The organism is Wolbachia endosymbiont of Ctenocephalides felis wCfeJ (assembly GCF_012277315.1).
Lineage (GTDB): Bacteria > Pseudomonadota > Alphaproteobacteria > Rickettsiales > Anaplasmataceae > Wolbachia.
In genome coordinates this window covers 633872-691542 of record NZ_CP051157.1, presented here as the reverse complement: position 1 = coordinate 691542, position 57671 = coordinate 633872, and the positions used below count along the sequence as shown (strand labels likewise).

50 protein-coding genes, 1 tRNA gene and 1 pseudogene (2 of these 52 running past the window's edge) are annotated in these 57671 nt (G+C 35.7%); 26 read left to right on the top strand and 26 right to left on the bottom strand.

Going from position 1 to position 57671, the window contains the following annotated elements; all coding sequences use genetic code 11:
* The 3 genes in view from HF196_RS03325 to ruvX are tightly spaced (at most 17 nt apart) and all read left to right on the top strand, a layout consistent with a single transcriptional unit that may run on beyond the window.
* Positions 1-1079: the 3' portion of a methyltransferase gene (locus HF196_RS03325; protein ID WP_168455805.1), read on the top strand. 31 nt of this gene lie to the left of the window's left edge; the window shows 1079 of its 1110 coding nt (coding positions 32-1110); its start codon lies beyond the left edge, outside the window; the stop codon is at positions 1077-1079.
* Positions 1080-1096: 17 nt separating this feature from the next.
* Positions 1097-2881, top strand: a complete 1785-nt coding sequence (locus tag HF196_RS03320; protein ID WP_168455804.1) for a ribonucleoside-diphosphate reductase subunit alpha — start codon at positions 1097-1099, stop codon at positions 2879-2881.
* Complete coding sequence (gene ruvX / locus HF196_RS03315) at positions 2882-3349, top strand: Holliday junction resolvase RuvX (RefSeq protein ID WP_168455803.1); 468 nt, start codon at positions 2882-2884, stop codon at positions 3347-3349. It abuts the gene before it with no gap.
* Positions 3350-3479: 130 nt separating this feature from the next.
* On the opposite strand, the gene uvrC is transcribed toward ruvX, so the two are convergent.
* The 5 genes from uvrC to mutS all read right to left on the bottom strand — a co-directional run bounded on the left by uvrC (position 3480) and on the right by mutS (position 11754).
* On the bottom strand, positions 3480-5285 hold the full coding sequence (gene uvrC / locus HF196_RS03310) for an excinuclease ABC subunit UvrC (RefSeq protein ID WP_369799932.1): 1806 nt from the start codon (positions 5283-5285) through the stop codon (positions 3480-3482).
* A gap of 8 nt (positions 5286-5293) precedes the next feature.
* Positions 5294-7399, bottom strand: a complete 2106-nt coding sequence (gene glyS / locus HF196_RS03305) for a glycine--tRNA ligase subunit beta (protein WP_168455802.1) — start codon at positions 7397-7399, stop codon at positions 5294-5296.
* Between the two features lie 3 nt (positions 7400-7402).
* Positions 7403-8242, bottom strand: coding sequence for a glycine--tRNA ligase subunit alpha (locus tag HF196_RS03300; protein ID WP_168455801.1), 840 nt, complete (start codon positions 8240-8242; stop codon positions 7403-7405).
* Between the two features lie 44 nt (positions 8243-8286).
* The gene (locus HF196_RS03295; protein ID WP_168455800.1) at positions 8287-9042 is read right to left on the bottom strand and encodes a phosphatidylglycerophosphatase; all 756 of its coding nucleotides are present in this window, start codon (positions 9040-9042) and stop codon (positions 8287-8289) included.
* Positions 9043-9225: 183 nt separating this feature from the next.
* Positions 9226-11754, bottom strand: a complete 2529-nt coding sequence (mutS, locus tag HF196_RS03290) for a DNA mismatch repair protein MutS (protein WP_168455799.1) — start codon at positions 11752-11754, stop codon at positions 9226-9228.
* A gap of 452 nt (positions 11755-12206) precedes the next feature.
* On the opposite strand from mutS, the gene HF196_RS03285 reads away from it, so the two are divergent.
* Positions 12207-12800, top strand: a complete 594-nt coding sequence (locus HF196_RS03285) for a hypothetical protein (protein WP_168455798.1) — start codon at positions 12207-12209, stop codon at positions 12798-12800.
* Here the strand turns inward: HF196_RS03285 and secA are convergent.
* A complete protein-coding gene (secA, locus tag HF196_RS03280; protein ID WP_168455797.1) occupies positions 12784-15444 on the bottom strand; it encodes a preprotein translocase subunit SecA in 2661 nt (886 codons plus the stop codon). The genes HF196_RS03285 and secA overlap by 17 nt on opposite strands.
* Positions 15445-15691: 247 nt before the next feature.
* Here secA and HF196_RS03275 point away from each other — a divergent pair, with 247 nt between their 5' ends.
* Both HF196_RS03275 and HF196_RS03270 read left to right on the top strand, forming a co-directional pair.
* Positions 15692-19480: a tetratricopeptide repeat protein gene (locus HF196_RS03275; RefSeq protein ID WP_168455796.1), complete on the top strand. Its 3789-nt coding sequence runs from the start codon at positions 15692-15694 to the stop codon at positions 19478-19480.
* 34 nt (positions 19481-19514) lie between these two features.
* Positions 19515-19925 (top strand): tetratricopeptide repeat protein, encoded by a 411-nt coding sequence (locus tag HF196_RS03270; RefSeq protein WP_369799947.1) that lies wholly within the window; start codon positions 19515-19517, stop codon positions 19923-19925.
* Between the two features lie 30 nt (positions 19926-19955).
* Here HF196_RS03270 and odhB read toward each other — a convergent pair whose 3' ends face one another.
* Positions 19956-21128 (bottom strand): 2-oxoglutarate dehydrogenase complex dihydrolipoyllysine-residue succinyltransferase, encoded by a 1173-nt coding sequence (gene odhB / locus HF196_RS03265; RefSeq protein ID WP_168455794.1) that lies wholly within the window; start codon positions 21126-21128, stop codon positions 19956-19958.
* Between the two features lie 334 nt (positions 21129-21462).
* Positions 21463-21534: transfer RNA gene (locus HF196_RS03260), tRNA-Asn, on the bottom strand.
* Positions 21535-21705: 171 nt separating this feature from the next.
* Here HF196_RS03260 and HF196_RS03255 point away from each other — a divergent pair.
* Complete coding sequence (locus tag HF196_RS03255; protein WP_168456278.1) at positions 21706-22905, top strand: ribonuclease D; 1200 nt, start codon at positions 21706-21708, stop codon at positions 22903-22905.
* Here HF196_RS03255 and coaE read toward each other — a convergent pair.
* Positions 22888-23475: a dephospho-CoA kinase gene (gene coaE, locus HF196_RS03250; protein WP_168455793.1), complete on the bottom strand. Its 588-nt coding sequence runs from the start codon at positions 23473-23475 to the stop codon at positions 22888-22890. The genes HF196_RS03255 and coaE overlap by 18 nt on opposite strands.
* 176 nt (positions 23476-23651) lie before the next feature.
* On the opposite strand from coaE, the gene HF196_RS03245 reads away from it, so the two are divergent.
* The 3 genes from HF196_RS03245 to HF196_RS03235 all read left to right on the top strand — a co-directional run bounded on the left by HF196_RS03245 (position 23652) and on the right by HF196_RS03235 (position 27063).
* Positions 23652-25055 carry an NAD(P)H-dependent flavin oxidoreductase gene (locus tag HF196_RS03245; RefSeq protein WP_168455792.1) on the top strand — a complete coding sequence of 468 codons (1404 nt, stop codon included), beginning with the start codon at positions 23652-23654 and terminating at the stop codon, positions 25053-25055.
* Between the two features lie 150 nt (positions 25056-25205).
* The gene (locus HF196_RS03240; protein ID WP_168455791.1) at positions 25206-26087 is read left to right on the top strand and encodes an Rpn family recombination-promoting nuclease/putative transposase; all 882 of its coding nucleotides are present in this window, start codon (positions 25206-25208) and stop codon (positions 26085-26087) included.
* Between the two features lie 199 nt (positions 26088-26286).
* Entirely contained in the window at positions 26287-27063 is a 777-nt protein-coding gene (locus HF196_RS03235) for a hypothetical protein (protein WP_174855511.1), read from the top strand.
* A gap of 377 nt (positions 27064-27440) precedes the next feature.
* On the opposite strand, the gene HF196_RS03230 is transcribed toward HF196_RS03235, so the two are convergent.
* Positions 27441-28436, bottom strand: a complete 996-nt coding sequence (locus tag HF196_RS03230; protein WP_168455790.1) for a ribonucleotide-diphosphate reductase subunit beta — start codon at positions 28434-28436, stop codon at positions 27441-27443.
* 131 nt (positions 28437-28567) lie between these two features.
* Between HF196_RS03230 and HF196_RS03225 the strand changes: the two genes are divergently transcribed.
* A complete protein-coding gene (locus HF196_RS03225) occupies positions 28568-28906 on the top strand; it encodes an outer membrane protein assembly factor BamE (protein WP_168455789.1) in 339 nt (112 codons plus the stop codon).
* A 138-nt stretch (positions 28907-29044) separates the two neighbouring features.
* Here the strand turns inward: HF196_RS03225 and HF196_RS06015 are convergent, their stop codons facing one another.
* Positions 29045-29167, bottom strand: coding sequence for a hypothetical protein (locus HF196_RS06015; RefSeq protein ID WP_256359369.1), 123 nt, complete (start codon positions 29165-29167; stop codon positions 29045-29047).
* Between the two features lie 190 nt (positions 29168-29357).
* On the opposite strand from HF196_RS06015, the pseudogene HF196_RS03220 reads away from it, so the two are divergent.
* A pseudogene (locus tag HF196_RS03220) lies at positions 29358-29495 on the top strand (IS5/IS1182 family transposase); the annotation flags it as partial.
* Positions 29496-29703: 208 nt separating this feature from the next.
* Here HF196_RS03220 and HF196_RS03215 read toward each other — a convergent pair.
* The 3 genes from HF196_RS03215 to HF196_RS03205 are packed head-to-tail and all read right to left on the bottom strand — an operon-like array spanning position 29704 to position 32666.
* Positions 29704-30294 carry a CvpA family protein gene (locus tag HF196_RS03215; RefSeq protein ID WP_168455788.1) on the bottom strand — a complete coding sequence of 197 codons (591 nt, stop codon included), beginning with the start codon at positions 30292-30294 and terminating at the stop codon, positions 29704-29706.
* A 56-nt stretch (positions 30295-30350) separates the two neighbouring features.
* Positions 30351-30947 carry a riboflavin synthase gene (locus tag HF196_RS03210; protein ID WP_168455787.1) on the bottom strand — a complete coding sequence of 199 codons (597 nt, stop codon included), beginning with the start codon at positions 30945-30947 and terminating at the stop codon, positions 30351-30353.
* Between the two features lie 60 nt (positions 30948-31007).
* Positions 31008-32666, bottom strand: coding sequence for a hypothetical protein (locus HF196_RS03205; protein WP_168455786.1), 1659 nt, complete (start codon positions 32664-32666; stop codon positions 31008-31010).
* A gap of 144 nt (positions 32667-32810) precedes the next feature.
* Between HF196_RS03205 and pheS the strand changes: the two genes are divergently transcribed.
* The 3 genes from pheS (at position 32811) to HF196_RS03190 (ending at position 36138) form a co-directional block, all read left to right on the top strand.
* Positions 32811-33854: a phenylalanine--tRNA ligase subunit alpha gene (gene pheS, locus HF196_RS03200; RefSeq protein WP_168455785.1), complete on the top strand. Its 1044-nt coding sequence runs from the start codon at positions 32811-32813 to the stop codon at positions 33852-33854.
* Complete coding sequence (locus HF196_RS03195) at positions 33855-35093, top strand: NTP transferase domain-containing protein (RefSeq protein ID WP_168455784.1); 1239 nt, start codon at positions 33855-33857, stop codon at positions 35091-35093.
* Between the two features lie 865 nt (positions 35094-35958).
* The gene (locus HF196_RS03190) at positions 35959-36138 is read left to right on the top strand and encodes a hypothetical protein (protein WP_168455783.1); all 180 of its coding nucleotides are present in this window, start codon (positions 35959-35961) and stop codon (positions 36136-36138) included.
* Between the two features lie 112 nt (positions 36139-36250).
* On the opposite strand, the gene radA is transcribed toward HF196_RS03190, so the two are convergent.
* Positions 36251-37600, bottom strand: coding sequence for a DNA repair protein RadA (gene radA, locus HF196_RS03185; protein ID WP_168455782.1), 1350 nt, complete (start codon positions 37598-37600; stop codon positions 36251-36253).
* Between the two features lie 219 nt (positions 37601-37819).
* Between radA and rpsP the strand changes: the two genes are divergently transcribed.
* The 4 genes from rpsP to trpS all read left to right on the top strand — a co-directional run bounded on the left by rpsP (position 37820) and on the right by trpS (position 40765).
* Positions 37820-38146, top strand: coding sequence for a 30S ribosomal protein S16 (rpsP, locus tag HF196_RS03180; RefSeq protein ID WP_168455781.1), 327 nt, complete (start codon positions 37820-37822; stop codon positions 38144-38146).
* Between the two features lie 9 nt (positions 38147-38155).
* A complete protein-coding gene (locus HF196_RS03175; RefSeq protein ID WP_168455780.1) occupies positions 38156-39133 on the top strand; it encodes a polyprenyl synthetase family protein in 978 nt (325 codons plus the stop codon).
* A gap of 61 nt (positions 39134-39194) precedes the next feature.
* Entirely contained in the window at positions 39195-39767 is a 573-nt protein-coding gene (locus HF196_RS03170; RefSeq protein ID WP_168455779.1) for a nucleotide exchange factor GrpE, read from the top strand.
* The gene (gene trpS / locus HF196_RS03165) at positions 39767-40765 is read left to right on the top strand and encodes a tryptophan--tRNA ligase (RefSeq protein ID WP_168455778.1); all 999 of its coding nucleotides are present in this window, start codon (positions 39767-39769) and stop codon (positions 40763-40765) included. Before HF196_RS03170 ends, trpS begins: the two co-directional genes overlap by 1 nt.
* A gap of 7 nt (positions 40766-40772) precedes the next feature.
* Here the strand turns inward: trpS and HF196_RS03160 are convergent, their stop codons facing one another.
* Positions 40773-41984 (bottom strand): hypothetical protein, encoded by a 1212-nt coding sequence (locus HF196_RS03160; protein ID WP_168455777.1) that lies wholly within the window; start codon positions 41982-41984, stop codon positions 40773-40775.
* Between the two features lie 189 nt (positions 41985-42173).
* On the opposite strand from HF196_RS03160, the gene recR reads away from it, so the two are divergent.
* Both recR and HF196_RS03150 read left to right on the top strand, forming a co-directional pair.
* Entirely contained in the window at positions 42174-42773 is a 600-nt protein-coding gene (gene recR, locus HF196_RS03155; RefSeq protein ID WP_168455776.1) for a recombination mediator RecR, read from the top strand.
* 8 nt (positions 42774-42781) lie between these two features.
* Entirely contained in the window at positions 42782-44008 is a 1227-nt protein-coding gene (locus tag HF196_RS03150) for a P-loop NTPase fold protein (protein WP_168455775.1), read from the top strand.
* 45 nt (positions 44009-44053) lie between these two features.
* Here the strand turns inward: HF196_RS03150 and HF196_RS03145 are convergent, their stop codons facing one another.
* The 3 genes from HF196_RS03145 to HF196_RS03140 form a co-directional block, all read right to left on the bottom strand.
* Positions 44054-44599 carry a hypothetical protein gene (locus HF196_RS03145; protein ID WP_246198523.1) on the bottom strand — a complete coding sequence of 182 codons (546 nt, stop codon included), beginning with the start codon at positions 44597-44599 and terminating at the stop codon, positions 44054-44056.
* Positions 44600-44709: 110 nt separating this feature from the next.
* Positions 44710-44847 (bottom strand): hypothetical protein, encoded by a 138-nt coding sequence (locus tag HF196_RS05905; protein WP_246198522.1) that lies wholly within the window; start codon positions 44845-44847, stop codon positions 44710-44712.
* Between the two features lie 83 nt (positions 44848-44930).
* Positions 44931-46229 carry a pyruvate dehydrogenase complex dihydrolipoamide acetyltransferase gene (locus tag HF196_RS03140; protein ID WP_168455774.1) on the bottom strand — a complete coding sequence of 433 codons (1299 nt, stop codon included), beginning with the start codon at positions 46227-46229 and terminating at the stop codon, positions 44931-44933.
* A 97-nt stretch (positions 46230-46326) separates the two neighbouring features.
* On the opposite strand from HF196_RS03140, the gene HF196_RS03135 reads away from it, so the two are divergent.
* Positions 46327-46797, top strand: coding sequence for an SH3 domain-containing protein (locus tag HF196_RS03135; protein ID WP_168455773.1), 471 nt, complete (start codon positions 46327-46329; stop codon positions 46795-46797).
* Here the strand turns inward: HF196_RS03135 and HF196_RS05900 are convergent.
* From HF196_RS05900 to HF196_RS03110, 6 genes are all read right to left on the bottom strand, one after another.
* Positions 46794-47015 carry a hypothetical protein gene (locus tag HF196_RS05900; RefSeq protein ID WP_246198520.1) on the bottom strand — a complete coding sequence of 74 codons (222 nt, stop codon included), beginning with the start codon at positions 47013-47015 and terminating at the stop codon, positions 46794-46796. The genes HF196_RS03135 and HF196_RS05900 overlap by 4 nt on opposite strands.
* 37 nt (positions 47016-47052) lie before the next feature.
* Positions 47053-47301, bottom strand: coding sequence for a WBM0748 family T4SS-associated protein (locus HF196_RS05895; RefSeq protein ID WP_246198518.1), 249 nt, complete (start codon positions 47299-47301; stop codon positions 47053-47055).
* Between the two features lie 155 nt (positions 47302-47456).
* Positions 47457-50174, bottom strand: a complete 2718-nt coding sequence (locus HF196_RS03125; protein WP_168455772.1) for a hypothetical protein — start codon at positions 50172-50174, stop codon at positions 47457-47459.
* On the bottom strand, positions 50155-52509 hold the full coding sequence (locus HF196_RS03120; RefSeq protein ID WP_168455771.1) for a VirB4 family type IV secretion/conjugal transfer ATPase: 2355 nt from the start codon (positions 52507-52509) through the stop codon (positions 50155-50157). The genes HF196_RS03125 and HF196_RS03120 overlap by 20 nt, the downstream gene beginning before the upstream one ends.
* 44 nt (positions 52510-52553) lie before the next feature.
* Positions 52554-52925: a hypothetical protein gene (locus tag HF196_RS03115; RefSeq protein ID WP_168456277.1), complete on the bottom strand. Its 372-nt coding sequence runs from the start codon at positions 52923-52925 to the stop codon at positions 52554-52556.
* Positions 52926-53019: 94 nt separating this feature from the next.
* Positions 53020-54027, bottom strand: a complete 1008-nt coding sequence (locus tag HF196_RS03110) for a hypothetical protein (RefSeq protein WP_168455770.1) — start codon at positions 54025-54027, stop codon at positions 53020-53022.
* A gap of 451 nt (positions 54028-54478) precedes the next feature.
* On the opposite strand from HF196_RS03110, the gene HF196_RS03105 reads away from it, so the two are divergent.
* Positions 54479-54853, top strand: a complete 375-nt coding sequence (locus HF196_RS03105) for a nuclear transport factor 2 family protein (protein ID WP_168455769.1) — start codon at positions 54479-54481, stop codon at positions 54851-54853.
* A 1-nt stretch (position 54854) separates the two neighbouring features.
* Here HF196_RS03105 and HF196_RS03100 read toward each other — a convergent pair whose 3' ends face one another.
* Positions 54855-55790 (bottom strand): aminoglycoside phosphotransferase family protein, encoded by a 936-nt coding sequence (locus tag HF196_RS03100; protein WP_246198516.1) that lies wholly within the window; start codon positions 55788-55790, stop codon positions 54855-54857.
* A 161-nt stretch (positions 55791-55951) separates the two neighbouring features.
* On the opposite strand from HF196_RS03100, the gene HF196_RS03095 reads away from it, so the two are divergent.
* The 3 genes from HF196_RS03095 to HF196_RS05885 form a co-directional block, all read left to right on the top strand.
* Entirely contained in the window at positions 55952-56500 is a 549-nt protein-coding gene (locus tag HF196_RS03095) for a GNAT family N-acetyltransferase (RefSeq protein ID WP_168455768.1), read from the top strand.
* Between the two features lie 175 nt (positions 56501-56675).
* Positions 56676-57575 carry an ABC transporter transmembrane domain-containing protein gene (locus HF196_RS05890; RefSeq protein WP_246198514.1) on the top strand — a complete coding sequence of 300 codons (900 nt, stop codon included), beginning with the start codon at positions 56676-56678 and terminating at the stop codon, positions 57573-57575.
* Positions 57576-57578: 3 nt separating this feature from the next.
* Positions 57579-57671 carry the 5' end (the start) of an ABC transporter ATP-binding protein gene (locus tag HF196_RS05885; RefSeq protein WP_246198512.1) on the top strand. It continues 789 nt past the right edge of the window, so only the first 93 of its 882 coding nucleotides appear in the window; it begins with the start codon at positions 57579-57581; its stop codon lies beyond the right edge, outside the window.

Genomic DNA, 57671 nt, shown 5'->3' with positions numbered 1-57671 from the left:
TTTTAAGTTTTATGTGTAAGCTAATCAGTATGTTTAACATTAAGAAAGCCAAACTATTTGCTGTAAATAAATGTAATGCTCTTTATAAGGAAGTAACAGCGCTTCTCGGAAAGTACAAAAATTTATTAAACACCAATATTGAAATCGGGTTATATCACTTTTATAAGGGTAACATATCAGATGCAAAGCTGAGATTTTGGTTGATCAGCATATTTTATTCTAATTTACCTATAGTTTGGTACAACATTGGAAGATGTCATTTTGCAATGGGAAATACCAATAAAGCTTATACTTATCTGACAAAAACATTAAAATTAGACAACGATTATGAAGAAGCATCCTACTACATAAAGAAAATGACAAACTTAGCACCTATTATAAAACTACCTACAAATCTCATAAAACAATATTTTGATTACACTGGTGAGTATTTCGTCGAGCATTGGTTAATTGCTAAACAATACAGAGGGCATGAGCTTATCCACACAGCAATTACAAAAATTTTTGATGATTCAACTTCTGCACTTGACATACTTGATCTTGGTTGTGGCACTGGAATATGTGGTCATTTCTTGAAAATAAATAATATTGGAAGTCGTATAATAGGAGTTGACATTTCAAACAGAATGCTAAATATTGCCAGAGGATGCTTTATCAAGGGTAAGCCCGTTTACAATGAGTTAATACACATGGAAATGACAGATTTCCTTAAGCAAGAAAAGAACTATCTCTATGATGTCATCATTTTTGCTGAAGTATTACATTACCTACATGACTTTCAAGCAGAATTAGAACTAGCAAAAAAGTCTATGAGTAAAAAAGGAGCAATCATATGTTTGATAAGAAGAAAGGAAGGTGGAGGTATTGACTTTGTAAACAAAGGAGATTACTTTCGTCATTCAGAAAGTTATGTACAGCGCGTTGCAAAAGAAATAAATATGCAAATAAGCTACATAAGTTATTGTAAAATATATGGAAGTCAGGTTGATGGCATCTTGTTTGCATTACAGCATCCACAAAAAAAACCGAAAAGCCTAACTCAAATCACTATTGCTCAAAGCAGTGTCTATGTACAATAAAATAAAAAGAGGAATTTATGAGTAATATTACTATTAATCACGAAAAAAACGGTAAATTGACCGACTTTGGAAAAGCAGTCCTATCGGACAGGTATCTGATAGAAAATGAAAGTTATCAAGATCTCTTTATACGTATTGCCAGCTACTATTGTGACAATGAGGAACATGCACAGCGTCTTTATGATTACATGAGCAACTTGTGGTTCATGCCTTCAACACCAATACTCAGTAATGGTGGCACCAATAGAGGGTTACCTATCTCCTGTTTCCTTAACGAAACTGAAGACAGCCTGCAGGGAATAGTTGATTTATGGAATGAAAATGTCTGGCTCGCTGCACGTGGAGGAGGTATAGGTAGTTATTGGGGAAATTTACGTTCAATTGGTGAAAGTGTAAAAGGCAGTGGTAAAACCTCAGGAATTGTACCATTTATTGTGGTGCAAAATGCTTTGACGCTTGCAATTAGTCAAGGATCTTTAAGAAGAGGCAGTTCGGCAGTCTATCTTTCTGTATCCCATCCAGAAATAGAAGAGTTTCTTGACATACGCAAACCAACAGGAGGTGACCCAAATCGCAAAGCATTAAATATACATCATGCCGTGATAGTCAATGATGAATTTATGCAAGCTGTCGAAAGAGATCTAGAATGGGATTTAATTAGCCCTCACAATAACAAAGTTATTTCAACCGTCAAAGCACGCGATATATGGATCAAAATACTAACAGCGAGAATTGAAACTGGAGAACCTTATATTATTTTTCTCGATGCAATAAATAATAATAAACCAGAACTTTACAAAAAACTTAATTTAGACATTAAGATGTCAAATCTGTGCAGTGAAATTACTTTAACTACAGGTTATGATCATCTAAATAAACCGCGCACTGCTGTATGCTGCCTATCATCAGTAAACCTTGAATACTACGAAGAATGGAAAGACAATAAAGTCTTCATAGAAGATATAATGCGTTTTCTTGACAATGTATTAGAGGATTTCATAAACAAAGCACCAAACGAAATACAGCGAGCAAAATATTCTGCAACAAGAGAGCGTAGTATCGGTCTTGGTGTTATGGGCTTTCACTCATTTTTACAAAGCAAAATAGTTCCCTTTGAATCAGTAACAGCACAACAGTGGAATAAAAAAATATTCAAGTACTTGCGTGAGCAAGTAGATATGGTTTCTAAAAAATTAGCAGAGGAAAAGGGAGCATGCCTTGATGCTAGAGAGATCAATCTAATGGAAAGGTTTACACACAAGCTTGCTATCGCCCCAACTGCTTCGATTTCCATCATTGCAGGCAACACTTCTCCCGGAATAGAACCATATGCAGCAAACGTATTTACGCAAAAGACATTGACAGGTTCATTTGTAGTGCGGAACAAGTTCTTGCAAAAGCTATTGGCAGAAAAAAATCAAGACAATGATAAAGTATGGTCATCAATTTCAACAAATGAAGGTTCTGTACAACATCTAGATTTCCTTAATGAGCATGAAAAATTAACATTCAAAACAGCGTACGAACTTGATCAAAGATGGATTATAGAACATGCAAGTGACAGAACTCCATACATCTGTCAGTCTCAATCAGTCAATTTGTTCTTACCTGCCAACGTACACAAACGCTATTTGCACAAAATACATATGCTTGCTTGGAAAAAAGGTCTGAAGAGTCTATATTACTGCAGATCACAATCAATGCAGAGAGCCGACAAGGTTTCACATGACATATTTAAAAAAAGTGAAATATTGCAGCAAAGAACAGATATTGATTACGATGAGTGTTTGTCATGTCAATAAATGCTACATAAAAATCCTGCTGAATTTTTAAAATCTATTCCAAAAGACAAGCGCATAATGTGCCTTGACATGGGAGAAAAGCGAATAGGCATAGCATTCAGTGATAAAACACAGCTCATAGCTACAGCTCATAGCGTATACAACAGAAAAAACATGAGCAAAGATTTAGGATATCTCAATAGAATATTCAAAAAAAATGAAGCTGGGTCAATAGTAATAGGACTACCACTAGAAACATACGAGCAAAGAAATGAATGGTGCGAAACCATAATCCAATTTGCAAACAAAATGATAAAAAAATATAAAGTAAATATATATTTGCAAGACGAGAGCTTATCAACATTTATTGCAACTTATACATTAAAGATTACTGGAATCTCAACTCAAAAATCGAAAAAAATAGACGATAAGATTTCCGCATGTATCATTCTGCAACGAGCGTTAGATAAGATAAATACAATTAAATAGTTTTCCAGCAAACAAAGTTTCCCTACGTCACACCTCCGTGGGCTGCCCACACGTAGCGGAACGATAAATTTACTGCTCTTCAAATCATCGGTAAATCTCAGCTACTTTAGCTACAGATGTGAGGACCTCATTAGCTATGATTCAAGTGTTTAAGCACAGCTTCTGCTAGCCCTTTACCAATTTTAGCTACGTTCTGAATTTCAGTTACAGAAGCTTTGCTTATATTTTCCACTGAACCAAAATGAGACATCAATGCACTTTTCCTCTTGCTGCCAATACCAGTTATTTTACTTAGCGATGAAGTAAAAAACTGTTTATCACGCTTTTTCCTATGTGAAGCGACTGCAAAACGATGAGCCTCATTGCGCAGCAATTGTAAATAAAGCATGACTTTGCTGTCACTTGCTAGAGTAAATTCTTTCCCATTTGGCATATAAAATCTTTCGTTTCCGGCATTCCGATAGGAGCCCTTTGCCATGCAAGCGAAAGGAACATTTATATTCAATATTTCTAATACATTTTGTACTATGGAAACATGCCCAGGCCCGCCATCAATCAATAGAAAATCAGGAATGATGTCCTTTATCTTGCCGGAGAAACGCCTGGTCAGCACTTCTCTCATCATTTTATAGTCATCACCCGAAATTTCTTCTTTTATAGTAAATTTTCTGTATTCACTTTTTAAAAAGCCTTCCTGCCCAGCAACAACCATAACACCAACTTGCTGATTTCCAGATATGTGGCTATTATCATAAACCTCGACACGCTTTGGAACATTTGGTAATGAGAAAACTTTGCTAAGCTCTTTAAGTTTTTCTAGACTACTTTTATAATCAGTAAGCTTCTGCTCCAAGCTATGCTGAGAATTATCACAAACGAATTTCAACAAATTATTTTCCTTTTTATTTTTTGCATGCAAAACTTTTATTGGTTTTTGAGTAACGTTACGTAGTGCCTGTTCAACGATCTCCTTGCCTGTAACAAAACCAGGAACATAAATTTGTACTGGAGGTACGTTAGCTGAATTATACAAATTGATCAAAAAGGTGGATAAAATTTCATCATTTGGGTAATCACTACAGTTTTCAACAAAGTAAGGAGTACTTCCATAGTTGTCTTTATTTCTAAACGATAATACACCAATGCATGCTAGATCTCCTTCACGTACAATGCTGAAAAAATCCGCATCTTTTTCAAAAGAAAAATCCATTGGCTGCATCTGAATTTGCTTAAGAAAGCCTACCCGATCTCTATACACAGCAGCAAGCTCATAGTTCTGCTCATTACTGTACTTTTCCATTGTAGAAAGCAACTGTTTCTCTACTGCATTGTTTCTTCCAAGCAATGTATCTCGTGCCTGTTTTACTGATTGGCAGTAGTCATCTTTCGTGATTTTATTCACGCACGGTGCTGAGCAGCGTTTAACTTGATACTCGAGACATGGTCTTTTTGTTGAAGAAAAATATCGATCTGAACATACCCTCAAAAGGAAAGCTTTTTGCAACGATAATATAGTCTGCTTAACAGCATCGGCAGATGGAAAGGGACCATAATAGTAAAACTCATCCTTTTTAAACTTGCTCCTGTATCGTGCTATTCTTGGATAATCGTGCTTGGAAATTGTTATATAAGGATAAGATTTTCCATCCTTGAGCACAATATTATAAGGCGGCTTTAATGATTTTATTAACTGCGCCTCGAGAAGCAGTGCATCCACTTCATTTTCAGTGAGAAAGGTCTTAACCTCAACAACCTGTGAAAGCATAACCTTGATCCGTTCAGAAAGGTTTTCATATCTAAGATAGCTAGATAATCTAGATTTTAAGTTTTTTGCTTTTCCAATGTATAAAACCTTATCCTTATCTCCTATCATCTTATATACGCCACAAGACTGTGGAGACAACTCGATTTGCTTTTTTATTGCCTGAACATTCACAACATCACTTATTGTTTAGCTTGTATAAGGTTAAAACATGCTACTGAATGAAAGATGGAAATAACACTCGCAAGTAAAGATAATCTATTTCTTCTCAGCTTATCAGAATCGCAGTTAATCTTTATACTGTCCATAAATCGATTGATAAGCGGAGCAAAACCAGCAAGTTTATCCAGTGCTGTATCAAAGTGACCATCTTTCATTGCCCGTTTAATGCTTTTACAAACAGCCATAGTATAACTTGATAGTGCTATTTCTTCACTATCAATCAAAAACTTCTTATTATAAGATATACTGTAAGTGGTATTGTCATTTTTTTCTGCTCTGCTGACTATGTTACTTACCCTCTTATAAGTACTGAGAATCTGCTCACCTTCTGGTGTATTAAGATAACGATCCAATATAACAGCTTGCTTCTCTGCTGCAAGCAGATCATCAACGTTGGCTTTACACAATATTGAATCTATAATACCTTGTTTTATACCTACATTTTTTAAAATAATCCTAAATCTTTCCAAGAAAAATTTGAGCACCAGTTCTGAAATTTGTTCTTCATCTAGCTTATTGAGTTGACCAACTGATGCTGTATCCCTAGCAAATGCAAGTCCTGAATATAAAGATATCGACTTGTCTATTAACAATCTAATTGGAGCATGCAAACTATTTTCAAGTATCGTTCTAATTACACCGATAGCCATTCTCCGCAAACCAAACTGATCATACGAACCAGAGATCTTTTCACCTGCTACAACTAATCCCACCAAACTATCCATCTTATCAGCAATGGATACAGCAATTGCAGTAGGAGATTTAGAACACTCTTGCTCTGCTCCAATTGGCTTGTAATGTTCTGTTATAGCTTCTACTATTTCTTCATCCTCTTGAAAGTAAGAAGCATAATATCCACCCATTATCCCTTGTAATTCTGGAAATTCTTTCACTACCAATGTTGCAAGATCTGCCTTTGCCAAATACGCAGCGCGCTCAACTTTAACCAGCGAAGCATGTGGAACAAATATAGCTATATACTTTGAGAGAGCTACAATACGTTTTACCTTTTCTCCAACGCTACCAAGATAAGCATGGAATAACATTGAGTCTAATTTTTTGACATAATGATCAAGATTTTCCTTTTTGTCCTGAGATATCAAAAACTGGGCATCAGCAAGACGCGCCTCCAATATTCTTTCGTGCCCTTTGATCACCTCGTCATTGTTAACATTGACAACGGTAACAAAGTGTGAAATTCTCTTTCGATTATTTAAGGCAAGGTATTTTTGCTGCGTATTAATTATGCTAAGAATTACTTCCTTCGGTAATCCAAATGACTTTTCTTGATTCACTTCACCAAACAGTACGATTGGCCACTCTATAAGCCCAGTTAATTCATTCAATAGATAATCGTTTTTTTCAAGTTGTAAATTCCGCTCTTGCGTAAATTTATTGATCTGATCCAGTATAAATTGTTTTCTTTTGTCTAGTTGGAGAATGACATTGTTTTTTTCTAGCAACTCAAAGTAGTCTTCAGGTGTTTCAGCAGTGAGTGCCGTACCACTTGAGAGAAATCTATGACCATATGTTGCATTACATGCTGTGACCCCTGCAAAAGACACAGGTATTACCTCAGCATCTAAAATACATACAATATTTTTAATTGGCCTAACCCATTTCTCTTTGCCTTCACCCCACCTCATGCTCTTCGGCCAAGAGAAATTTTTTAACATCTCTTCTAGCTGATTTTTTAGAAATGCTTTAATGTTAAATGAGCAAACATCCTTTTTAACGAAGTAAAAGTCCACACTATTCACTCTTCGCACAAACAAATCTTCTTCATTTTTTTGATGTTTTCTTAAAAAACCTTCAATGGCACTCTTTGACGCATTGACATTCGGTCCCTTAATTTCGTTATTAGAATCTATCAGCTCTGAAACACTTATACCATCAACAAAAAGAGTGATGCGACGTGCCGTTATAAAAACTTCTACAGATGCAAACTTTATATTATTTTTATTGAAAGCATTAGTAATATAACCCTTAACTTGAGCTGCAGCCAAATTCTGCATTCTGGATGGTATTTCTTCTGAAAGACATTCAAACAATAACCGTGACAGCATACGCTACTTACTCATATATAACTCACAACATTTTTTTGTTAGCTCTCTCACTCTGCCAATATACACTGTACGCTCATTCACACCAAGCACACCTCTTGCATCAAGCAGATTAAGTAGATGGCTGGTTTTAATACATTGGTCGTAAGCTGCTACCGGTAATTCTTTTTCAATAAGAAATTTACAAAGTTTTTCCGTGTCTTCAAATTGCTGCTGTACTACTTTAGTATCATAATAATCAAGCGCCAGGTGAGAAAATTCATACTCTCTTTGTTTAAAAATATCCCCATAAGTCACGCCGGTGTTGTTCCAAATTATATCGTAAACATTATCTACACCTTGTATGCACATCGCTAAACGTTCCAGCCCATATGCCACTTCACCAGGAATTATTCTACACTCAATACCTCCTACTTGCTGTATATAAGTAAGTTGTGTTACTTCCATTCCGTTACATGTAACCTCCCATCCGAGCCCTGATGCACCAACACTTGGATTTTCCCAATCATCTTCAATAAATTTAATATCATATCTTTCTGTGGATATGCCAAGAGCTTTTAAGCTACTTAAATAGACATCTTGCAAGTCATTCCCAGAAGGCTTTATTATCACTTGATATTGATGATGTTGATATAAGCGATTAGGGTTATCGCCATAGCGACCATCCGCAGGCCTAATAACTGGTTGTATATATGCAATTTTCGTTGGTCTTCCGTCAATCGCTGACATAATTGTTGCAGGATGCAACGTTCCAGCTCCAACTTCAGATGTGTACGGATGAAATATAGTACATCCCTCACCAGTCCAAAAATCTTGTAATTCTTTTATTATACTTTGTAGATCCACACAAACTGTACAACATTTATACTGAATATATAAGCAAACGGGTACTATTCAATCTTTATTTTCTTGATAGTGCTATGCAAATAGTCACTCAAGGCTGTTGAACTTTCTTTTGTATATTGAATTATGTTTTTATTTAGGGCAATTGCATCATGCATAGTTAAATCGCAGAATATAAACGCAGTTAAATACAGCAAAATTACCGCATAAAATGTATAAAAAATTCCCTCAAGTGTAATTGATATCGCATTGTTATAACCGAGTTGTATTATACTTATTGGCCAAGGCTTTATCACTTCCACAACATTAAAAAACGCATAAGGTATTATAAAGAAAAAGAACAAGTGCATAAAATCATTAAACCAAAAAGGACATTGAAGTATCTCTTTACATATACTTCCATATAACCTACTTATAGCATAATAAATTGACATTATTGCCGGCATCGAAAGCGCAATAGTCAGTACCTGTCCTGACGCTATTTGTATCACTATATTTTCACCACTGTTTGCTGAAGGATCTTGAACATGGAAAATAGATATCCCAACTAATTGCAGTACTAACATAACTATTGCTAACTTTGCAAAAACAGCAGCCATGATTATGCCTGAATATGGCATTTTATACAGTACAAAATCAATTCCGTATACGAGAACCAATGTAATATTGGTAATAAGTAATATTAAAAAAGAAGACCAATGATTCTGCCAACTTGGTAAATATCCTACTCCTAAAAAAGAACTCACTGTTTTAGCGGGAAAAATTTTACCTAACACTTTTTCTAGGGATGTAAAAACTTCCATACTTAAAATAATACTTAGTTGATAGGGTTATACTCTATTGTCACAAACTTATCAAGAGCTCAAAAAATGTATTGGAAGATTTTAAATATGTATACAATGATAGAAAAAACGCGTACTAAAAACTTGATAGCAGGATAATATCATACCGCCTTTAAACAAAGACCTGTAAAGTCAAGTAGCTAGTCAAGCCTTCAATTTCTCAAACACTTCACTTGCTCTTTCTAGTACAGAATCAGGAAAGCCGGCGAGTTTTGCTACATGTATTCCATATGACTCATCTGCAACACCCTCAACAACTTCATGGAGAAAGATTACCTCTCCGTTCCATTCCTTTATCTTCACACAAAAACATTTCACGTTCTTCAAGTATTTGCTTACTTTAGTTAGTTCATGATAATGAGTTGCAAAAATGGCGCGGCACTTGTTTACATTGTGAATATGTTCAATCACTGCCTGAGCAATAGATAAACCGTCATACACCCCTGTGCCTCTGCCAATTTCATCAAGTATCACCAAAGAACGATCTGTTGCCTGATTGATTATAGTTGCTGTTTCAATCATCTCTACCATGAAAGTGGAATAACCAGCTGTTATATTATCTGTTGCACCAACCCTGCTGAATATCTTGTCAATCACACCAATATGTGCACTATCTGCTGGCACAAATGACCCCATATGAGCTAAAATTGCGATGAGAGCGTTTTGCCTTAGAAAAGTGCTCTTTCCGGCCATATTAGGACCAGTGATTAGATGTATACCAGCTAAGTTGATGTTATTTGCGATAAACTTATCGTTAACTTCAACCACTGGGTGTCTTCCGCTGCAGATATTGAATTCTTTGCTGTTATCAACAATGGGTTTTACGTAATTATTTTGCACTGCGAGCTCTGCAAACGCAGTTCGGATATCAAGCTTTGCCAAGGCATTTACAGCAAGAGCAATCTTCTCAGATTCTTTAGCGATTTTACCACATAGTTCACTGAAAATTTTCATTTCTAAGCTGATTACAGCGTCACGTGCTGTGAGAATCTTATTCTCCAGTTCTTTCAATTCATTAGTAGTGTAGCGCATGCTATTTGCTAAGCTTTGCCTGTGAATGAATATGTCCGAGGTTAATTTATGATTTGCTGACACTTCAATGTAATAACCAAGGATGTTATTGTGCAATATTTTTAGTGCGGCAATGCCAGTCAGATCGCGATAAGATTCTCGGAGTTTGGTTATCAATTTGTTGCTATTGCTCAGCACATAGGATAACTCCGATAATTCTTGGTTATGTTGTGGATTGATAAATCCTCCTTCTTTTGCGGAACTTAGGTTATTGTCAAGTACAGCTTCGTTTAGAAGCTCAAACAGTTCCTCGTGATTGCCAAGGCTTTTATGTATTGTGCTAAGTTCACTCTCGTCACTGCTTGTTATCTGAGCAGTAGACACTGGCTCTTTTCCCTTTGATTCTGCTGTCAAGCACTGGAATGACATCTGAAGGTCAACTACTGATTTTTCACTTAAGTGATAATCATGTAAGGGATCTAGCTTGGATAGAAACTCGGACAACTCTAATGTTTTCCCAAGGCCTATTTTTAGTAGGTTCATGTCCTTTGGTGAGCCACGCCCTAACATTAAACGTGATAGTGACCTTTCAATATCTGGAATGTTAGATAATATCTCCCGTATTTTTTTGCGTGCTTCATAGCTATTTACAAAAAATTCAACGGTGCCAAGTCTTAAGTTAATCGCCTTAGGACAAGCAAGTGGTGAAGCGAGCATTTGTTTGAGCAGACGTCCGCCAGAAGCAGTCACTGTGTGATCAATAACTGAAATCAGTGAACCTTTTTTTTCGCCAAATTGAGTCGAAAACAACTCAAGATTTCTTCTTGCTGAAGCATCGATAAGCATGAAACTTTGTTGCCTGTAGGGCTTTGGCAGCTCAAGCCTTGGAATGGAACCCCTTTGCGTTACTCTGACATATTCAAGCAGCACACCGCATGCTATAATCTCTACTTTGCTGAAGTTTCCTATAACTCCAAGCTCTCTGATTTTGTAAAATTCGCACAGCGTTCTGTGAGACTTGTTATACTCAAAAAAACTTTGGGCATGCTGCGTAATCGATATTTTATAATTTTTTAAAATTGACCTGATTTTTTCATCCTCAGCTAGCTTCTCAGAAATTAATAATTCTTTTGGTGATATACGCAATAAATCGCTATCTAGGGCTTTCAAATTCGTTAAAGTGTGGAAAAATTTTCCCGTTGATAGCTCAAGCCAGCCAATAGCATACTCTCCATCTTGCTTAGCTATGGACGCAAGGTAATTATTGCTTTTATCCTCCAGCAGAGAGTCTTCGATAATTGTGCCTGGAGTTATAATTCGCACTATATCGCGCTTTACTATGGATTTATAGCCTCTCCTTTTTGCTTCATCAGCAGTTTCTAGTTGGTCACAAATTGCTACTTTGAACCCTAAATCGATTAGTTTGTGCAGGTAAGATTCACTACTGTGTGCTGGTACTCCACACATTGGTATGTCTTGCCCACATGAATTACCTCTCTTAGTGAGCACTATATTCAGCAGCTTTGCAGCTTTAACGGCATCATCGAAAAACAATTCATAAAAATCTCCCAGCCTATAAAACAACAGATGATCCTTATATTGGGCTTTCAGATTTAAATATTGCTCCATCACAGGAGTGTTTTTTTCTCTTACGAAGTTCATATTGTATCAGTGATAGCTTCAGATTTATCGTTATACATGGACAACATAGAATTCACATAGAAACCCTTACATACACAAAATAAGTTTTTCTAGAAATATATAATGGATCTCTTGTAGCCTCTTCTATAAACCATACTAAAATTATATCGAATTTTAACCCTTTGAAAAGTCTAAACTGCCATTCGCAAATTTTGTCCATAGCTTATACAAACATTTGTTTTGCCAAGGTAATTCGTACAACAAACGGTGTCATGAAAGTAGCTGTCACTAATAGGCTTCGTTGCATAGTAACTAAAAAACCTTGTGTAAAACAAAGTAAACGTTACTAAGCTGGGAACAATCAATCCTGTAAAATAAATTAATTGACATGCTATTTATAGCATATATAATGCTTATATAGATTTTAGTATACAAGATAAACCTAAAAAACTGTAAGTATAAAAAGGAGCAAAGTGTTTGGTTTAAATTATTTAATGATGGTGGGAATAGCAGCAATAACAGGAGCTATAATAAGCATTTTAATAGGTCTTGTATTGAGCACTTTGACTAGTCTTTCAACTATGATAATAGGTGGAATTGTCGGTGGTATCTCTGTAGTACCATTAATTGCAGCCCTCATTACAACTCCCCCATCTACAGATTCACACAACCGTAATATAAGCGAGTCATTAAAAACGATTATGTGCCTGGGTGGCTTATTTATCGGAAGTATTATAACTGGAATTGGTCTTGTGGCGTGTGGCATTACTCCAATAACCAAGTTAGATTCTTTATTGTCTCTGTCAACCACAGCGAACTCTTTGCTAATTATAGGAACTACAGCACTATTATTTCCAATTGTAGCTGCAATTGTAGCAGGCATTGCAATTAAGATCACCGAAGGAGTGAAGAAATATACATCTAATAAACCAACAAAGCCATCAGAAGAAGAACCTAAGTCTTCTCGACAAGTAGCACAAGAGCGTTTACCGGATAGCGAGTTAAGTGAAGTTAGCTGTGATAATATAAAAGACAAGCGGGTCACTGCTGCTAATTCACCACAGTAACCGCACCGTGGCAGTGTTTGTATTTTTTCCCAGAGTTGCAAGGGCATTTGTCATTTCTTGAAATTTTAGAGAAATTGTTCTTTTTAGCAGGATTCAACCTGCTACCTATTTCTTGGTGATCTGCAAGCTTAAAGTGTACTAGGCGATGAATGGTAAGCTCCTTCCACTTTTCAAGCATCGACTCAAACATCAAAAAAGCTTCACGTTTAAATTCATTTAGTGGGTCTTTTTGCCCCATAGCACGCAAACTTATGCTTTGTCTTAGACTCTCTAGAATCGAAAGGTGTTCTCTCCATAAATGATCGAGAGTCATGATCATCACTTGCTTGACTACCGTATTCCACAAATCCGTGGTTTGCTGACTATTGAAATATTTTTCCTTATCAGTAAAGAATTCTTTTGTTTTACCATTCATATAGCCCAAAGCTTCTTGTTTATTTAAGAACTTTGCCAAGTCCTCTTTGTTAAGAGTGATTCCATATCTCATATGAAATTCTTTGACAATATCGTCAACATAATCCTCATAATAACCACTTCGCACTATGTTTTCTATTACACCCTCATTTACTCCACTATACACTCCAAACAGATCATTGACTTCATTGCCTAAAATATGATTTCTCTGCTTAAAAATAACTCTGCGTTGGTTGTTGATTACGTCATCAAACTTAAGCAGAGATTTCCGCACGTCATAGTTTCGAGCTTCAACTTTCTTCTGCGCTTTCTCAAGTGCCTTATTGATCCATGGATGATGAATAGCTTCGTTGTTCTTTAGCCCCACTCTTTGCAAAAAACTTCTCATTCTATCAGAGCCAAATATTCTCATTAAATCATCTTCAAGCGACAAAAAGAACTTAGAAAGTCCAGGATCACCCTGACGACCGGAGCGACCACGTAATTGATCATCTATTCTCCTGCTTTCATGTCTTTCGGTTCCAACCACACATAAACCGCCAGCTTTTATAGCAATTTCCTTATCTTTTTTTACTCTTTCGATTATTTCTTGGTATTTTTTTTCTCTTTCATCAGCATTTTTTACCTTATTTAGCTCCACTTTTGCTATCATTTCAGCATTACCACCAAGCTGAATATCAGTTCCGCGTCCTGCCATGTTAGTTGCTATAGTAATGCTGCCTGGCACTCCAGCTTGCGCTATTATATACGCCTCTTGCTCGTGATAACGAGCGTTCAGCACTGAGTGCTTAAGAGAATGGCTTCGCAAAAGCGCAGAAAGTTTTTCAGAGTTTTCAATACTAACTGTGCCAACAAGAACTGGTTGAAGGCGTTTGTGGCATTCTTCTATAAACTTCAGCACAGCATGAAACTTTTCCTTTTCTGTGCCGTAAATTTCATCATCAACATCTATTCTCTTCACAGGCACATTAGTTGGAACTTTCACTACATTCAATCTATATATATCGCGAAACTCCTCCGCCTCTGTTGCTGCTGTCCCCGTCATACCAGAAAGTTTGTTATACATACGAAAGTAATTCTGAAATGTGACCGACGCCAAAGTTTGGTTTTCATGCTGAATTTCAAGATTCTCCTTCGCTTCAAGTGCTTGATGAAGACCATCGGAATATCTCCTGCCATCCATCATACGACCAGTAAACTCATCGATAATTATTACCTTGCCATCCTTTACTATATAATCTTTATCAGCAGTAAACAGCTTATGTGCACGCAATGCCTGGTCTATGTAGTGAGTCATTATCATGTTACCAGTATCATAAAGCGAGGAATTTTCAGGAATGAGATTATATGACCTAAGTAATGCCTCCACTCGCGAAATGCCATCTTCAGTGAGGAACACCGCCCTACCTTTTTCATCCACCTCATAATCAGAATCAACTAATTTGGTTACTATTTTGTTTATGTGCTTATATATCTGATTGTTTTCCTCAACTGGACCGGAAATAATAAGCGGAGTCCGCGCTTCGTCAATGAGTATGGAGTCTACTTCATCTACTATCGCATAATTGAAACCTCTTTGTACCATATCCTCTTGAGAAAATTTCATATTGTCCCGCAGGTAATCAAAGGCAAGTTCGTTGTTTGTTGAATATACAATATCTGCACTATAAGCCTCTTTTCTTTCTTCATCTGTCAAATTATTTGTAATGAATGCAACAGAAACTCCAAGAGAATTATATAATTTGCTCATCCACTCTGTGTCTCGTTTTGCAAGATAATCGTTAACAGTTACGACGTGTACGCCTTTCCCTTCTAAAGAATTAAGGTATGCAGCTAAAGTTGCAACGAGTGTCTTTCCCTCACCTGTTTTCATTTCTGATATCATGCCATTATGCAGCACCATTCCACCAATTAGCTGAACATCAAAATGTCTCATATTAAGGAATCGTCGAGAGGCTTCGCGCACAACCGCAAATGCAGGGACGAGAAGATCATTTAACGTTTTTCCATTTTTCAATTCTCGTTTGAATTCTCGAGTTTTACCAGCAAGCTCCTCATCAGATAAGCTCTGCATTTCTGTTTCTAATGTATTTATTTGCTGAACAATTTTTCTGAAGGACTTTATTATCTTTTTGTTTGTTGACCCAAATATCTTTCTTATAAAAAAGAATGACAACGTAAAAATGAAGAATATAAGAACAACTGTTAAAACTAACGTAGAATCTGACATAAACTTAAGTGTGCCTTATTTAATATGAGATTATATTACTAAATGCAGCCTGCAGCAATTACATATTAGATTTAGAAAATCTTTGGAAAGTCTTTTTTAAATCAAGAATTAAGAGCTTGCTAAGCAATTCCCATTTTTGAAGGCCTTCTACCAACATGTAAAGACTCTATTGCATTGTTTTAGGTGTTTGGTAATCTTTAATTCTAGATCAAACAAATTTATAGCAGCCTGTATGAGGTAACTAGTTATGCACGGTAATATCTACCAGCTAAAGGTATTGATGCTATTTTTGCATCGCGGAGTGCTCTATCAGCACTCTTTTCGCTTAGGCACAGAAATAGAAGAGGCCAGAAAATTCGATGATTTAGTACTCGAAGGTACCCAAGGCAGTAAAAAAGTATACCGCTTTTTGCAAGCTAAACACACACAAGATGAAGATAACAAGAAAATTGGAGTAGGAAGCTTACTTACAAAAGATAAAAGCGGTGAATTTGGATTAGCAAAATATTTCATCTCTTATCTAAAGATTAAAAATAATCAAGATTTTGCAGATGGTAACCTAAAAGATTTTATTATCTGCACTAATATCGATTTTGATCTGGATCAAAGCACAGCACAAAATACAGTGAAAAAGTTGAAAGTAAAAACTTCAGGACCAAACGAGGGAATAGAAATTTTAGTTGAAGTAATCGACACTAGTGATGTCTTTTTTAAAGATGGTGGCACTAGATATAGGTTCTTTTATACTGGCAATGACATTATTTCAATAATGCAGCCATTATTTAAGAGCGCTGTAGAAGAGGGGATAGAAAAACTTCAAAACAAGCCAGATCAAAACTCAAAAAGGAAATTGGAAAGAAATCAGACGTGGCAACGCGAGTTTGGGCGAATGATGAATGAAGGTAGGTTAGAAGACAATATAAAAGAATTTTTTGATAAGTTAGTATTTGCAGTAAATCAGCCTAACGAAATCAAACTAGCGGATATTATCAAAAGTGAGCTGGGTGAGCAATTTAATGATATTGACAGAAAGAATGTTTACGCTCGCTTCCAAGAAGAAATGCTAGATTGGCTGAAAGAAAAAGGGGGACGTTTTCTTACACATGAAGATGGAAGAGAATTCTTTCGCAAGATGAAAGAAGAAATCTTAGGAGGCTTTCGATTCGAGGTGAGAAATCCAGTAGGATCGTTTACTGGAAGGATAGAGGAACTGGGAAAACCGGGAGAATCGGGGAAACTGCACACATTAATACAAAAAAATCAAGGTGTAGCCACAGTAATATCGCAACTGGTTTCTATCTGTGGTTTGGGAGGAATAGGTAAAACTGAACTAGCCAGAAAATATATTGAAAAGCACAGTAAAGATTATGACAACAATATTATATGGATAAATGCTGCAACCTATGAAGCTATGGCGCAGTCTTTTTTCAGGTTAGCTAAAGGTCTTTTAGGCATTCCTACAGAGGATAGGGATATTAAATCTATTGTAAGAGACGTATACGCTTTTTTTGCAAAGAGAAAAAGTCTCTTTGTTTTTGATAATGCAGAAGAGTATAGAAGTGAAGGTCAAGATGCTGGTATTAGTCAATTTTTACCGTCCCACTTTTTATCATCTGATGATAATAAACCTAGTGTTCTGATTACCTCTCGCAATCAGAAATGGGGAGATATAAAGGCATTACCATTGGGTACATTTACTGAAACAGAGTCAATAGACTTCATTAGAAAAGCATTGGATATAAAGGATGGATCACAAGAAAATGAAATAAAGAATTTAGCAGAAACATTACAGCATTTTCCTTTAGCTCTGCAGCAGGCAGTTGCATACATAAAAGAAAGGGATATAGCATTAAAGAATGTAGGCTTGAGGTTTGAAATCAGTGATTATTTAAAGAGGTATAAAGAAGAAGCAGAAAAGTTACTTGATTTTAAGTTTCCTAAAGACAGCGACAATAGCTACACCGAGACAACTTTTATAACCTGGAGAATTACTATTAATAAAATCAAAGATGACCCAGAGTATGGTCAGCAAGCTAAGGAAATTTTAGACACCATCGCCTACATTGCTCCTGACAACATTCCTGTAGAAATGTTTTTAGGATTAGAACACAACAGAGAAAAGTTAGGTGATGCCATTCAACTACTTAAGCAGTATTCAATGGTCAACTCAGGAGAAGAACGAAGTTCAGTCAGCGTTCACAGGCTAGTACAGCAAGTAACAAGAATAGAGTTAGAAAAACAAGGTAAGGACAAAGTTATAAAGAAGACTTTTGAATTATTGAAAGAAAGCTTTCCTTATGGCAGTGACAAATTAGAAGATTATGCTAAAAAACGACAATTATTACCGCACTTAGAAGCGTTCTCATTACATATAGATGATTGGCTAAAAGAAAATCATTCAGAAAAGCAAACAATAGAAAGGGACTACCTTATATATTTGTTAATATGGATGGATAATGGATACTCTGATTTAGGTAATCCCAGAAGACAAAAGGAGTTACTTGAACGGGCTTTATTTATCCTTGAGAAACATTATGGCTCTGATCATCCTACAGTTGCCAGAGCACTAGAAAACTTAAGTATCGCTTATGATGCTTTAGGTAATCACCAAAAAGCAAAAGAATTGCTCGAACGAACTTTAGCAATCAAAGGGAAGCTCTATGGACCTGATGATTTTCAAGTTACTATTACACTGGCAAATCTCGGTAACGTCTATAGGGCTCTAGGTAATCCTCAGAAAGCAAAAGAGTTGCTTGAACAGGCTTTGCTTATCTTTAAGAAACATTATGGCCATGATCATTTTGAAGTTGCTAAACCACTGGCAGCCCTAAGTAACGTTTATGGGACTTTAGGTAGCCCTCAAAAACAAAAGGAGTTACTTGAACAAGCTTTATCCATCCTTGAGAAACATTATGGCTCTGGTCATCCTGAAGTTGCTAAACTGCTGGTAAATCTAGGTGGTGCTCATTATGCTTTAGGTGACCCTCAAAAAGCAAAAGAGTTGCTTGAACGGGCTTTAGCAATTGATAAAAAACTTTATGACTCTGATCATTTTCGAGTTGCCATTGCACTGATAAACCTCGGTAACGCCTATTACGCTCTAGGTAATCCTCAGAAAGCAAAAGAGTTGCTTGAACGAGTTTTGGCGATCAAAAAGAAACACTATGGTTCTGACCATCCTGAAGTTGCTAAACTGCTATCAAACTTAGGTAATATTTATGGGGATCTAGGTGATCATAAGAAACAAAGGGAATTGCTCAAACAGGCTTTAGCAATTCAAAAGAAGTACTATGGCTCTTACCATTTCGAAGTTGCTAGAGCGCTGACAAATCTTGGTAACGCTTATTATGCTCTGGGTGATCCTCAAAAAGCCAAAGGATTGTTTGAAAAAGCTTTAGCGATCGATAAGAAATATTACGAACCTGATCACTTTACGGTTGCCATAACACTAGTAAACCTTAGCAACGCTTATGGAGATTTAGGTGATTCTAAGAAGAAAAAGGAGTTGCTTGAACAGGCTTTACCTGCCTTGATGAAACATTATAGTTCTGATCATTTCGAGGTTGCCAAACCACTGGCAAACCTAGGTAGCGCTTACAGGAACTTAGGTGATCATCAGAAAGCAAAAGAGTTGTTTGAACGGGCTTTAGCAATTAAAGAGAGACATTATGGGCCTGATCATGTCCAAGTTGCTGGAATACTTACAAACCTTGGCATTGTTTATGGGGCTCTGAGTGATCACCAGAAAGCGAAAGAGTTGCTTGAACGGGCTTTGACAATTAAAGAAAAACACTATGGCTCTGATCATTTCCAAGTTGCTATTACATTAACAAACCTGGGTAACACTTATGGGGGTTTAGGTAATCATCAGAAAGCAAAAGAGTTGTTTGAACGGGCTTTAGCAATTGACAAGAAATATCATGGCCCTGATCACTTCCAAGTTGCTATTACACTAGAAAATCTTGGTACCATTTATGGTGCTTTGGGTAATCATCAGAAAGCAAAAGAGTTGTTTGAACAGGCCTTAGCAATTTAAAGAGAAACATTATGGCTTTGATCATTTTGAAGTTATCATTACACTGACAAACTTAGGTATTGCTTGTTACGCTTTATGTGATCTTCAGAAAGCAAAGGAGTTGTCTGAACGGGCTCTAGCAATTAAAGAAAAGCATTATGGCCTTGATCATTTCGAAGTTGCTAAGCTACTGGCAAACCTCGGTATCATTTATGGTGCTATGGATAATTTTCAGAAAGCAAAAGCGTTGCTTGAACGGGCTCTACCTACTTTTGAGAAACATTATGGCTCTGACCATTTTGAAGTTGCTGTTATACTGGTAAACTTAGGTATTGCTCACGGAGATTTAGGTAATCATAAGAAAAAGAAGGAGTTACTTGAGCAGACTTTACCTATTTTTGAGAAACATTATGGCTCTGGTCATATTCAAGTTGCTAAACTATTGGCAGAACTAGACAAAGTTTAGGTTTTTAGCAATAACAACAACTCACTTGAGCTACACTTCCAAAACTAGCCTGTTTGGATCTTCTATGTAATTTTTTATTTTAACGAGGAAGGTTACTGCTCCTTTGCCGTCGACTATTCTGTGGTCGTAGGAGAGAGCAATGTACATCATGGGTCTAATTTCAATTGAGTTGCCTACAGCAACTGGCCTGTTTTGTATACAGTGCATACCAAGTATTCCAGATTGCGGAGGGTTTATTATCGGAGTGGAAAGGAGCGAACCGTATACTCCGCCGTTTGAAATGGTAAATGTTGCACCTTCCATTTCTGACACTTGCAGCTTACCCTCGCGTGCTTTTTTACCAAGAGCAGCTAACGTCAACTCAATTTCCGCAAATGACATCTGGTCAGCATTTCGAATAACCGGCACAACAAGGCCTTTATCGGTGCCAACAGCAACACCTATGTCATAGTAATGTTTATATACAATTTCATCGCCTGAGATTTCAGCGTTAATTTCAGGAATCTCCTTCAGTGCTTGCACTGCCGCCTTTATAAAGAACGACATGAAACCCAGTTTTATTCCGTATTTCTTTTCGAAAGTTTCTTTATATTTTGCCCTGAGATCCATGACATTTTTCATGTCGATCTCATTGAATGTAGTCAGTATCGCAGCAGTGTTTTGCGACGCTTTCAAACGAGCAGCGATTACTTGCCTTATTTTGCTCATTTTTACTCGTTCTTCTCTTCGCTCCCCACTTGCTATACTTTTTGGCAGTTTGACCGCAGGCTGTTCAGCGCCTGTACTTTTGCTTATATGGCCTATTACATCCGCTTTGGTTATTCTACCTCCCATGCCAGTTCCTTCGACATTTTCTGCGCTGATTGCATTTTCCTCCATAATTTTACGAGCTGAAGGAGCGTCTTTTTTAGCAGGGCTTTTGCTTTTATCTTCTTTCTTTATTTCTTCTTTTACCTCTCCTACAGAGAGTTTCGCTAACAGTTGATCAGGGCTTATTACATCATCCTCTTTTACAAGAAATTCAGTTATTTGCCCTGAGGCCTCTGCGGTTAATTCAAGCGCCGTTTTGTCAGTTTCAATTTCAAAGATTAAATCATCTACTTTTACTGATTCGCCAACATTTTTCTTTATTTTGACTATACCTTCCGTGACTGATTCACCACCTAGAGTTTTTGGTGCTCTAATTTCTATAATTTTGCTCATAAAACAACCTTCTGTACAAACTTGCTATAATTTTATACATGAAAAGAACCATATAACAAACTAATAAATTTATTTATAGACTGCCCGGAAACTAGTAAACTTAGGTATATTACTTTTTTGATATAATCACTATCTTTTACTTTTTTACTCCCATCGTAATCTTTACCACTTTTTTCTCTAGTTTTAACAGACTTACTGCCTACTATATAAACGCTACCTACGGATTAGAAAGAGAATAGAGAAAAGAAGAAAAACAGGCTGAACTCCAGTATTTTAGGAACAAAGAGATAAAACAGACTATTGTGACGGATTTGAGTTATATTAAATTAGCATGCTCCCCGGGCCGGATTCGAACCAGCGACCAATTGGTTAACAGCCAACTGCTCTACCACTGAGCTACCGAGGAATAAACCGTTTTCAATTTACCATGTCGAGCGTTGATTGTAAACGGTTTTTGTGTGCTCTATGAGACTTCTAGTAATATTGCCCTTACAAAACGATAAAAAGCTCTGCCGGAAGGCATCGATTGCAAAAATTCAATTTAAGTGATAAAATAGCATTGTTAGATAAGAAATATATGTTAATTAGTACAACGTCGGATCTGGAGGACATATGTGAGAAGCTAATAGCAAAAAAACCAGAATTTATAGCTGTTGACACCGAGTTCATCAGGAATAACTCAGCCTACTATCCCAAACTATCGTTAATTCAAATTTCTTGCGGAGGTGAGAGTTTTGTTGTAGATGCGCTAGTACCAGAAATCGATTTATCACTAATTAAAAAAATAATGCTAAATCGAGAAATAATCAAAGTATTTCATAGTTGTCGACAGGACATAGAGTCTTTATTTACTGCATTCAAATGTATTCCCACTCCCATTTTTGATACCCAAGTTGCCGCTATGTTTTGTCATTATTACCATGACTTTATTGGTTACTCAAAAGTAGTAGAGCAATATCAAGGAGTAGCGCTAGATAAGATTAAAGCTAAAAATTCAGACTGGTTAAAGCGTCCGTTATCTGAGGATCAACTGGACTATGCAATAAGTGATGTAGTGCACTTACATGACCTACACAAAATATTGCACAATAAACTTGAAGAAAAAAATAGGATGGGATGGTTTCAAGAAGAGATGAAAGCAATAGTTGATATAAATAAGTATTTGCACAGTCCAAAAGATGCATGGAAGAGGATTAAATTTAATTACGAAGCAAATCCAAGATTGATATTAACTGTTAAAGCGGTGAGTGAGTGGCAAGAGACCTTAGCGCAACGCTATAATATGAATCGTAATAAAGTAATTAATAATTCTATAATAGTTGATTTTCTTGAAAAGAATGTAGAGTGTGTTGATGAGATTTTAGACGATCTAAGAAGGAATGCGAAAAATATAAAAGAGGAAGACTTATTAGAATTTATAGACATTTTCAATGAGAATGAAAAAGATTTTACACAGCAAAATTATGCTCCATCAAACAATTATGATAGATCTGTGCTTGATATACTCTCGATTGTTCTAGAGAGCGAATGTAAGGAAAATGACATATCAAGAAAGTTGGTTTCGTCAAAAGATGAGTTAGCTGGCTCAATATCAGGACAGACAGATAAGCTATTCAAGGGATGGAGGTATGATTTTTTCGGTAGATCAGTTGAGTCGTTCTTGAATGCAAATTCAAAGTTTGAAATTTCAGTGATGACATCTGTAGATAACACAATTAAAATTCGGAGTAATTTGGTAGAGGCAAACTGTGAATTAAAATCAACTGCTAAGATTTAACGAGTTTATTATGTCTTTTACTTGAAAAAAGACATGTTCTTTGCTTGTGCTGGTATCGATAGTAAAGTCACTCATCCTTCTTTTCTCCTCAATAGGTAACTGAATATTCGAAATTAGATCCAGTTTTTCTTTACCTATGTTACGCTCATTGAGTCTTTGATCTTGTACAACGCTATCTGCATGGACAAAAGCGACAAGGTCGCAGTATGAACCAAATCTCATTTCCAGCAAAAGTGGAATGTCCAAGACTAAAAGCTTCCTATTGGCCTTTTTCTCCCGAGCAATAAAAACTTCTAGTTCATTTCGTACAGCCGAATGAACTAAAGATTGGAACTGCTTCCAATTCTCATCATAGACTAGGAAATACTCAGATAGTACTGACCTATCTATTACCTCATTTACCACCGTTCCAGGAAAATTTTCTTCTGCGTAACTTATTATGCTTTTATCCGCTTTGTAAAGCTGGTGTACAACAGAATCAGCATCAAACAAGGCAGCACCAAACTCCTTAAAGCAATTTGCTACAAAGCTCTTTCCTACTCCAATTCCACCAGTTAACCCTATAATCATAAGCAAAATACATTAGTAAAACCATATCTACAGTAGCTGCTTTTTCTTGTATGTCTACTTCAAACCTGGATTTGGTTGCATAAAACGTCACAAAAAAATAATAGCTATTATTTTTTTAGTAATTCAGTAAAATAGAATAGATTAAGTAAAACAGAATAAAAGATTACGAGGAAGACTTGAAAAATAAGATAGAAAAAATAGTGATTTCAGGAAAGGAAGTTTGGCCGATCATTGAGGGCGGCAAGGGCATTGCAATTAGCGATGGAAGATCAAGTGGAGCATTTGCTGCAGCAGGTGCTGTAGGCACATTTTCTGGTGCAAACGCTAAGCTTATTGATGATAATGGTGAGTTAGTGCCACTGATTTACAAAGGTAAAACAAGAAATGAAAAACATGAGGAGTTGATAGAATATAGTATCAAGGCTGGAATTAGTCAGGCAAAAATAGCAAATGAAATATCACAGGGCCATGGAAGGGTACATATGAATGTGTTGTGGGAGATGGGAGCAGCAGAACGTGTACTTCATGGTATACTAGAAAAGGCAAAAGGCTTGGTTCATGGTATTACCTGTGGTGCTGGTATGCCTTACAGGCTTGGAGAAATTGCAACTAAATATCAGGTTTATTATTACCCTATTATTTCATCAGTACGTGCTTTTAAAGCATTATGGAAGCGTGCTTACCAAAAAGTATCTTCTTTTTTGCTTGGTGGAGTAGTGTATGAGGATCCATGGCTTGCTGGAGGACACAATGGACTAAGTAATAGTGAGGACCCGCAGCTACCACAAGCTCCATTTGAGAGGGTTGCAGAACTTAGATCTTTCATGAACGAGGTCGGTCTTTCGGAAACGCCAATTGTTATGGCAGGGGGAGTGTGGCATTTAAAAGATTGGGAACGTTGGTTTGACAATCCACAAATTGGACCAATAGTTTTTCAGTTTGGCACTCGCCCACTTTTGACAAAGGAAAGCCCAATTTCCACGGAATGGAAAAAGAAGCTACTCACTTTAGAAGAAGGTGACGTATTTTTAAATAAATTCAGTCCAACAGGATTTTATTCATCCGCAGTAAGAAATAACTTCATACGTGAGCTACAGGAACGGAACTCACATCAAGTGAAATTTTCAGAGAGTGCCAGCGAAGAGTTCAATAGTGAATTTGCAATGGGTAGCAGAGGTAGAAAGATTTACCTCACTGCAAAAGATAAAGAACTGGCAAATACGTGGACTAGGACAAGATATACAGAAGCAATGAAAACTCCAGATACAACTGTGATTTTTGTGACACCAGACAAATTTGCGGAGATAAGACAAGATCAGATCAATTGCATGGGATGTTTGAGCCATTGTCTCTTTAGCAATTGGAAAGATCATGGCGACCATTCAACAGGGCGAAAGCCAGATCCGCGGAGTTTCTGTATACAAAAGACACTACAAAACATTATACACGATGGTGACATTGAAAATGAACTCATGTTTTCCGGACACAATGTGTATAAATTCAAGCAAGACCCGTTTTATGAAAATGGCTACGTACCGACAGTAAAAGAGTTGGTGGAAAGAATATTGACTGGATATTAAGTCAGTGGCTATTGTAGAAATTTTCACCTTATAAAATTTCACTACCTGCTTTAACAAGTTTTTCTGCCATACCCTGAATAAATATCAAAAAGGATTGAATATTTCTACAGAATAGTGTATAATTATTAATACTTTTTAAGTTCATTTGTTATGGCTTTTTCTAAATTTCTCGATCCAAAATTGGACTTAACCTTCAAGAAAATCTTTGGTACTGAAAAAAATAAGAAGATCCTTATCCATTTTTTGAACGATATTCTAGGGTGTACTGAAGTTAATACTATACAAGAAATAGAATTTATCAGCACCATTTTGAATCCTGAAATTGCCTCTGAGAGACAAAGTATAGTTGATGTTCTCTGTCAGGATTCTGTTGGCAACAGATTTGTGGTTGAAATGCAGCTTACTCGTGATAAAGGTTTCGAAAAACGCGCTCAATATTATGCTGCTAAAGCTTACTCAAGGCAAGTTGGTAAGTATGCTAATTTACAGAAGATCTTCTTTATTGCAATTTCAAATTGTGTTTTATTTCCTGATAAGTCCAATTACATATCTAGCCATACCATCAGAGATGAGAAGACTAATGAGCATGACTTACAAGATTTTCAATTTGTGTTTATTGAACTACCTAAATTTCCTAAAAATAAAGTAGAGCAATTAACAAGCATAGTAGAACGCTGGTGTTACTTTTTCAAGCATGCAGAAGAAACCACTGAAAAAGATCTAAAGAAGATTGCAAGAGAAGCGCCTATAATAAAGAGAGCATATGATGAATTAGACAGGTTTAACTGGAATGAAAAAGATCTAACGGCATATGAAGAAAGAATAATGGATCTTTACAAAGAGGAAGCTATCCTTGAATATAAACTTGAGACTGCTGAAGAAAAAGGTCGAGAAAAAGGTATAAAGAAAGGGAGAGAAGAAGGAAAAATTGAAGTCGCAAAAAACCTACTTAAAGCTGGAGTATCGATTGACTTAATAGCTGAATCTACTGGCCTTACTCAAGCTAAAATTTTACAACTTAAGCAAGCCTAAGCGTCACAGTTTTCTTCATGGCTTTTTTAGTAGCCTGTACATTATAAAAATTTTCACCTTATAAAATTTCACTACCTGCTTTAACAAGTTTCTCTGCCATACTCTGGGTGGATGTTTGAATTAGGCTTAAGTTGACAAGAAGATGTTATTTTATTATAATAAATGTTTATTAATTTAGTTTTAATTTAATGGGGTATTTATGATAGTGAGTGAGAGTGTTTTAAAAAGGTATGCACTTGCCTATATAAAAAAATCTGGTAGTAACAATAATGTTCAAGAATTTTTACAGCACTGTAATAATGCACGAAATTTAACTTGGAGTGAAGAGAATTTTGACAAGAAATATGAAGAATTCATATCAGCTAACAGGGACAATACGAGGAACATAAATAATCAATATAATGCAGGAAACAATGTAGGTTCTCAAACTACATACATACATGTACACAATAAAGGTTTTGATTTTTGGGATTTTTTACTATTACAATGTTGTATTAATTCTTTATTTGGCGGGCGCAGTCACACTACAGTTATAAATCATAACTACGGTACCCCTTCAGGTGCTGTAGATAAGAGCGAAGATAGAAAGTTATTAGCTTTAGGTATAGCAGTTACAGCTGTATGTGTTGCTTTCCATGGTCTTATGTGCTATTTTTATTATAGCAGTAAAAAAGAAGCTAGAAAATCAGAAAAAATAGATTATCTGGATAATAAACTTAAAACGTTCAGAAATATAGAATTTGCAGTTAGTGCAATTTCTTTAGCAGCTTTGGTAGCTTGTGTGTTTTATCCAGTTTTACCAATGTGGGGTTTAGCTGTTCTTGGCGTTAATTCTCTTGTATGTTTTGCTGGTGGTTTAGCTTTTCAAATGAAGCATGATAAAGAATCAGAGGATATCGAGAAGGCTGAAACAGCGGTCAAAGGTTGTATAGCTAGCGGATATGTGGAAAGCCCCCCTTACTGTCTATTTAGGTAGCCGATACACAACTGTATGAACATTGCAATTAGCAGGTAATTTGCGTAACAGACGGTGTCGTCCCTGCGGCTTCAATGATATCATCCTAGTAGCTGGCACTGGGGTCCACTTTTTTTACTGGATTCCAGCGTCACGCGCTGGAGTGACACCCTTTGATGAAAATAAGAAACCTCTTAATTTTCGATTCTGTATAAAAATGAAAATAAAGCTTTATCTATTTGTGTAGATGAACATAAGAACCTCTTATTTTCGATTCTATACAAAAATGAAAATAAAAGAGGCTTTCTGCTTTTTTCTCCAGCTACTACGACACCTCAATATGGCAAAATTCACTCAAACAACTGTGTCACGCATTAGAACGACAAAAAAGAGTGAAACTAGCGCTCTTTATCATCAGTATCATTTTCAGCGAAAGCTTCCTCCCATGTGCCTTGAGTTGCCGCGCGGCTATATTCTGTTACTCTATTTTCAAAGAAATTCGTATGTTCCACACCATTTAGTATTTCATCAAGCCATGGAAGGGGATTGTCGTTAATACCATATATGGGTTTAAGACCCAATTGTGTTAATCGCCTGTTTGCTATGTAGCGTATATAATTGCGCACTTCTTCTGCAGATAGTCCTTCGACGTCCCCTAAATCAAAAGCAAGCTTTATAAACTCGTCTTCAAGTCCAACGATAGTGCGGCATGCAGAATATAATTCCTCTTTGAATTCCTCATTCCAAATTTCATTATTCTCTTTAATAAACGTGTTGAATAAATTGATAATCGAGTTGGTGTGCAAGGTTTCATCACGTGCTGACCAGGCAATTATTTGTCCCATGCCTTTCATTTTTCCAAAGCGTTGAAAGTTGAGTAAAATTGCAAATGATGCAAACAACTGCAATCCTTCGGTAAACGCACCAAATACTGCTAGAGTTTTAGCTACATGTTTTTTATCGTGTTTTTTACTCTCTTCAAACTCCAACATATACTCATACTTCTTTCTCATAGCATCATATTTTAAGAATGCCTGATACTCACTTTCTGGCATGCCGATTGTGTCTAGAAGGTATGAATAGGCTGCAATGTGTATGGTCTCCATGTTGGAAAAGCTTGCAAGCATCATACATACTTCTGTTGGCTTAAATATATTTGAATAATGCCTCATATAGCAATTATTTACTTCAATATCCGCTTGAGTGAAAAACCTAAAGATCTGAGTCAGCAAATTTTTCTCTACATTTGAAAGCTTGGTTTTCCAATCCTTCACATCATCAGCAAGCGGAACCTCTTCCGGTATCCAATGTATCCTCTGTTGTTGTAACCACGCATCATATGCCCAAGGATAATTAAAAGGTTTATATATTGGATCTGATTCTAATAATGACATAGGACACCTAATTGTTTTCTAAAGTAAATATTATATTAAGTGATACCAAAAATCAGTCAATTTAACTTTTGCAAAATTTGACTATAGGTAGTTTACTAGTGTACTATAGTTTCACAGTGATTTATTAAGAGATGCGAATATTAATATCCTTAGTTTTATTATTTTTAATAAGCTGCACACACACTATTCACAATCACGGAGCTCCAGGAATTAGTGTTGAATTGTGGAGCAAGATAAAAATAGGTGATGATAAAGAAAAAGTAGTTCATACTTTGGGATCACCAACATTAATATCTGAATTTGATCAAAATATTTGGTATTATATCTCATATAAAATCAAACAGTCCAATTTTTTAGGAAAAAGAAAGTATAGTAGTAAATCTTTGCAGATTTCATTCGATCAAGATGATAGAGTTGCAGATATGAAAGAAGTTGACGTTTCAGAAAGAGCTTTGGTTGGCATTAATTGAAGACCTGCTGACCATACTGTAAGGTAGTAAAATTTTAACTGTACATTACTTGATGTCATTCAAGTAGTCTTTTTTTCTGACATTCCAGCGCCCTTTTCCTGTCATCCAAGTAGCTGATACTGGGATCCATTCTTTTTTCTACTGGATTCCAGCGTTACGCGCTGGAATGAAGGGGTTATGGATGTCATCTGAATGGCCCAACGATGTCATCCCACCCAGTACCTTTTTTTTGTCATCCGAGTAGCTGACACTGGGATCCACCCTTTTTCCTAGATTCCAGCGTCAAGCGCTGGAATGACACCATTTGATGAAAATAAGAAACCTCTTATTTTCGATTCTGCGTAAAAATGAAAATAAGGCTTATCTTAATGGTGATAGACTTCTTGCATTATGGTTGTACGAATATTGCAATCAACAGGTAATTTGCGTAACAGATGGTTTCCATCCCTTTAGAATGAGAGTAGAAAATAAGATCCGAGAGATAAAGATATTTAAGATTATGTCGAATGTTTATCGCAATTTTCAGAAAAAATATAACCTGAGGTTCAATATCATTGCTGGTATTGTGAATCTTAAGCACTCCTTTTAGTTAACCTTGACTCTCCTTTCCTTTTTTTTATCGCTTGATTCGCAGCAGGTCCTCCGTTATTTTAGCGCGCAGCACATAGCTGCATGAACCTATATGTGTCAAAAACATAACTTTTTTAAGATTGTTTTGAGCCATTTTAACCTATTATATTAATGAGAAAGTAGAAGGAAGAACATTCCCAAAGGTTATCGTCTAACAAGCATTGGTACTACTTTTCTTTCTTATTATCCTCATACTTTTCTTGGTCAGTTATTTCTCTGCCAATCTCTTTTATTTTTAGTATCAGCGACTCTGGCACGTACATGTCAACTATGTCTTCTACTGTTGCAAACAAGGCCTGATAGGAATGCGAATTTATTACCCAATTAGGCAATATATCTTCTGCTTCTATTTTAGATTGTCCCTCTTTTTTGTCATACGCTACATAGCAATATAAGTGCACGGCAAAGAATAGCACATAAGAAAGCAATATTCCCCTGAATACTCCGATACAAATTCCTGTAACTCTATCGACTAATCGCAACCTTATAGGTAATAATATGTACATCAACCAGTTGTTTATTACCATAAATATGAGGTTAAGTATAATAAATACAGAAAGTGCAGAAAGTATGTTCTGCGTAGCTTGAGAGTCAAAATACTTGCTATAATTTATAGTGAAGAAATCATAATGATTGACTGTTAGAAAGATCGCTAAGAATAAAAACATTAGTGCGCATAGCTCTTTTATAAACCCTCTGGTTACCGAGATTACTACGCATAAAACAATAATAAAGATAATTATACAATCAAAAAACATGCTATATATTATATGATTTCCAAGATATAATAATTGCAAACAACTAAATTGTAAAACTAATTGTATTGATGCCGAATTAGTTGGTCTAAATACCGGGCAACCATATCAACTTCTAAATTAAGGTAATCGCCCACTTTGTTATACTGAAAAGTTGTGTTTTTCCATGTGTAAGGAATAATATTTACTGCAAACTCTCGGTCAGTCACTGAATTTATTGTCAGGGAAACTCCATCTAGAGTAACAGATCCCTTCTTTGCAATAAATTTAATTAGTTCTTCCGGACATGATAATTTGATTTCATGAGAATCCAAGTTTTGATTGATTGCTAGAATTTGTACTGTTTTATCTACATGACCTTGAACTAAGTGGCCATCGATCCTATCGCTTAATTTCATTGCTTGTTCTAGGTTCATTTTTTTTCCTACCTTCCATGTGCTTAGGTTAGAAACTTTCATAGTCTCTTGAGACACTTGAACTTTTAACACATCATTAATTATATCAACGACAGTTAAACACACACCAGAGCAGGCTACTGAATCTCCCTGATGTACAGAAAGTAAATTCTGCGCTTTAATATAAAAAATCTGGTTAGAGTTGGAACCGGTGGTGATATCAATTACAGTTCCGATGTTCGTGATAATCCCTTTAAACATATCATATAACCAAAATAATTATAGTTTATCGCGAAAAATCTTTTAAAACAGCCTATTATTTTATTGAGCGCGAGAAAGAAGACCGTTTCTACTTGCCTGCTCAATAGACTTTACCGAATATTCAGAGCATATAAAATAAGCCAAACCCAAAATACATAATGCAATCAATACTGGTAGCCCTACGTTCAATGCTAGTTCAATACTTTCTCTTTTTTCTATTGGCACTAACTCTTTTAAGATCGATGCTTTTCCCAGCGGCAAATGCCACAGGCAGAGCACTGATACAGAGGATGCTATCAAAAATAAACAAAAGTAAGTCTCTTTCGAGGAAAATACAGTTCTTAGTGGTGATTTGAGTGTAATATTAGCTGGCAATGGAGTTTGAGCTTTATTGATTGCTGGTAAAGGGTTTATAGATTTATTTGACAAAATTTCATGAGAAACGTTTTTATGCTGTGAAGAAGATTGGACGGAAAAGCCTGAAATTAATTTGAACAACTGCTCTTTTTTTCTACATATCTGCTTTTGTATATATTCCTTTGAAAAAGAGGACTTACCCGCTGGGTGCGATACTTCTAGTACTTCCAATACTTCTGATATTTCGCCTAGCTCTAATACTTCGTGTAATTGTTTATCTTGAAAATAAACAATATTAAATGTTGAGTTGAAAATGTTGTGAAATGTTTCTGGATCTTGATTTTTATATCCACTCATCACTTCAACAAATATTTCGTCGAGTCTCTTCCCCTGATGCTTAGCCAGATGATCTATCATAGCTGCTCTAGTATCACATAGAGCTTGTTTTACGGCAAATTGTTTTTCTTCTTCTGAGAGTTCCTGAACCCGCTTTCTTGATTTTGTTCTATTAGCTTTCAAATACTCTGTGTGTGACCTAGTTGCCTGACCATTCTCTGCACATTTTTGATGGTGATAAGTCACAGCTTTTTGTTCTCGTGTAAAAAGCTCCGGTAATTTCTGAAAGAAGAATTTCGTTTTATCAGAATCCGGTAAGCGAAAAAAAGACTTAAGCCAAGAAACATTTTCACGTATTGCAGCAACAATTACTGGTGCACGTGTTCCTTGCTCTTTACTACTTGCTAAATTATAGCCAAATGACTCTTTGCTTGCCACGTTTTGCTCGGTTTTATTCTGTTCTTGTTCATCTTTATTTTTAGCTTCTTTTACTTGTAGTACAGATTGACTTTGTTCCCTATTTTCAGTTCTTTCTGTAAGTTTTAGCTTCTCATTCAAGAATGATTCAATTTGTTGCAAGCCATTCAGGTTGATGTTTTTAACGTCTGTTTGTAGCGTTATCTTGATTCCCTGCAGGAGGATTTTGATCGGAGTATTACTTAAAAATTCTTCTACAGTTTTGCAATTATCAATTTCGTAGTAGTTATCATATAGTTCCTTACTTTTTTTCGGCACTTTTATGTTGACCTTGAGACTCCCTTCTTGAGAAAGGTAGATTTCAAAAAAACTAATTAAATGTTTCATTTGAGACAATACTGCATTCGAGATATCTTCATCTGCTGCTGTCAGCCTTAGCTTAAATGAAAACTCTTGTGTATCGCTTGCAATACTTCTTGAGCGAATAATACTAACCTCTACTACTTCATTAGAGAATATTGAACCTACCTCTTTAGATCTCTGCTTAAAGAACCCAGGCAAATCCTCTATTTTATACTCCTTCTCAGTCCCAGTGTCACTATTGTGCATATTTCTATTTATTAACTTGTTAATATAATCTTAAATAAAAAATATAATTAGTCAATAAATTAATAATTGGGTTGGATAATTTCTCAGATTGTTGATGATACTGAGGATTTCACTATAATGAAAGTTTAAGCTAACGTTTCTAGGATGAATAAAGAGCTACTGAATGAAATACCTTTACTTGAAGATAAAGCGGTTTCCGAAATTGAAAATACTTCTTCTTTACAAGATTTAGAAAAAGTCAGGCTATCATATCTAGGAAAAAAAGGTGTGATTAAAGCCTATTTTGACAGCTTAAAAAAGATAGAGGATGCAGAAAAAAAACGTAATTTAGGTGCGGTGATCAACGTTTTATGTAGTAAGCTAGATCAGCTTATAACAAGTAAAGAAAACACACTCAGAGCCGAGGAAATCAACTTTAAACTGCAAAACGAGGCAGTTGATATTACGCTACCTGTTAGGCCAGAAAGAATTGGTAAGATCCATCCACTGAGTAAAGTTACAAGTGAAGTAAAGCTCATTTTTGCACATATGGGTTTCAAAGCAGTCGATGGTCCTGATATTGAAGATGAATTTCATGTATTTGATGCACTGAACACTCCAAGTCATCATCCTGCACGAGAAGAGCAAGACACCTTCTATTTAAGGAACAAAATAAATGACAAAAGGATGGTACTGCGCACTCATACTTCGTCTGTACAGATTAGAACCATGGAAAAGACGAAAATTTTCCCGATTCAAATAGTAGCAGCAGGTAGAGTATACAGAAACGATTTTGATGCAACTCACACCCCTATGTTCCATCAGATGGAAGGGTTATATGTCAATGAAAATGTGAACATGGGCCAGTTAAAGTTTACTATTCACCGCTTTCTTAGGAAATTTTTTGGAGATAAGGGATTAAAGATACGCTTTCGTAACAGTTTCTTCCCTTTTACTGAGCCTTCTGCGGAGGTAGATATAAGTTATAAAGGTAGTAAATGGATAGAAGTACTAGGATGCGGTATGGTGCATCCAAATGTCTTTCAAAATGTCGGAATAGACCATACTAAATACAATGGTTTTGCGTTTGGCATCGGCATAGAAAGGCTTGCAATGTTAAAATACCAAATTGGCGACTTAAGGAGTTTCTATGACAACAGAGTCAACTGGCTCAACCACTATGGTTTTCATTTTTCATCCTTAAGATAAGTGACAAATAAAGCTTGTACATTTATTATACTTGCTGCCGGACACGGTAAGCGAATGAATTCAAACCTACCTAAAGTTCTGCATAAAATAGGAAATTTTTCCATGCTCGAGCATGTCATTTATAATGCAAAGCAATTAAACCCTCAAAATATAGCTGTAGTAGTTGATTTGCCTTTAACTCAAAGGCTAGAGTGCTCTGAAGATATACAATTAATTACACAGGAATCAACACTTGGTACAGGGGATGCAGTCAAAACTGCCATGAGAAATCTGAAGGAGTTACCAGACTCAAGCATAGTTGTTGTACAGTATGGAGACACTCCACTTATAAAAAGCAGCACGATAACTAAAATGGTCAGCTCTTTAAAAGGTAAGGCCCTAGTTTGTCTAGGTTTTAGGACAAACAATAAAGAGTATGGTAGGTTAATTATTGAGGATGATTCCCTAAAAGAAATCGTGGAAGCACAAAATGGTAAAGATAATGATAGAGAATTCCTTGCTAATGCTGGGATAATGGTTGCATATGCAAAGAATTTACGTGAATTGGTGGGGAAAATAGAGTGTAATAATTTGACAAAAGAGTATTATTTAACTGATATAGTCTCCATTGCAGTAAAAAGTAATTTAAATGTCGGTTATGTTATTACTGATGAAGAAGAAGCAACTGGCATAAATAACAGGAATGACCTTGCAAAAGCTGAGTTTTACTTTCAAGAAAACAAAAGAAGATTTTTTACCAACTCTGGAGTGACGCTTGTTGCTCCAGAGACTGTTTTCTTCTCTCTTGACACACAAATTGGTATAGATTCGACTATTTACCCATATGTTTTTTTTGGTCCTGGGGTGAAAATAGGATCTGGAGCTAGAATCGGTCCATTTGCCAAGTGTGAAGGCACAACAATTGGTGCCAGTGCAACCGTGGGAAACTTTGTTGAAGTAAAAGCAAGTGATATAGGCATGAATACCAAAATAAAGCACTTGAGTTATATAGGAAATACCAAAGTAGGACCGGAAAGTAATATAGGTGCAGGTGCCGTTGTTTGCAACTACGACGGGAAAAAGAAACATGAAACACATATTGGAAGCAACTGCTTTGTTGGCGCCAATAGCTCACTTATTGCACCACTTAACGTTCATGATGAATCTGTTATTGCAGCAGGCAGTATTATAGTGAAGGATGTGCCAAAGAAAAGACTCGTAATAACAAGAAGAAAACAAATAATTAAGAGAATAAAGTAGTTTTATAATTTTCTTACTGAAGTTTACGAGCATATGCTTATAAGAAACGGTAGCCAGCCGGCATTCAGATTTTAAGAAGCAAAAGCAAAAAACCACTTGACGTTTCCAAAAAGTCTGCTTACCATATGATTGAAGCTAAATAAATAGCTTCAATCTGTGCAGATTAAACGACGAAAGTATCACGGTTGGCGTCTTATGTTTAATTTTTTGCACTATGTGCACCTCATGTCTTTATTAATTTTACCTAGACTTCTAGGTTTTTCCCTATACAAGCTGAAACGCGCTTATAAGTCGTTCAAGACAGTATAGTACGCCAATTTGCAGGATTAGAAAGTGAGCAACTTCTACCACAGGGTTTCTTTTGTCTTTTTTTCTGCTTAGTAAATTTCTTAACGTTTAAGTCAAGGTTAGTTGTAGTTTAAAAGCAGCTAAATTGCAGCGTTTAAGGCTAAAAAGATGCCAATGTTTTTGAGCAGATATTGACCAGGGTTTCTTTTGCCTTTTTTTCGCTTGGTAAATTTCTTAACGTTTAAAATTAGATCAGTTGCGGTTTAAAAGCAGCGAGATTAGACGTTTAGAATAAAAAAACGCCAGTTTATAAAGTTAATATAAATAATTAGCCGCCAACGGGGCTTTTTTTGCCTTTTTCTCTCATTTAGTAAATTTCTTAAACTCTGTCATTCCAGCGCTTGACACTGGAATCCAGTCTTATTTTCACTTTTACGCAAAATCGAAAATAAGAGGTTTCTTATTTTCATCAAATGGTGTCATTCCAGCGCGTGACGCTGGAATCCAGCCTTATTTTCACTTTTACGCAAAATCGAAAATAAGAGATTTCTTATTTTCATCAAATGGTGTCATTCCAGTGCGTGACGCTGGAACCCAGCCTTATTTTCATTTTTACGCAAAATCGAAAATAAGAGTTCTCTTATGTTCATCCACGCAAATAGATAAGCCTTATTTTCATTTTTATACAGAATCGAAAATAAGAGGTTTCTTATTTTCATCAAATGGTGTCATTCCAGCGCGTGACGCTGGAATCTAGTGAAAAAAAGAGTGGTCCCAGTATCAAGTACTGGGATGACAAGAAGAGGAGCTACTCGGATGATATCATTAGACTACTTGTTTTTGTCAGACAATGTTCATACAAGTACTATTTAACTGTAATTGAAGATATCTCTTAGCTCTTTTATGTGACCAAGCTTAATTATTTCGATATCGTGAGAAGAGTAATTGCCATTTTTAGGCATAATCGCTTTTTTAAACCCCAGTTTTTGTGCTTCTTTGAGCCTCAGATCAGCATGTGAGATGTTTCTAATCTCGCCTGAAAGTGCAACTTCGCCACAGATTATTGAGGAAGTTGGTAGCGGCAAACTCACTATGCTTGAAAAAAGGGAAGCAGCAACAGCAAGATCAGCCGATGGTTCCTGTATTTTAAATCCTCCTGCAATATTTAGATACACTTCTTTTTTGTGTAAAGACATTTCGCAACGGGCATTCAGTACTGCAATGATCATAGCCAATCTATTAATATCCCATCCAACTACTGCTCTCCTTGGATTCTCCATATTCGTTCCTGCTATCAACGCTTGAACTTCCATCAAAATCGGTCTTGAACCTTCAATTCCTGCAAATACAGCACTGCCAACAACTTTTTTATCATCAATATTTCCTGCTAGAAATAACGCTGATGGATTATCGATAGGAATAAGTCCTGCTTCAGACATTTCAAAAATACCAATTTCATTTGCAGGGCCAAATCTATTTTTAATAGCACGCAAAATGCGATATTGATTGCTATTTTCGCCCTCAAAATATAGAACTGTATCTACCATATGTTCTAAAGTTTTAGGCCCTGCTATTTGTCCATCCTTGGTTATATGGCCAACTATTAAGAGAGAAATGCCATACTGTTTTGCAAGAACGGTCATCTCATGAGCACAAGTGCGAACCTGGGTTACAGTTCCCGGTGCCGATGTAATTTTGCTATCATATATCGTTTGTATGGAGTCAATAATTAAGAATTTTATATTTCTATTTTCTTTTATCGTTGTAACTACATCAGCTAAAGATACTGTAGATAGAAGCTTAATTTTAGGTTCATCGATCTTAAGACGTTTCGCTCTGAGGCTAACCTGTTCTAAGGATTCCTCACCGGAGACATAGAGACATTCAATAGAAGAAAGTTGTGTAACATTAGCTGCAATCCTAAGTAGAAGGGTGGATTTCCCAATTCCAGGTTCGCCGCCAATCAAAATGCTTGCACCTTGAACGATACCTCCACCAAAAACTCTATCTAATTCCTCTACTCCTGTTAAGAGACGATTTGGGGTAATAATTTCACTATTTGATAACGCCTTTATTGAAATTGGTGCAGATGTACTTCTTGTTTCCGTTTTCACCACTGTTTCTTCAACAACTGTATCCCAGTTGTCACACGCTACGCACCTTCCTACCCACCGGCCAGTGCTATGACCGCAAGATTGACATACATACACAGTTCTCATAAGAGCTAAAATTACTTTTCATGATTGTAATAAGGATTAGCCAAATAGGCGAGGCAATTTTAAACACCAAGCCTTACAAATCTTATAGTATTAAGATAGTTTTCATAGGTTATGCACTGTAGGTACCCTGTATATTATAAGGCGCGAAAGTTGTATAATTTATTTGACTTAAACTGCTTATTGTATAAAATTGTAAATAACGTATGAATAAAGGTTAACATGGCAGTTAAAATAAGGTTAGCAAGGTTTGGTGCAAAGAAACGCCCTTTTTATAGAATAGTTGTAGCTGATTCACGGGCACCAAGAGATGGACGTTTTATTGAAAGAATAGGACAGTACAATCCAATGCTACCAAAAGATGATAAAAATCGTGTCGTTATAAAGACTGATAGGTTAAACTATTGGTTAGGCGTAGGTGCACAAGCAACCGAAAGAGTGCTATGGTTTATCAAAAAAGGCATGGAAACAAAACCAAAGAAAACTCAAGAAAAGAAAGTAGAAACCAAGAAGGTAGAGACAAAAAAAGTAAAAGAACAAGAGGCATAAGTCTCTTTAATGCTGTTAGCAAATAAGGATATATTAGACAATATCGTATCTTCTGACTTATCAGCTATGGAGGGTTTTATCTTCAGTAGTATTGGTGGTGAAGGTATTGAGCTTGCTGCTAATGTTATATCTCATCTTGTTAAGTCAGGTGGAAAAAAGATAAGACCTAAGCTTGTCTTTATCATATGTAAAATGCTAAACTATTCTGGAGAAGATAGAATCAGAGTTGCTGCATCAGTAGAATTTATACACAATGCCACTTTACTTCATGATGATGTGCTCGATGAAAGTGAAGTACGCCATGGGGTTGAAACAGCAAATAAAATTTGGGGGAATAAATCGAGCATTTTAGTCGGTGATCTGTTGTTGACCTTAGCATTTAGGTGGCTCATAGAATGTAAAAATTTAAACGTTCTCTCTATTTTATCTAGAGCATCGCATTCACTCGTAAAGGGCGAAATAAAGCAGATGACAGCATGCTTTAACCCTCACACTATTCGGAAAAATTATTTCGATATCATTGGAGAAAAAACAGCATCTTTATTTTCCGCGTGTTGTGAAGCTGCATCTGCAATATCTGGTGCCACAAGTGATGAAACAGAGAAGCTAAGGAATTTTGGTTTTAACTTTGGCATGGCATTTCAAATAATTGATGATATGCTTGATTATACTGCTAATCAAAATACTTCTGGCAAGCAAGCGGGAAAAGATTTTCTTGAGGGTAAGGTAACTTTACCTGCTATTATAGCATATGAAAAAGGCAGCCCAGCAGAGCAAAAATTTTGGGAGAATTGTTTTTCTTTAGCCGAACGCGATTTTAATCAAGCATTATACTACATTAATCACCACAATGCTATTCAGCTTTCCATAGAAAAAGCAAGACACTATGCTAACGTTGCACAAGATAACATCAGTACTTTTTCTGATTCTCCTTGTAAAACTGCTTTAGTTAACTTTTTAAATACGAGCATAGAAAGACAAGCTTAGCTAGTTCTTGATATTTTCAGATTAATTGCTATATATTTATTAGATTCTTAAAGGTAATGATATGTCAGATAGTGGTAAGGAAAAAAAGATGAAGTTTACCAACATGGTAAATAAGCAAAAAAGTGAAGACCAACAAGATAGTAGCAAACACACTAATGATTTTAACGAAAATCTCAACGCGTTGAAGGAGCGCGCAGCTCAGCTTGAAGATCACTTACGCCGTGCTGTTGCAGATAACGAGAACGTCAAACGTATAATGCAAAAGCAAATCAGCAATGCGAGTGATTATGCAGTTACACAATTTGCACGTGATATGATAGACTCGTGCGACAATTTGAAAAGGGTAATAGAAAACCTGAAAGATGATGATCCTGTTCATGAAGGAATCAAAGTAGCTCACCAAAAAATTATAAATGACCTCAAAAAGTACGGAATAGAGGAAGTAGACCCAGTCGGAGAGCCTTTTGATAGTAATTTACATCAAGCTGTTGTAGAGAGAGAAGATAATGAAAAGGAAGCTGGCACCATCGTAGAGGTTTTACAAACTGGTTATACTATAAAAAGTAGGTTGCTTCGTCCTGCAATGGTTGTTATTTCCAAGAAATCTACTGATTGCGGAAACGAAGCAAAATAATGCGTAATATTGTCTTTTCAGGCATTCAACCAAGTGGCATACTGCACTTAGGCAATTATCTTGGTGCAATTAAGCAGTGGGTAGATTTACAGGATAAATATAAATCCCTTTTTTGTATTGTTGACTTGCATGCAATCACAGCCAATAAGCTTCCTGCCAGTGAATTAAAAAGTAATATTCTTAAAACAGCGGCAGCTTACATTGCGTGCGGAATAGATCCAGAAAAGTCCATTATTTTTAGTCAATCCACAGTCAACGGTCATGCAGAACTCGGTTGGCTACTTGGGTGCTATACACCGGTTGGTTGGCTCAACCGCATGACTCAATTCAAAGATAAAGCTGGTAGTGATAAACAAAAAGCCTCTTTAGGGTTATATAGTTACCCAGTGCTTATGGCTGCAGATATACTGCTATATAAAACTAAGTACGTTCCTGTTGGTGATGATCAAAAGCAGCATTTGGAGCTTGCGCGCGATGTTGCACTTACTTTCAACAATCACTACAAACTAGATCATTTCGTTGTGCCTGAAATCCTAGTTTTGGACCACGCATCAAGAATAATGAGCTTAAGAGATGGCACCAGCAAAATGAGTAAATCTGACTCTTCAGAATACTCATGCATTAATCTTGACGACACAGATGATTTAATCGTTAAAAAAATAGGGAAAGCAAAAACAGACTCAATGCTAGGCTTTGACTTTGCTACTTTAAAGCGCCGCCCGGAAGTAAGTAACTTGATAAATATTTATTCAGTGTTAAGTGGTTTGGACATAGACAAAGTATGCGAAGAGATGAACAAGCACGATATGAAGCACTTTAAAAAAGAGTTGGCTGATTTAATCATCAGTGTTATATCACCTATACGTGAGAAAATGAGAGACCTCTTAAAGGATCAATTCTATTTACATGAAATATTAAAGAAAGGTACAGAAAAAGCAGCAGAGATTGCAAACCATAACATAAAAGAAATCAAGGATGTTATAGGGTTTATCCAATAAGTTACAGCTATTTCTTTCCATGACTTTCAAATCGTGCAGCTATTTCTTTTACGCTAACATGCATGATAAGAGGCTGTTTACTAGCTGAAGGCTTGGGATCAGACTTTGCTGTTATTGGGTGCATTTCAGATCTTTCATTTCCCACCGGAAATGAGTGAGATTGGGAAGCAGCTTTGGGTGATGGTGTAGGATCTTTCTTCACACCGATATCTGCTTGTGCAGCAGGAGTGACTTTGCTCTCATTGGGAGTTACTCCTACTATCCTTGGTTTCATGCTCACTTGTTGATCAGCAAGGCCTAGATTTTTAGGCTTTGGAGGTATTGTAGGTTTATCTTTCTTAGTTTTTTGTCCAAGATCAGTAGCTTTTTTTGATATTGGTGGTACTACTGGCAGTTTTGGTGGTATTGTAGGTTTAGATTGTTGCTGCTGTTTATTTGCTCTTTTTGCTTCTATATGTTCCTTAGGAGCTGTTGCGTAAATTAACTCTTTTTCTTGGTAATTAGATATTTTTTTATCAGATTCTTCATCTGATAAACTTCCATATCCTGAATCATCAAAAAGTATAACCTCTGGTTTTGATTTAAAGCGCACCTTTTTCTTCTCAGTAGTAGCAACCTTTTTCTGAGGCTCAGGTTTAAGCTCATTCGGAGGTGGTGGAGGTGCCATTGTTGGTCGTTTTATTTTCTTCATACGGTTACTAGCAGCTTCTTTTTTTAGCTGCTCTTCCTTCCTTTGCTTTGACGTTGTTACGCTCTCCAAGTTCACTGCATGTAGTTTATGTTCTTCTTTCTCACTCCGCCTTAAATCTAAAATTTCTTTCAAAGTATCGAGTCTTTCTTTTAAGAAGTTAATTTTTCTCAAAATATTTGTATATTCAGCTGCTTTTTCTAAAGGGGGATTCGGCAATTTATCTTTAGCAAAGTTCCTTATGTTGTCGTTCTTAACCGGAGCATCTTTTCCTAGCCATATCTCCTTTAGTGCTCCAAAAAGGCCTAATGGCTTTTTATCCACCGGTTCTACATAATTATTTAAGTCAGTATATATAACAAACTTAGCTATATCTTCTGCCTTATTTGTAAAATTTTTCAGAGCTTGAGATAAATCTCTTACCGTTTCATTGTATTGTTTATCAATTTTTTTTGTATCTTTCAGCTTTATAACTTGTATCAAAAAGTTGAGATTCTTGTTGTAATTGCTACTCTTAAATGAATCAGCCATATTAATTATTACTCTATATTTATTAAAATATAGACCTAAAAAGTTAAAGTCTAGTAAATGTTATCTATAAATCCTCATAGAGTGAAAAATTTTTTCTATGGCTAACCAAAATTAGGTGAAGAAAAATTTACCGCTTTCTTTACCAAGGGTTTGATGTTACTATTTTATAGCCTATTCTAGATTTGTAGAATGAATGTTAACATAAAAAATTTAGTTCATGCTTTTTCTAAATTACCAAGCTTAGGGCCATCATCATCGCGCAGGTTAGTTATATATTTACTACAAAATAGAGAAAAGGTTATGTTGCCACTTGCATCTTTAATTAAGGAGCTAGCAGACCTTATAGTAAAGTGTGAGATCTGCGGAAATCTAGATAATAAGTCACCTTGTTCCATTTGTAATGATCCAAAGCGTGACAATAAGTTAATGTGTGTAGTAGAAGAATTAGGCGATCTGTGGGCGTTTGAAAAGGGAAGTATATATTCTGGTATGTACCATGTTTTGGGTGGTAGATTGTCTGCAATAAACGGCGTAGGACCAAAAGAACTTAACCTTGATACTATCCCTAAAAGAGTTGCAGAGTATAAAATTGAAGAGATCATTATCGCAATTAATCCAACATTAGAGGGTCAAGTTACTGTACAGTATATAATCGAATTGCTAAAAAACTTAGATGTGAAAATATCACGCCTCGCTTGCGGCATACCAATGGGTGGAGAAATTGACTACCTAGATGAAGGAACGCTAAAAGCAGCTCTCACTTCAAGACAAGAATATCAGTTGGATTAAGATAAGGTATGTGTTTAAAAAAATTTATATCATCAATAACCTTCAGAAAAAAAGAAATAGCACCACCACTTGAGGCAGTATGGAAAAATGACTTCCTAAGCTATGGGCAATTTTCAAACAAATTTAACACCATAATTAAAACAATCGATCAGTCCTTTACAATGATATCTTTAGAAGGATATAGCGGGTGGGGCAAGACTTTTTTCTTGAAAGAGTGGGTAAAAGAGTTAAAGCAGCAGAATGAAATAGCAGCTTATTATAGTGCATGGGATATCAATGCGCTAGACCAACCACTGCCTTCTTTTTTAAATTTCTTATTTGAGGATTTATTTGCATCATATGAAGTAAAAAGAGGCGTTATACAACAGTTCAAGAACATAAATCAGGAGCTATTTTCTTTAAACACACTGGGAAAGTTAATTAGTAAATCCCCGCTTGCTATGCTTTCTGTATTGCTCGAAGCCACAAAAGAGGCCGATAAAAAGGACATTGGCGCTGTGCTGAGGGAGTTAAACATTCTTCAGAGAAGAGAAGAAAACATTAAAGACTTTAGAACTCAATTAGTAAAAGTAATTAATAGAATTAGAAAAGACAAAAACATCTACATAATGGTGGATAACCTTGATATATGCCGTCCTAAATTCATTGTCGATTTTTTGGAATCTATAAAATACATGCTTGATATAGAGGGGCTCGTCTTTATCATTTCTGTCAGTAGAGATAAGAGTAATGTATATAAAGCTATTAGCACAATACTTGGATCAAATTTTGACTTAAAGTCTTTTACTGATCTCTCCTTATATTTACCAAAACAACCAATAGAGAAATTTACACAAGAACTATTTAAAAACATAAAATTACCGGAAAAATCAAAAAACCTGATCATAAACAGTTTTATATTTTATGTAGGAAGTCTTTCACTATCGTTAGAAACAATAAAATACTGTGTGAAAAAAATAAAATTATGCCTTTTAGGTTACACAAAGAAAGAATTAGCTGCTCCGAATTTGTTTTCATTTTTGATAATACTACGATCGGTAGATATTGATACATATGAGGAACTATGTTCTTCATATCAGAAGGGACTAGAGAAAATTGAAAGTGAATATAAGCCTGCGATTTTGAATCACATAAATGGTCAAGAAGAATGGAAAAAACTTAAAGCCTACCTAGACACTACTTTTGCAGAGAAGGAGCCAAAAGTCAATAAAACTATAAGGAATATAATATTTTGAAAAGGTATCCTACCTTTATACATGCAGAGATAGGATAACATTTGACTAACGCCCTTTTATTGTTTTTGTGCCTTGTTCAAACTTTCTAATTAATTCGCTTACGCTAACGTTAGATAATTTTTTGTCTGCAGGCTTGTCATCATGCGTAACATCAGGTTTACGAAGATCTTTTTCACTATTGCTCCGAGTAATATTACATCTGACAATGTTTGAATTATTAGACTTATCGCTTATATCTGAAATATTGCTTTTCTCACTACATGAAGATGCACTACTTGACATATTGTCTAAGCCAAAACGTTTTTTACCTTGATAGATTGGGTTCCAGTCAAGTGGGTTATAAGTTTTTTTGCTAGCCTCAACCTTGTGGTTATCCTGCTGCTTATTAGCATTTTCTGTCATTTTCTCTTTTATTACTCTATCATGACCAGAAGTACTGCTACTCACATCACTGTACAAAGATATACCACTATCCACTGAATCATGGTGTTGTTTGTCAAAAGTGCTAGCGTTATCTTCCATAAGTTTTCGCATTATTGGGCTAAATGTTCCTCTCAGATTGCCACTTACTGTTTGATTACTAGCATTCATTTGAAAATTAGGTACATTTTGCTCAAAAATTGCTCTTATTCTAGCAACTTTGGCTTGACGAGGTTTTGGAGGAACAGGTGGAGCAACTTTTTTAAGCTTTACTGTTTTTTCTACCTCATATTCTGTGACGATAGCTTGGTTTCGGGTGCCCTTGGTGGTACTGGTGGAGCAACCATCCCTTTTGAGTTAACTTTTCCCTTATTTTTAGAAAAGTTCTCTGAGTGATTTTGTTTTATTGTAGTAGTCATTTTTTTACCTCTAAACCTATTACTAATACAATTGTAAACTTAGAAGTATTAATTTTATGGTAACAGTGCTGACATGAAAAGATCTATACAGACTCAAGGAGCATTGCCAGAGGATTCTCTATGTAATTTTTGAAGGTATTTAAAAATCTTGCTCCCAACGCTCCATCAACTGTTCTATGGTCAACAGAAAGCGTTACTGTCATTACCTCCGTAATCTCTATTTTTTCATTTACAACGAGCGGTTGCTTCTTAGATGCACCAACAGCCATAATACAAGATTGCGGTGGATTGATTATAGCGCTGAAAGCTTTTATACCAAACATTCCTAAGTTGGAGATAGTAAATCCTCCTCCTTGAAATTCTTCAGGTCTTAATTTCCCAGATCTTGCTCTGCTTACTAAATCTTTTACTTCTTTTGATATAGATAAAATACCTTTTTTATCAGCATTCTTCACTATAGGAGTAATCAGACCATCTTCAAGTGCTACAGCGATTGAAATATCTATATTCACATATTCTAGTATTTTATTGTCTATCCACGAAGAATTCACATTAGGAAATTTTTTCATGCTAAAAGCTACAGCTTTTATTACTAGGTCATTAATTGTTACTTTATTGTTTTCATCTGCTGCGTTAATCTCATTTTTGAGTGCTATTAACTTATCAACTTGGCAATCTACAGTTAAATAAAAATGTGGAATATTCTGCTTGGATTCAACCAGACGCTGCGCTATTACTCGGCGCATATTACTTACTTCAATTACAGTGTCCTCACCAGATCTCTCACGATTTTCAGTTTGTATATCACTATTCAAGTATTCTAATACGTCAGCTTTAATGATACGACCATACGGACCTGTGCCTTTCAGTTGTTTTATGTTAACACCTTCATTTTGAGCTAATTTCTTAGCTAATGGGCTGATTTTTACTCTACTTCCTGCTGTCTTGGTATCTTCTTCTTTTCTGGATCCCAGTGTCAAGCACTGGGATGACACTAAAGGGTTAGATGATACTGAGGAGTCACATGGCACTGGAGAATTGGATGACGTTGAAGAGTGTGCTTCAACTTCTTTTTTAGCTTCAACATTGGTAGTAAAAGTTGAAACATAGTTATCAAGGACACCTCCATCTTCTCCTTCTTCCAGCATCAGGGCTATCAGCTGATTTACAGGCACGCCGCTTGTCCCTTCTGACACTAAAATTTTTGCCAAAATTCCTTCGTCTACAGATTCAAACTCCATTATAGCTTTATCAGTCTCTATTTCAGCAATTACATCGCCTACTTCGACTCTGTCTTGTTCTTTCTTATGCCACTTTACGATTTTTCCTCCAGTTTTGCTCATCGTTGGCGAAAGAGCAGGCATTAATATTTCTATAGGCATTAATTTTGCATTTAAAGAATCTATTCAATTTTTAATTTACTCTTTATCCTATGTCAATCTAATCGTGAATTAAATGAAGAAGTCTTCTACACCTTTCATGTTATTCCAGTATGTGACATTCGAATCTTGGTTGAGAAATAAATCCATTATTATCCTATTGTTTTTATTGTTTAGCCCTGGCTTGTTTGCTAGTAACTTTGTTTCGATCAAATCGGAGAGGGCCAACATGAGAACGGGACCAGGGTTTCACTATCCTATAAAGTGGATATACACCTGCAGAAATCTGCCGCTCAAAGTTACAGAAGAGTTCGAAAATTGGAAAAAGGTCTGTGACATAGAAGAAGACTGTGGATGGATAAAAAGTAGTCTACTCAGTGGCAAACGCTACGCGATGATAAAAGAAGACACTTATGGATATCAAAAACAAAGTACAGATAGTAAAGTTACTATGAAAATAGATAAATCTATTCTAATGAAAATAGAAAAGTGTAGTGAAAAATGGTGTCTACTATCCTCTCCTAAACGCAAAGCGTGGTTACAAAAAGAGCATATATATGGAGTTGATTAGGTTTGAAAAGGATCTTGATTAGCAGTAGTTTCCATGCCTTCTGTAGCAGGCTCTTCATGAGAAGCAGGGAGTACACTGGCTCCTTCATCCTCTTGAGAATTATTTTCCTGTACAGAGCTGTTATATTGTCCATAAAAGCTCCTTAGCATCTCCTCAGCAGATGAGTTTAAAATCTGTACAATAGACTTTTCACTTTGTTCTTTCAGCGACTGATCCATTCTAGAAATCAACTCAGAAAACTCGCTACTTTCTTTTTCAGCTTCGCTCTTTATTTTCTATGCTCGTAATATCACCTTGGTCGATTTCTTCTTTTGTTATGTTGAATGAATTTGCAATGCCTTGATACTTAACCTTGCAATCACCACTGCCAGCTATACAAAGAGCAATTGAATCGGATATTTCGCTTGCAGCATATTTGTGTATAGTGTAAGCCAAATAATTGTCATGGTTTTTAATTTGAAATTGTTGTTCTATTAACTCAGAAATTTTATTTATTAAAGACATAAATCACCCTCCTTATACTAGTTGTATTTTTGTTAAAGTACAAATCTAAACAGCAAACTTATACGTGCTTTATCTTAATTAACTATTAAAGTAAGCGACAAAAACCTGAATCTATATGCCTAACCATTTTAGATGATAGCTCCAAAATTTTTGGCCTACAATCCCGGCGATTCCTGTATGGCTTCTGATTGATCTCCTAATAATTCCTTACCAATTTCTTCTTTGATTGTGTTGATTATGCCTGGATAAAGTTTTGCTATTAGTTTGATTTCATCCTTTGTTTCCTGGATTGTGTCGGGATGGAGTTTTTCAATTAAGTTACTAATATCATTAACATCTGGATTTTCTACAAGAGTATTGATTATCGTTTTTAATTCTTTATCATCCATCTTATTGATTATTCTTTTTAATTCTTCATCATCAACCTTTGTGGGTCTAATGGTTACGTAGCCTGGAGCACCCTTACCGTAGGTTCCACTGTTTTTGTCAATACAGCCACCTGCACCCGGCTTATTGCTGCTTGAATTGCTACATTGAACCCCTTCGTGCTTGATTTCACCATTTTCTATATATGTTATTTGATTGTCTCCGGTCAACCTCAATATCTTTGATTCTATAATTTTTTCTTCTTCTAATTTTAAACCTTGATTATGAATTATTGTTTTATCTGTTGTTCCACCACCTGCAACAGTAATTGGCGGCTGACAGTCTTGCTTATTTGATTTACACATTTTGATTGTAGTTGATCCCCCATTTTTATCTGAATCAGATTGCTCTCTGTTACCACCTCCTTGTTTAACCTCAATACTGATTATAGGATAATTAGGGTCAATTTTTAGTTTAGCTTTAATGTAGTCCCCTGGCATTCCTGGTCTATTTGCTGTAGAGAAAGCTATGTTTTTTATGTGGCCTGCTTCACCACCTCCCCAGGCCTCTATTTCAACATCATCATATATGGATAAATCATCTGTATAATGATTATCATCCGAAAAGGTATAAGATTGTGACAAGTTTTTATTTGTTAACCGTGTTTTTATTACTTTTGACACTTTTTTTGCTATATCCTCTAAGTTAAGCTTACACAATTTATCAGCATAAAAAACCTCTGTTTTGTTTGCTTTAATCAGCTGATCTTTTAATTTTGTGCACTTTCGTATTTTACCTTCTTCATCCGTCAATGTTTCACCTTTCTCATTCCGACAATCTACTTCCTCATACTCTAAGTCAAACTGACTATTGTTGTTTTTATTTAAATATTGCTCCACATCTGTCAATTTATACACTACTTTCAGTCCTGTACCAGATTCAAATGCTCCTTTTACCTCATTATCTCTTTCTACACAGTAACTACATTTTCCCTTTTCCTGCCTGTTTTTATCAGGAAAGAAAACGTATCCTTGTTTATTGAATATCATATCATCCAACTCTTTTTGAGTTCTTTGTAAAGGGTCGGCTTTTTCGGTGTCCTTGCTTGGGAGATAATGGAACTGATTTGATTCCTTTGAATAAACAGAATTATATTCAATATACTTTGTTCCCATTGACTTTAGTGGTATTATCTCACTTTCTCTCTTAAGAATAGACTCTTCTGGTTCTGGCTGCCAGCCAGAAATGCAAAGCATTTTACTTTTAGGCTTTTCTTTATATTTTGCTTCTATTTCTGGTCGTCCTAGGTTGTCCAGTCTGCACTGACCTTGCTCATCGAATGCTTTACATTCCGCGGTTATGCTAGGAGCATAACCATGTTGTTCCAAAATTGAAAATGGTGGAACATGATTTAGTATTTTTTCCAATACTTTATCATTTTGGTCAATAGACGTCTTTTTTATAATTGCCGGCTTTACTACTTTCAAAGACAGAGGGCCAATACTTGTAGAATGGTTAATACTAATGTCCAGAGTACAAAGACCATTATTATAATATCTATAATTTCTACAAACTTCCTCACTCATCTTTATTTTCACCTCTAGTGTATTTTCATCTACTATCTTTACTATTTCGATCTCTGGAGCAGAGGGGGCCGGGAAACAGCGAGCAGGAAACTGTAATTTCCTTTTAGACTCTTCTCTTTCAGTACCACGGTATTCAGCACAAAGCTGATCCTTTTTTCTGTAGGTCTCAAAGTAATAAGTGGTGCCTTTACCATCTTCAATTGTGTGTGAAGCTTCTTGGAAATATAAGTCTCTTGTTAAATTGCCAATGATTACTCTAATTCTTGGATTAAAGTAATCATTCTCTTGATCTCTTATAGGGACAATTCTAACCTGTGGAGGTGACATTGCAAGTTGTTCGCAAAATGGAGGTGGACCAGGTGCAAGTGGCACAGGAGCACATTTTACTGTTGTTTGGTAGCAAGTATCGCACTCATTTATACTCACATAAGATGCCCCTGCAAACAATTTTGTTGCACTATCTGCACAAGCAATTTTTTGACTGCAAGCACATACCTTAGGAGAATTAGCAAATTTTTCTTGCTCTTCCTTAGTGACGCCCTCTGCCCATTCCCAGTTCAGACCATTTTTCATCTTGTCTCCCTCTTTTGTTCCTTCCCAATCAACAAAAACAGCTGCAGAAACTCCAGCACCACTACTTTGCGTTCCATATATTTTTTGACAAGACGTGCCGCTATGTAATTCGTAGCAATAGCTTTTTCCATCATAAGCACACACTTCAATTTTGGGATTAAAATAACCATTAACTCCCTGATCTTTGATTGCTTTCACCTTGATTTCTTTTACCCACTTTCCACCAACTATTGCTTCCCACCAAGTATTACTTTTTATGTTCCACCATGAACAATCTGCATACCCCTGATATGAAAAACTAAATACCAAGAAAAGAATCAATAAAAATTTAAGCCCTACATTTTTCATAAAACACCGGCAACCACTTATTAACTTTCTCTCCTTTTTCCTTTATCGCTTCATACATATACTTTATAGTTTCCTTATTAGCTGAAAGTACATGTATTTCTTGCATGTCTCTCAAATCTAAATTTAAGGTTACTAACCCTTTATATTGCTTTATTAGGAATAAACCTTCCTGAGTTGGAGTTTGCAAAATTGTATTCAGTTCTTCTTTTGATAGAGAAAATGCCTTCATATATAACCTATTTGCATTGACGTTTGGCATTAAAATCCTTGTATCAACATGTTTATCCAAATATTGAGTGAATTTGCTAGCAAATGCTAGGTTTAAGTTCTCAGTACTTAGAATTACTACGACATTTAATTTTGTCATTCTTTGCATCCAGTTATCAAACTCTTCCTCTGTAGAAAAAATACTACTTATCTCCCATGCTTCATCCAAAACAAGTATTGCAGGCGAGCCATCACATTTTGCTTCAAAAGAGTACAAAAAATAGTAAAGTATCACGGACATACATTCCTTTCGTTTTGTGAGGTTTGCAGTGTTAAGAGATATAATTTTTGTTTCCCAATCAATATCCGATTCATCACTGTCTTGAAATAAGTAAGCAAACTCACCGTCATCACACCATCTACTGATTTTTCCCCCAAGAAGCAAGAGCACCTCGGAAATTTGCGAAATAGAGCGCGATTCTCTTGGTATGGTAAATATAGAATCTACAATCTTTTTTATCTTTTCTTCCACATCCACTAAACTCACATCGTCTACCATTCTTTTAATCAGTTCTACCAGCATATTGCGACTGGAAGCACTGTCTTCAATGTTTAGTGGGTTAAACTTTAGACTTTTATCTTTATATTTTGGATCAATTATGTAATATTCACCACTTACTGCTTTGGTAAATATTATTGATTTTCCGGTATTATCCAGTATAACAATCCTAGGATTAAACTTTCTTGACTCTGATAACAAAAAGTTAATCAGCGAAGTTCTGCCTGAATTTGGAGCTCCAAGTATCGTGGTATGACCATTATTTTTCTTTCCATGAAAGTTAAAAAAATAAGGACTGCCTTTTTTTGAAAAAAAGACTGTTACTGCTTCTTTCCACCTCCCTCCTTTTAATGTACCTGATGTAAAGTCATGTAACATAGCAAAGCTGCAAGCATATTTTGCTAATATATTTTTCGGTTGTGTAACAAAAGCAAAGTTACCAGGAAGTTGTGCCCAAAAATGATTTTCCATATGAAGGTCAGTTCTGAACATCATTAAACCAATTAACGACATTGTAGAGGATAGATCGCTAATACTTTTTGCTAATTTTGTTCTGTCATCAGCAAAAATCGTAATAATAATTTTCTGTTGACAAAAATCAATAGCAGAAGTGTTTTCAAGTTCCATTATTTCTTTTATTCCTGAACTTCGAAACAAGTTACTATCCTCACTGATTTGCAGCATATTAATTTGGTTTTTGAATTCTTTGACTGCTTTGTTATTACTAGTAAATATTATTATTTCCGTAATGATAAGTTCAGAGTCAAGTTGTAAACATCTGTCTATATTTTCTAAAGGAATTTCCCGATATTCCTTTATGCAAAAAATGGAACCAAATTTTTGTTGGTTTTCAAATGTTGTTTGGAATGTATTAAAACCAAAAGCTACCTTTAAATCTTTAACATGTTGCGATAAATCCATTTCGCGTATTGGATAATCTTTGCGTGTTAACGTAACGATATAATGAAGAAATTCCGTCATTTCAGAATACACTTCACCCTCACTAAATCTAAGACCCAACTTCTTGGCTCCGCAAGGTTCTAAATCACTTTGAATTAAGTCCGTCACCTTTTTTAATTCCTGATGATTTTCTTGTAAAAACAGCTTATACTCATTCTCTATTCTACTAAGAAAAAATGAATTATTACTGTGCTTACCAAAATCGCTAAACACCACTACAATATATAACTCATTTATATACTGTAATTTACTGTCAGTAAGTTTATTAAGCCGAGTTGAATGAAGCTCATCAGAAAAGTCCCCAGTTTTATTCCATTTTAAGGTTAATTTATTACGCTTTCGGACGGTATGGATCCAAACAGTAAAATATAGGCTATTAATATTTTTTGATATGCTTTTTCTAATTTCAGTTCTAAGATCGCTATAGTTATCAGCAGAGGAATAATCTTCTAACTTGATTATTTTTAATAATTCTCCCTGTTTTGTCAGTATAGTCTCTTCATCGTAATGGCAGGCGTAAGGAATAAAATCTAAATCGATACTTTCTAGCAATGCTAGGTTATCTCTTTTTCCAAGCTTAGAGCTAATTGCTGTTATTTTTGGCTGCATACAACATCATGTGCATTCAATAAAAAGTACACTACAAATGATACTTAATCTTTGTCTTTTTTCTTGCTATCAGGTTGCAAGTTTATATCTTTTGAAAAGTTAAATTTCTCCTTCAGGTAATCCGTTGCTTTCTCTGTGCTACCAAACATCATGACTAACACACCAAACATTATCATGAAAAAGATCAGGCCCCTGAATGCTATTGCAAGTACCACTGCAGCTATACATAACCCTATAATCGTTGAAGGACTCATATTTTCTACAGTATCCTTAGCTGAAAATGAAGAAATAAAATTTCCTACAGTTTCCCGTATATCATTTAAACTATCTACTGCACTTGCTTTGCTAGAATATGATGCAAAGATGAAACCCAACAGGGTTATAACAACCAAAACTCTATTCAATTGAATGTGCATCAACTAAATACCTTTTAAACATCCTTGAATTATAACAACTTTTACATCAAGAGACAAGAGCTGAATTCACTTGTCCACTGCAAGTAACACATATTTAATGTTTATATTCCTTACCGCCTACACTAGGAGAACTTAAATTAGTAGATGTGAATTCACTTGAAGGGGAAGTTAGATACCATGTGACTACTGCTGCTGCAGCAAACGCTGAAGCCATAGCAAATAGTATTGCCCCTGCAGTTATTATTCCTGCAACAAGACATCCCACTGCTGAAAGTATGCAACCTGTTACAAGTACAATGTGAAAATTTCTGTTATGCTGTTTTTCAGGTGGCGTGTCTTCTATAGCCTGTTCTGGCTGCATTTGGTTTTTATTTTCTTCCCTACTACCTAAACTATTGCCAAGCTCAGAAGTTTTCGTACACCTTTTTATTTTCTCCATCATTTCTTCTATAACTTTGCTATATTTTTCACGTATTTCCTTTGGAATATTCAAATTGTTGAGTATTTTATTATCTCCTTGACCGTATTTGTTTTGATTGTTGCTTCTACTACTTACTGGTGATGGTGGTAGGCTTTTCTTATTCAATATGGGTAAGTCTGCTCTACTACCTGGACCTTCACTGGATGAGGGAGTATCTGCGTTATCTTGTTTGTTTATTTGACTACTGCTAAGATCGATTTGATCATTGCCTTTGCTAATAGTTGTTAAAATTATTCCTACTATTTCCCCTTTTCTTGTTTGTTGCGGTTCTTGTAATTGTTTTACTTCTTCACTCATCACTGCGAGTTTGGCCAATTGTTCTGATTGTATTATTTCTCGTAGTAATGCTGGAAGAAAGTGTTTGATATAATACTGATGGTATTTTTGATATTCTCCTGGTTTTTCTGGTGATTTTTCTAATTTAATTTGTTCTCTCAAAAGTGCTTCTAATTTAGTCAATATATTAGGGTTGGCTCCTTGTTTGAACAACCCTTTGCATTGTTTGACAACCTCTTGCACAGCTTTTTGATTTTCTATCACTGTTTTGGATATAATATTGTACAATTGTTGATCATGGTTAGTAGCTACTTTATTACTCTTGGGTTTAAAAGGATTTTGCATAACATTCCTCCATATACAAAGATGTATAGATAGCTCATCAGCGTTAATTTTACATTAAAGCTGGGCTATTATGCTCTGACCTTACCAAAAAAAAAGCGGTGAAAATGTTTTCTATAAATGAGAACAAAAAATTTTATTCTGATTAAAGCATGAAATTACCATAAATTTTCCTGTTATTTCTAAGTTTGGCAATGCTAATTTAGCAATCTATATTATTAAGCTATTAACCAACAAACCCATATTTAACACCAAAAACCAAGGGCCGCGAGAACAAGTTTGCTTGGAATCGGTTGGTATAAGGCATCCAATAGCTTCCTATTAACTTTTCTTATAAGCCCTACACACTTTTGTCTTCTTGAGAAAACCTTTTCTCAATTAGCTATATGTAATTAAATTTGATTCTACATACAGTTTTAGATATTATGTACATGCACGTGAAGCGAGGATTAATATGGTTGATCAAAATCTGAATAAAGCAGAGTCTTACTATATGGCTATGTGTAACAAAAATTTTGATGAGATGGCTTCATATGTGCATCCTCATGTCTGTTTTATAGGTCCTCTTTCAACTATGGATAATAAAAAATCGATAATTGAAGCTGCCAAAAATTTTTCGATGTTTTTTAAGAGCCTTGCAATTCGAGAAAGATTTACTTCTGGCAACAAAGTTATGCTAGTGTTAGATTTTGATTGTCCTGATCCTATAGGTACTTTGCGAGGTACTTCATTTTTATCATTTGACGATGGTCTCATTTCTCGCATCGAATTGTTTTACGATGCTCGCCCATTTGAGAAGAGAAAAGATGAAATTTTTATTCAAAATTGAATTAGAATTCACTAGTTAGAATTTCATCAATAATTTTCCTTTGTTTCATAACTTCTGGGCTAGTCTTATCTTTAAGTAGTACAATTGTAATGAGAGCCTTCCATAAAGCCCAACCACGTGCTCTAGTCCACGTATCTTGATCTAAACACAGATGTGATTTGAAAATTCTTCTGCTCTCGTTTTTCAAAAAATTCCAAGCAATGACCAGATCACAAGCTGGATCACCAATACCCATACATCCAAAATCAATTACAGCATTTATATACCTATCTTTTACTAAGATATTCCCGATTGCCAAATCACCATGTATCCATACTGGGTTCTTACTCCATTTTGAGCTTATAGCCTTTTCCCAAACAGATGTTATAACTTTAGTGTCAACAAAACCCTGCAATTTCATGATTGCTGATTTTACCTCTGCATCATAGACTGATATGTGACCACCACGCCAGTAGTTATGAAGTCCAGGGCTTGGGCCTCCTCTAACATCAATTCTGTGTAACTCATTCAAAAACTGTGCAAGTTGAAAAGCAATCACCTGTAAATTCAGGTCATTTATAGATAGTTTATTTATGCTTTTCCCTTCAATCCATCTGTATATTGACCAATTCCAAGGATAGTACTTTGATGGATGTCCCATTTCGAGTGGTTCAGGAATAGAAAATGATAAGTGCGGTGCTAGTATCTTGAGCCATTTTTGCTCCTTTGTAACTTGCAGTGCATAGCTTTCCGCACTTGGCAGCCTGATCAACATTTCTTTACCTAAGTGAAAGGTTCTGTTGTCTATACCATTAAGTTCAACAGGTTTAACCTCTAAATGAGCCCTCTTTGCAAACTGCTGTGCAATAAGTTTAGTGGCAAGTGATAAAGTAATTTTTAAATGACTATCAGTTTTTGATATCATTGCTTGCTCCACCTCAGAATCTTGTAGTTCCAAAGTGAATCTACTTTTTGCATTAAGTTAATAGTAATTTATTTTAGAATAGGATAAAGGAAAACTAAGGTATATGCTATTCATAATGATTACACAGAGGTGATTATTTGTGGGAACTAAGTATTAAATTTTATGCATAATCTTGAGCTAAACAGAGTGTAATAATGAATAAAAATATCACATTCAAAGCGTTGAGCGCGGAACACTTTTTATTACTACTAAAGTGGTTAAGAACACCTCACGTAAAGAAGTGGTGGGATAAAGATATAAATTGGACATTAGAGTTAATCCAAAAGAAATACAACACTTATGTCAAAGGATTCAAACATTTGGAGCTTAAGGCACAAGTTATTGAAAAACCAATGCATGCATTTATTATTAACTGCGATGGAGTTGATATTGGTTACATTCAGTACTATAATAAACATGATTTTCCGCCAGAGCAAGGTTACAACACCCTATTGCTTCCAGAAAGTTGCGCCGCTATAGATTTGTATATCGGAGAGTTGGACTATATAGGTAAGCAAATTGGTCCACAAGTTTTGGATGTATTTTTAAATGAACTGGTCTTCAAAACTTTTGAAAACGCTTTTGTTGATCCTGACACATCAAATATACGTGCAATTTGCGCTTACGAAAAGGTTGGCTTTAGAAAAATTAGAGAAAGTAATGGCATAACTTTGATGATTAAAGCAAGAACTTTCCAGCTTTGATTATTGATGTTTTAAAATAAGATTAAGAGACAATAGAGGTAGGAGCGTACCAAAACTATATACCTCAAATAAATTTATATTAGTTCAACAACATATATTGTTAATATCTCAACCGATCAACCATTGCTAGCAAGCTTTCCTGTTGTATTATTTCAACAGTAGCACATAATAAAATATGAATGACATAACAACAAAACAGGCCTTATCTTTCATTCTAAAAATGCTGCGCCCATTCAAATGGCACACTATTTTTATGTGCCTCGCATCACTAATTTGGGCAATTGGTCTCTCCCTGGATCCTTATATAGTGAAAATTATCCTAGATCGAATTACAATTGTGCCTAGCAAAAATATATTTGAATACTTAGCTACTCCTGCAACTTTCTATATTTTGATGCTCTTTCTAATCTCGTGTATTAATAGACTGTATGATTATTTTATTAACATCAAGCTTTTTCCCAATCTTCATAAAAGAATTAATGATTCAAGTTTTGATACGCTACTTGGCCAGAGTTATCATTACTATCAAAACAACTTTGCAGGTAATCTTGCAAGCAAAGTAAATCGTTTGGTAGATAACATTCCCGATGTAATAAGAATTATTGCAGAAGTTTTTCTTAATCAATTCCTATCCTTGGTTATTGCTATCTATATGCTATGGACAGTGAACACTGATTTTGCCATTGTAATGATAATCTGGGCTGTATCGTTTATAGTTTTATCCTTGTCTTTTTTGAAAAAGCAAATAAATCTTTCAACGACATTATCAAAATATGGATCAATAATTACAGGCAAGATGGTAGATGTGTTTTCCAACATCTTATCTGTTAGTTTATTTGCAAGGGGTCATACTGAAAGGTCATCGATGTGTTCTGCCAGCAAAAAAGCTAATTTAATGGAACAAAAGATAGGTTGGGTCTATTTGGGAATTTTCTGTGTTTATGGGTTTTCATATGTAATTATGCAAGGGGTTGATTTGTACTTTTTAACCAAAGGTAGATGGCAGGGCACCATAACTGTAGGAGACTTTGCTCTCGTAATGGGAATCAATACTGCTATAGGAAGTTATCTTTGAATTTTGACAAAAGAACTTGAAAAATTTACCAGAGTCTGGGGAAGGGTTAAAGAGGGTTTGCAAGCAATTTCAGTCATTCCTGACATTCAAGACCAG

Excerpts from the sequence above, each read along its gene's own strand:
- HF196_RS03120 (WP_168455771.1), bottom strand. The coding sequence starts at position 52,509 with ATGCAGCCAAAAATAACAGCAATTAGCTCTAAGCTTGGAAAAAGAGAT.
- HF196_RS03210 (WP_168455787.1), bottom strand. The coding sequence starts at position 30,947 with ATGTTTAAAGGGATTATCACGAACATCGGAACTGTAATTGATATCACC.
- radA (WP_168455782.1), bottom strand. The coding sequence starts at position 37,600 with ATGAGAACTGTGTATGTATGTCAATCTTGCGGTCATAGCACTGGCCGG.
- rpsP (WP_168455781.1), top strand. The coding sequence starts at position 37,820 with ATGGCAGTTAAAATAAGGTTAGCAAGGTTTGGTGCAAAGAAACGCCCT.
- HF196_RS03095 (WP_168455768.1), top strand. The coding sequence starts at position 55,952 with ATGAATAAAAATATCACATTCAAAGCGTTGAGCGCGGAACACTTTTTA.
- HF196_RS03170 (WP_168455779.1), top strand. The coding sequence starts at position 39,195 with ATGTCAGATAGTGGTAAGGAAAAAAAGATGAAGTTTACCAACATGGTA.
- HF196_RS03135 (WP_168455773.1), top strand. The coding sequence starts at position 46,327 with ATGTTATTCCAGTATGTGACATTCGAATCTTGGTTGAGAAATAAATCC.
- HF196_RS05895 (WP_246198518.1), bottom strand. The coding sequence starts at position 47,301 with ATGTCTTTAATAAATAAAATTTCTGAGTTAATAGAACAACAATTTCAA.
- HF196_RS03110 (WP_168455770.1), bottom strand. The coding sequence starts at position 54,027 with ATGCAAAATCCTTTTAAACCCAAGAGTAATAAAGTAGCTACTAACCAT.
- HF196_RS03225 (WP_168455789.1), top strand. The coding sequence starts at position 28,568 with ATGCGAATATTAATATCCTTAGTTTTATTATTTTTAATAAGCTGCACA.
- mutS (WP_168455799.1), bottom strand. The coding sequence starts at position 11,754 with ATGAACTTCGTAAGAGAAAAAAACACTCCTGTGATGGAGCAATATTTA.
- HF196_RS03140 (WP_168455774.1), bottom strand. The coding sequence starts at position 46,229 with ATGCCTATAGAAATATTAATGCCTGCTCTTTCGCCAACGATGAGCAAA.
- HF196_RS03235 (WP_174855511.1), top strand. The coding sequence starts at position 26,287 with ATGATAGTGAGTGAGAGTGTTTTAAAAAGGTATGCACTTGCCTATATA.
- odhB (WP_168455794.1), bottom strand. The coding sequence starts at position 21,128 with ATGAGCAAAATTATAGAAATTAGAGCACCAAAAACTCTAGGTGGTGAA.
- HF196_RS03105 (WP_168455769.1), top strand. The coding sequence starts at position 54,479 with ATGGTTGATCAAAATCTGAATAAAGCAGAGTCTTACTATATGGCTATG.
- HF196_RS03275 (WP_168455796.1), top strand. The coding sequence starts at position 15,692 with ATGCACGGTAATATCTACCAGCTAAAGGTATTGATGCTATTTTTGCAT.
- HF196_RS03255 (WP_168456278.1), top strand. The coding sequence starts at position 21,706 with ATGTTAATTAGTACAACGTCGGATCTGGAGGACATATGTGAGAAGCTA.
- ruvX (WP_168455803.1), top strand. The coding sequence starts at position 2,882 with ATGCTACATAAAAATCCTGCTGAATTTTTAAAATCTATTCCAAAAGAC.
- HF196_RS03205 (WP_168455786.1), bottom strand. The coding sequence starts at position 32,666 with ATGCACAATAGTGACACTGGGACTGAGAAGGAGTATAAAATAGAGGAT.
- coaE (WP_168455793.1), bottom strand. The coding sequence starts at position 23,475 with ATGATTATAGGGTTAACTGGTGGAATTGGAGTAGGAAAGAGCTTTGTA.
- HF196_RS03320 (WP_168455804.1), top strand. The coding sequence starts at position 1,097 with ATGAGTAATATTACTATTAATCACGAAAAAAACGGTAAATTGACCGAC.
- recR (WP_168455776.1), top strand. The coding sequence starts at position 42,174 with ATGAATGTTAACATAAAAAATTTAGTTCATGCTTTTTCTAAATTACCA.
- glyS (WP_168455802.1), bottom strand. The coding sequence starts at position 7,399 with ATGCTGTCACGGTTATTGTTTGAATGTCTTTCAGAAGAAATACCATCC.
- HF196_RS03215 (WP_168455788.1), bottom strand. The coding sequence starts at position 30,294 with ATGTTTTTTGATTGTATAATTATCTTTATTATTGTTTTATGCGTAGTA.
- HF196_RS03240 (WP_168455791.1), top strand. The coding sequence starts at position 25,206 with ATGGCTTTTTCTAAATTTCTCGATCCAAAATTGGACTTAACCTTCAAG.
- HF196_RS03295 (WP_168455800.1), bottom strand. The coding sequence starts at position 9,042 with ATGGAAGTTTTTACATCCCTAGAAAAAGTGTTAGGTAAAATTTTTCCC.
- HF196_RS03175 (WP_168455780.1), top strand. The coding sequence starts at position 38,156 with ATGCTGTTAGCAAATAAGGATATATTAGACAATATCGTATCTTCTGAC.
- HF196_RS05905 (WP_246198522.1), bottom strand. The coding sequence starts at position 44,847 with ATGACTACTACAATAAAACAAAATCACTCAGAGAACTTTTCTAAAAAT.
- HF196_RS03150 (WP_168455775.1), top strand. The coding sequence starts at position 42,782 with ATGTGTTTAAAAAAATTTATATCATCAATAACCTTCAGAAAAAAAGAA.
- HF196_RS05900 (WP_246198520.1), bottom strand. The coding sequence starts at position 47,015 with ATGGATCAGTCGCTGAAAGAACAAAGTGAAAAGTCTATTGTACAGATT.
- pheS (WP_168455785.1), top strand. The coding sequence starts at position 32,811 with ATGAATAAAGAGCTACTGAATGAAATACCTTTACTTGAAGATAAAGCG.
- HF196_RS03160 (WP_168455777.1), bottom strand. The coding sequence starts at position 41,984 with ATGGCTGATTCATTTAAGAGTAGCAATTACAACAAGAATCTCAACTTT.
- HF196_RS03145 (WP_246198523.1), bottom strand. The coding sequence starts at position 44,599 with ATGAATGCTAGTAATCAAACAGTAAGTGGCAATCTGAGAGGAACATTT.
- HF196_RS05890 (WP_246198514.1), top strand. The coding sequence starts at position 56,676 with ATGAATGACATAACAACAAAACAGGCCTTATCTTTCATTCTAAAAATG.
- HF196_RS03230 (WP_168455790.1), bottom strand. The coding sequence starts at position 28,436 with ATGTCATTATTAGAATCAGATCCAATATATAAACCTTTTAATTATCCT.
- secA (WP_168455797.1), bottom strand. The coding sequence starts at position 15,444 with ATGTCAGATTCTACGTTAGTTTTAACAGTTGTTCTTATATTCTTCATT.
- HF196_RS03125 (WP_168455772.1), bottom strand. The coding sequence starts at position 50,174 with ATGAAAAATGTAGGGCTTAAATTTTTATTGATTCTTTTCTTGGTATTT.
- HF196_RS03115 (WP_168456277.1), bottom strand. The coding sequence starts at position 52,925 with ATGCACATTCAATTGAATAGAGTTTTGGTTGTTATAACCCTGTTGGGT.
- trpS (WP_168455778.1), top strand. The coding sequence starts at position 39,767 with ATGCGTAATATTGTCTTTTCAGGCATTCAACCAAGTGGCATACTGCAC.